Here is a 57,671-nt window from a genome sequence, read left to right as displayed (position 1 = left end):
TTACCGGACCAATATTTACCACTCCTGTATTAACAGCTACTAAAACTTATTATGTAACGGTTAAAGGAAGCAATAAATGTGAAAACACTGCGGCGAACGCGAAAACAGTAACTGTTACTGTTAATCCAAATGCGGTGGCAACAGATATTACCGTAAACGGATCAACTTCAGTTTGTGCAAGCACAGCAGCAACATTAGCAGCAAGCAGCACAACGGTGACTAATCCAATATTTACCTGGTATAGCGATGCGACCTTAAATACAGTGGTATTTACTGGTCCAGTGTTTACTACTCCGGTATTAACGGCAAACGCCACATACTATGTAACCGTTAAAGGTGATAACAAATGTGAAAATACCGCTGCAACAGCAAGGGCTGTAGCCATTACCGTAAATGCATTACCTAACAATCCAGTAGTATCTGGTCCGAATGGTGGTGTTTGTGCAGGCGATGGAGCAACACTAACCGTAACGAATGCACAAGCAGGAGTGACCTACGAATGGTACAATGCAGCAGTTGCCGGTAATTTATTATTCACCGGTACAACATTTAATACTACCGCTTTAAGTGCCACCACAGATTACTACATTTTAGCAATCGGTACGGGAGGTTGTAACAACAACGGTGGGCGTGTTAAAGTAACGGTAACTGTAAATGCGAAACCTACGGTACCAACAGTTGCCGCAACATCTGTTAGTGTTTGTACAGGAAGTCCGGCTGTATTAACGGTTACCAACCCTCAAACTGGGGTAACCTACAATTGGTACACCGCAGCAATAGGCGGAACGTTAGCAGGCACAGGCGTAAACTTTACAACACCTGCAGTTAACGCAAACATCACTTATTATGTTGAAGGTGCAAACGGAACTTGTATTTCATCATCTAGAACGCCAGTAAATGTAATTGCGCTACCAGTACCAGTTGCACCAGCATCGGTAACAGCAGCAAACGGAACACTTTGCGCAGGTAGTTCAACCATATTAACGGTTAATAATCCGGTAACAGGATTAGTTTACAGATGGTATGCAGCAAGCTCTGGCGGACCCGTATTAGCAGAAGGTATAACCTTTACTACACCAAACTTAACGGCTACCACAATCTATTACGTAGAAGCAGTAGCAGTGGGTGGTTGTGCAAGTCCAACAAGAACGGGTGTTACGGTGAATGTATTGCCGGTATTAGAAAAACCAGTAGTAGTGGTACAAAGCACAACACCAAATAGTGTAACCTTTGCATGGGCTGCGGTTGCAGGTGCTACGGCATACGAAGTTTCGCTGGATAATGGTTTAACCTGGATCAATCCAACAAGTGGATCAACCGGAACAACCTATTTAGCTACAGGCTTGAAACCAGATCAAAGTGTAACCATTATTGTAAGGGCCAGAGGTCAGCTTGAGTGCCAAACCAGCGCAAATTCAACTCCGGTAACTGGTAAAGCTGCTAATCCTTTTGGAGATCAGGTTTACATACCAAATGCATTTACGCCGAATAACGACGGTAAGAACGATACCTTCTTAATCTACGGTAATACCATATCAAGCGCCAAAATGAGTATTTACACACAATGGGGTCAATTGATATTCCAGTCAGACAATGTAGCAAATGGATGGGATGGAACTTTTAAAGGTGTAAATCAACCAATTGGTGTGTATGTGTATATGGTTGATATCACCTTCACCAATGGAACAACATCATTGAGAAAAGGTACAGTAACGCTGATTAGATAAGAAGAGGATTAATAATAAACAGATAAAATCAAAGACCATGAAAATACTATCGGCTTTAAAAATATATGTTGCAGTGCTAGGATTGCTGCTGTGTACAGCTAAATCCTTTGCACAAACTGATCCGCATTTTTCACAATATTATGCAAATCCGTTATACCTTAACCCGGCCTTAACCGGGGTGATAGACGGCGATTACCGTGCAACGGTAAACTTTAAACAACAATGGAGTGCACTTAACAGTTCTTTCTTAACAGGTGGTGCCTCCTTCGACATGGCACCAAAAAAGAACTTTGCATTTGGTGCAACCATTTTAAACCAAAGGGCAGGGGAGTTAGATTTTAACTACCTGTCGGCATTGGTATCCGGTTCGTACCGTTTGAGGTTTGGGGCCGAAGGTTTACAGATGATTAGTTTTGGATTACAGGCGGGGATTATTAACCGTAGCTTCGATTTCTCTCAAGCCAGGTTCGGCAACCAGTTTAATCCGATTTCGGGTTATGATGGTGGAATGATGAGTGGTGAAACACTTTCATCACAGTCTTCATTGGTTCCGGATGTTAATGCAGGGATCATGTTCTTTGATGGTAACCCGAATAAAAGTGTTAACGTTTTCTTAGGCGCAAGTGCAGCACATTTAACACGCCCAACCGATCGTTTCTCTGGTTCAAACTCACGTATCCCTGTTCGTTTTACTGCACATGGTGGCGCGCGGATCAAGGCTTCGGAGTTATTGGATATCGTACCCAACGCATTGTTTATGTATCAGGGTAATACAAACGAAGTTTCGTTAGGGGCTTATGCACAACTTAACGTTAATCCATCAGCAAACATTTTGTTTGGTGGCAACTACCGTAATAAAGATGCTGCAATTGCCTTTGTAGGCCTTCAGTTAAAAAACATGGTGTTCGGATTAAGTTATGATGTTAATACCTCTACTTTCAACCGGGCATCAAACAGTAACGGTGGTTTAGAGCTTTCCATATCACTTATTGGCCGTAACGGAATTATTGGTCCAAACTTCTTTTGTCCACGTTTATAATAGAAATCCAAATGAAAAAAATATTACTCTTTTTGTTAGTGGCATTTGGCAGTTTTGCAAACGCTCAGTATGTGGTAAATTATAAAAAGGTTGCAGATACTTATTTTGAAAATAAGGATTATTATGCTGCATCTACTTTTTATAAAAAAGCCTTAAAAATTACCGGCGATAGCAGCCAGGTTATTTTGCCATATGGTAAGGAAAGAAAATCGGCAACTGATGATAAAGTGATAGAAGATTATGAAGGATCGATCTTTAACCTGGCCGAATCTAGCAGGCTGTACAGAGAATTTAACGAGGCCGAAAAATATTATGGGGTAGCGATAACCTTTACCAATACACGTTTTAGAAAAGCCTTGTTTTATTATGCCGAAAGCTTAAGGGCAAACAAAAAATTTAACCTGGCTATTGATGCCTTTCAGCAGTTTATCCAAAAAAATCCTGGTGATGTTTTGGTAAAAGATGCCCAAAAAGAAATCGAATCCTGCAAATTTGCGATCGAAGAAATGCGTTTTCCACGTATGGTTCAAGTCAAAAAAATGCCAGCTAACGTAAATGGTTTAGGATCTAATTATGCGCCTGTTAAAATTAATAACGAATTTTATTTCACCTCATCGCGCCCTGTTGCCGTAGGAAGTAAAAAAGACATGGTTAAAACTGATGCCGGAGAAGTTCAGGTATCCACTAAAACCAATCCTTTTATTAACAACCTTTATTCAGCTAAAGGCGAATTAACTGCTGCTGATGTGGCTGTAAAAAAGATCGATATTAATTTTCCTAAAAATGTAGAGATTGCAGCGGCCAGCTTTACACCAGACGGAAATACCGTGTATTTTACCACCTGGAGAGAAAAGGAAAAATATGCAATTTATAGCGCTAAAAAAACGGGCGATAAGTGGTCAGATCCGCTACCGGTTGGTTTACAGGTAAACAGTAAAGATTTTAATTCATCACAACCTTTTGTAACCAGCGATGGTAAGTTCCTTCTTTTCTCATCAGATAGAAGTGGTGGTTATGGTAAATTCGATCTTTGGTATTGTGCCGTGCGCGAAGACGGTTCATTAGGTCAGGCGGTAAATTTTGGCCCAACCATTAATACCGAAGATGACGAACGTGCACCATACTATAACCCCCTAACCAAAAAGTTATTGTTTAGTACCGATGGACGGGTTGGTTTCGGTGGTCTTGATTTCTTTGAATCAGAAGGCGATCTGGTAAACTGGTCTAATCCTAAAAACCTGGGTTATCCATTCAACTCATCAAAAGATGATCTTTACTTTACCGCAACTGATGATAAAGGAACAAAAGGTTATATCAGTTCCGATCGCGAATCATCCTGCTGTTTAGAATTGTTTGAAGTGAAAAAAGAATTCCTTTCAATCGCAGGCCTTTTAACCGATTGTAAAACTAAATTGCCTTTAGCAGGTGCCGATGTCACTTTAACCAATGCCGAAGGACCACAGAAAATAACGACTGGTAGCGATGGTATTTACAGGTTTAAAGTAGATTCAAAAAGACCAATTAAATTGCTTTTTGCAAAAGATAATTATTTCGCAGTAACTAAAAACTATCCTTACGAAGAACTAGCAAAAGCAGATACCTTGATTTATAAAGATTACTGCTTAAGCCCTTTCAAATTGGGTATTCCGATGGCTTTGGATAATGTTTATTACGAATTTAACAGTGCCGAACTGACCGAGCCTTCTAAAAAAGTATTAGACTTCCTGATCCCGATTATGGAAGATAACCCTGAAATGGAAATTGAATTAGGTTCTCATACCGATAACATCGGAACAGATGAGTATAATTTAGATCTATCGAACAGAAGAGCAAAATCTTGTACTGATTATTTAGAAAGTAAAGGAATTGCTGCGGCCAGAATGACCTCAAAAGGTTATGGAGAATCGATGCCGATTGCGCCTAACGAAATCGTAGTGAAACGCAAGAAAAAAGATAATCCGGAAGGAAGAGCAAAAAACAGAAGAACTGAATTTAAAGTAACCAAAAAATAAAATATAATCACATCCCGGTGAGCCATCTTCCTAAAAAGAAGATGGCTTTTTTGTTTTAATTAAGCTGGTCCGGATTTGTATTCCCGCTGATTTGTAAACTGAAAACTGCCAACTGAAAACTGATAATCTAAATTAATCATTGCTGGTCCGGATTTGTATTCCCGCTGATTTTAGATGATAAACGCAGAACCGGAAACTGATTTGTGAACTGAAAACTGCCAACTGAAAACTGATAATCTAAATTAATCATTGCAGTTCCGGATTTGTAATCCCGCTGATTTTAGGTGATAAACGCAGAACCGGAAACTAATTTGTGAACGGAAAACTGCCCACTGAAAACTGATAATCTAAATTAATCTTTGTAATTTTCCCCTGACATTTAAATTCAATGAAGCTTAATATCCAACCAACTGTAATTTTTAGAACACCTAAATTTTCATATCAATCCGAACTGGTAGATTGTTGGGAGGAATTAAAACTGGCCATATCCGTATCTTCGGCAGCTTTTTACGAAACCATAAAAGAAGTAAAAGCAAACGAACTTAAAGATCTTCCACCTAAGGTTTATTTTACCATCTGGAAATATTTTAACCGTGCGAAATTCCGGTCAACCCCTTACGGCACTTTTGCAGGTTTTAGTTTATTAAACGATGCCATTAAGCCATCTGAAAGCAGAATAGTAATAGAAGAAACCCAAAAGCTCCGCGAACTGGTTGATTGGCCATATAAGAATAATATTCAATTGCCATTTGCAGAACTGCTGCAAAAAAACTGTCTCCTGTTTAGTAATACTAGTTATTATTTAACGCCCAACAGTATTCGTTATATCGCCTGTACAGATGGTGTTTTCGAACTGGCCGAGTTAGATCAGGATGACTTTGTAATACAAATATTAGCGGCCTGCTTAACACCGGTTAGGCTTAACGATCTGGTAAAACACATAAATTTAAATGAGGCTGAAACCGAAAACCTATTCGCTTTGCTGCAGGATATGCACGATTTACAGCTTGTTTTTACCAACTACGATCCTAATATTATAGGTGATGATTATTTTGAACGTTTAGGCCTCACTGCTACAGCCGAGTTGCCAAAATATCTTATCGCGCAGCGTAATGTTTTGTCGGGTGGCATTAATGAACGGTTGTTTCAGGCTATTCCAGGTCTGATCAATATGCTCCATGGTATAATGCCTGCTAAAGATCGTGATGCGCTGAGTCAGTTTCAGCTCAGGTTTAAAAAGAAATTCGAAGATCAGGAAGTACCGCTTTTATTGGCACTAGATCCCGAAATGGGGGTAGGTTATGATGAGCTGGAACAGGCCGGTGAAAACAGCGAGTTTATCACGCGTTTCAATAATAAGCCGCCGAAAAAAGCGGAAAGCGAAAATATTAAAACGGCATTAAGAACATACCTGACCGCGCAAAACTTCGAAAAAGATAAAACTGTTTATCTGAACAAACTGGCCTTAAAGCCCAATGATAAATTAGTATCGCTACCCAATTCATTCAGCATGGTAATGGCTGTTCACGACGATTTGATTTTTATCGAACAGATTGGGGGAGCAACATCGAATGCCTTAAGCGGAAGGTTTACAATGGCTGCCGATGAGGTAGCACAGTACGCCCAAAATATTGCAGCTGCAGAACAACAGGCAAACCCCGAGGTGTTATTTTTTGATGTGGCCTACATTGTAGAAGCCAATGTAGATAATGTAAACCGGCGCAAACTGATTTATGGACATCAATTATCAATCTTAAATTTCGATACCTCAGCATCGCCACTTGCCTTAAATGATATACAGATTTCAGTTCGGGGCACAGAGATTATTCTTCGATCTAAACATTTCAATAAACGGTTGGTGCCGAGAATGGCTTCAGCCTATAACTATACCCGTTCAGATCTTTCTGTATTTAGGTTACTGTGCGATTTGCAACATCAGGGTTTACAAACAAATCTTTCCTTTTCACTTGATACTGTTTTCCCTGATCTGGATTATTATCCAAGGTTACAATATCAAAATATAGTTTTAAGCAGTAATAAATGGAAAATTAAAAAAGAAGCCCTCTTAGGACCAGATCAAAAGTGGCTATCCATTACCGATTGTAGAGCATACCTGAGCAGTTTAGGTGTTAGTGAATATTTCAAAGCAGGTATATCCGATCAAACTCTATGCTTTGCTTTGCAAAACGACGATGATTTAAATGCTTTTCTGCAATATGTGCAAAAACATGGCGGTACTTACATTGAAGAAACATTGCTGCCTCAAAACAGTATCGTGGTTGATGAAGCAGCCAAACCCTATTTTGCTCAGTTTGTTTTAAGTATAGGGCATGGCGAACAGGTTTATCGTGGTTTAACTAAAACTGCTGCAAACGCAGGGGTAACGCGATTTTTCCTGCCAGGCAAAGAATGGCTGTATTTCGAAATTTATTGCCACCAGCAGCGCAGTGATCAGATTTTGACAGAAGTAATTGCACCCTTCCTCAGCCATCATACAGGTCAGATCAAATCATGGTTTTTTATCCGCTACAATGAAAATGGAAACCACATCAGGTTTAGGGTTCAGCTAAACGATCCTATGGATGGGCAGCTGTTAACCTCAAAATTTATGGATGATCTGGAATTGTTCATAAATTCAGGACTGGTATCCGATGTGCAGATTAAAACCTATAAGCGTGAGTTAGAGCGTTATGGTCATAATATGATTGAAGATGTTGAGCAGCATTTTGAGCTGGACAGCGAATTTGTATTATCACTTGTAGCAACCCAGGCTGATGATTTTAACAAATATAAAGGGTGTAGCCTTTTGGTCTCAAAGATTATCGAATCCAACATTCTGGATAAGCTGGCTATCCATAAAATAGTGAAGTTAATGTCTGATAACTTTAATGAGGAACACCGGTTAGATGCCGCTGATTTTAAGCAGTTAAACAACCACTATCAGGAGTTTCGTAAAACAGAATGGACAGCATTAACAGCAGAGCAGGAGCAGGGCTTTGGCATATTTTCAGATTCGTTTATCAGCATTCTTAAACAATGTGCGCCCGAAAATGCACTAAAGCTATTAACCGATTTAATGCATATGCACGTCAACAGACTTTTCAGCAAAGACCAGCGAACACATGAAATGGTCATGTACTATTTTCTGCTAAAAGATATTCAGCGTCAAAATGCAATGAAAGTTTAACGGTTTAACCTGGCCAGCGGGTTGACTACAGTTACCTCTATTTCGGTAATATAACGGTTAAGGGGATCTTTGTAATACCTGAAGATATAATCATTGCCATAAAAATTACTCAGTCGCTTGCCAATATTGTCAATTCCAACATGATGGCTTTCGGTCTGTTTGCCTTTATTATCATTAATCATGTTGATGGTGCTGATATTTAGACTATCTTTTTCGTAAGCAATTTTAATCAGGGCAGGTTGAGTAGAGTGCGAAACATTTCCGTGCTTAAAGATGTTTTCTACCAAAGTTAATAAGATCAGTGGTGGAAACCTTAATCCGAACATATCGCCCGTTACTTCAAGTTCCAGGTTAATGGTGTTTGCCGTTCGGAGTTTATGGAGATTGATCAGGTGTTCAATTTGCTCAATTTCTTCACTTAGTGGAACCATCTCTGATGCTTCAGGACGTTTTAGTGCATAACGCATCATTTCGGCCAGATTCATAATTGCATCTGCCGCCATGGGTGCCTTTTTGCGGGCGTCGTTATAAATAAAGTTTAAAGTATTAAAAAGAAAGTGTGGGTTGATCTGACTGCGGAGATAATTGTTTTGCGATTGAACCAGATCATTCTCTAAAGCCTGTTTCTCTATCTGGGTAACCAGGTTTTGTCGTTCTAAGGCTTCTACTTTCTTCTGATCTTGAAATGATTTGATTAGATAAACATAACCCGTTGCAAAGCCGATAAAGTATAAGGATCTATACATGCAGGAAAGTATGAAATCACGAGGGACAAAATTCGCCATGTTGAATTCTATGACCCCGATTTTTTGAAATAATAAAAGGAGTACATAACTTGCTGCGATGTAGGTTACTAACATAGCAGCAATCAGTAATAGAATGTTTACAATTCTGAGTGTGGTATTTTTTTTACTTAATACTTTCTTGAGCAAAAATGTATGAAGATAAAAAGTAGAAATATTAGTTAAATATATAAGAAGATAAATGCCTGGTGGTTTGAACTGTTTAGATGCATAACCTAAAATAAATACTTCATATATGATGTAAATACTCCAGATAAGTAGGTGGAGTTTGTATTTTTTATATAATGTTTTGAGGATTGAAAAAGTCATTTTTTCGCTTTAAATCTATTGAAATAGGGTTTTTATCTCCTAAAATTGGGGTTTTGTGTAAAAAAGTAGTTGAGGTTAATTTTGCGCCGCATCTTTACAGAAATTAATAACAACAATAAATAATCACATTAAAATATAAATATCATGAAAGCTCAAAACACAACTAAACTAGCTAAAAAAACTGTTTTCGTTTATAAAAACATCAAAGCTCAAAATAATTATTCAACTACACCTACAGGTGACCAAAGCCACACAGTAGTAATGACTAGCTGGATCGTAGACCTTTAGTAGTTTATTGATTTCGATTAGATTTTAACAAACTGCTCTGTACATAGGCGAAGAAAGCTTCTTTATAACCTTCGCCAATTTGGATCATCTCGTTATTTACCAAACGGATTATATTTCCATCTACTTTTTTAATTGCCGCTTTAGCAACAATGTTCGATTTATTAACACGGATAAATGCGTGGTTTTCTAAGGCCTTTTCAATTTCCTTCAGGGTAAGGTAGGTAGTGTGGGTTTCAGATTTAGTAATAATCTGTATATAATTCTGTAGCGCTTTGATGTAAAGTATTTCATCAATAGCGATGTTAGAAAAAGCATATTTATGGTCGCCTTTAATATAAAGTGCCGCTACCTGATCAGCTTCTTTCGTGCTCACTTTGGTATTATTTGCTTCCTTTTTTAAAATCCTGTCAATACCTAATGCAAATTTTGCAAAGGAAATAGGTTTTAATAAGTACTGATCTGATTGTACATCAAATGCTTGCAAGGCATAATCAGGATGCGCAGTAGTAAAAATCAAATATTTTGCTTTTTCTCTGATATTTTTAGCCAGCTCCAATCCATTGATCCCTGGCATATCAATATCCATAAACAATAAATCAATTTCGTCCTCGATACTTATCTCTGTAAGTGCCTGGACAGGGCTGGTAAAGGTTTTAAAAACTGTTAAACCAGGCATTTCCGCAATGTGGTCAGTTAATACTTCAATTGCATGTTGCTCGTCGTCTATAACAACGCATTTTAGATTCATGAGTATAAATATGTTTGTTTTATTTGATTTGAATGCAAGTTAAATAAAAATGAATTGAATTAACAATAGCACTAAAAAACTTATCCAGGGTTTCGTCTAAAAAAAACCTGGGTTTCGTGTAATATTCTGGGTAGTTGATGTAAAAAAATTATCCGAATCCCTTCTTTTTATAATCTTTATACTGTTTGCCAAAAACAAAAACAGTTAGCAGTGAAAACTACTAGTTGTGAAAAACATCTGCCTGCCCAATCTTGTGTAGCCTGTAGATAATAAAATTAAAAACAGGCCATACAATACTGGGTTAAAGATTATTAAAAACTAAAAAAGATAAAATTACCGAAAAGCAAAGAAATATTCCCCCTACATCTACCAAGCCTCCACATGAAACACAACGAATACGAGTATTTACTTAATAAAATCTACTACAAGGGGATTCTAAAAAATCAAGGAATCAACGCAGACATGTACCAGAGAATGCAAAATGAGTATAGCAATCTTGACGGACAGAAGCCTGTTAAAGGCAAGTTAGATGGCGAATACGCATTCAGAAAATCTTTTTTAGTTGTACGTAATTACGTTCAGCAAGCCATAAAAGATGGTATGAAAAGTTTTCAGTTTACCATGCGGGCAACTGATATCAATAAATTAACTTATATGGTTGATATGTTGAACAGAAACTTTTTTGATAAACAAAGTTTAGATCAAATTATTATCACTGCAAATTCGGTATTTAATCAATACAATTTAAAAAACTAACTACCTATAATAGATAACAACATGGAATTGAAAGACGAAATCGGGCAGTTTGCCGTAAGAATTAAGAAAATGCTTCCACAAGTTCAATCTGAGGATTTAACAAGGAACGCGTTAGTTATGCCTTTTATCCAAATCTTAGGATTTGATCCCTCAGAGGTTCAATCTGAAGCTGTTCTAGACTTCGGGGTTAAAAAAAGTAAAAAAGTGGATTACACCATTATGAAAGATGGCGAACCAACCATTCTGGTTGAATGTAAACACCACAACGATAATTTAGATATTCACGATTCACGCCTATCTAAATATTTCCGTAAAACAAAAGCTAAATATGGTTTATTAACCAATGGTTTAGTGTACCGCTTTTACACAGAAAAAATGGTGAGATCTAAGAAAAATCAAGAGCCATTATTCGAATTTAAAATAACCGATACTAAAGCCGCTACCATTGCTAAAATGATCGAAGATCATAAAGATTACTTCAATGTAGATCAAAAAGCGAACGTTGCAAGCTAAACAATATTAATTTTAATCTAAGAGTTCCCGAAAATTCTTGCCTAAAAGTCTTGATCTGATCAGGACTTTTTTTATGCCCATTCACCAAAGAAAAAGGGAGAAACCGATTCGGTTTCTCCCTTTAAACTTTAACAGGTTTTCCTGATTAAATTAATTCTACACTTCTGCTTACAAAAGCAGTTAATTCTGCACCAGTTAACATACCTTGTGCTAAAAGCGCTAAATCTACCGCTTGTTTAGCCAGGTTGCTTTGCTCTTCTCCCTCAGCCTTTAAAATTTTACTGACCAATTTATGGTTTCCGTTAATGGCAACTTTGTAATTGTCGGGCATTTGGCCGTAAAAGCCCATTCCGCCACCCATAGCAGCCATATCTTTCATCCGGCGCATAAATTCATCCATGGTAATGGTAACTGGTAATTCTTCAGGATGTAAAGCCACAATTTCTACATGCATACCTGGTTTGGTAATGGCTTTTTCAAAAATAGTGGTTACTTCTTTTACCTGATCTTCAGTTAAAACATGCTCATTTTGTTCGTCTTTCTCAATTAATTTATCCGCAACGCTGGAGTCAACACGTTTAATTGATGTTTTCTCTAATTTTTGCTCCAATTGATTGATAAAGTGATTGTCGATTGGTGAGTCTAATAATAAAACATCGTAATCTTTTTTGTTCGCCGATTGGATAAAAGCATCTTGTTTAGCCGCATCGTTGGTGTATAAATAAACCACAGTGCCATTTTTATCCGTTTGTAAGGCGCTTACCTTCTCTTTATACTCAGGAAGTGTGAAAAGCTCATTTTTAGTGTTTCCAACTAAAGCAAAATCTTTAGCTTTATCGTAAAACTTCTCTTCACTGATCATACCGTATTTTACAAAAAGACCGATGTCTTTCCATTTATCTTCATAAGCTTTACGGTCTTTGGCAAATAACTCACCTAATTTATCAGCAACCTTTTTAGTAATGTAGTTATTGATCTTTTTAACGTTGCTGTCGGCCTGTAAGAAACTGCGTGATACATTTAACGGAATATCAGGAGAATCGATTACACCGTGTAATAACATCAAAAACTCAGGAACAATATCTTTAACCTCATCGGTAATAAATACCTGACGTGAATATAATTTGATTTTGTTGCGCTGCATTTCGAAATCGTTTTTCAACTTAGGGAAATACAATACGCCGGTTAAATTAAAAGGGTAATCAACATTTAAGTGGATCCAGAATAATGGTTCTTCACTAAATGGATATAATTCGCGGTAAAAGTTTAAATAATCCTCGTCTGACAAATCTGCAGGAGCTTTTGTCCAGATCGGGTTGGTGGTGTTGATTATGTTATCAACTTCAACGTCGTTATACTTGGCTTTACCTTCCTCATCTACGCCATCTTCAACCGATTCTGTTTTAGTGCCAAACTTAATAGGCACAGGTAAAAATTTAGCGTATTTATCCAGGATTTCCTGCAGTTTACTTTCTGCTAAAAATTCTTCCGAATCTTTGTTTACATGCAGGATAATATCGGTACCGCGAGTGGTTTTAGTTCCTTCAGTAATTTCAAATTCTGTACTGCCATCGCAAACCCAACGTGCAGGTTCTGCGCCATCCTGGTATGATAAAGTTTGAATCTCAACTAAATCTGCAACCATAAAGGCCGAGTAGAAACCTAAACCGAATTTACCGATGATTTCATTGGCATCTTTAGCATCCTTAAATTTCTCTACAAACTCACTTGCGCCAGAAAATGCAACCTGGTTAATGTATTTTTTAATCTCTTCGGCAGTCATTCCCAAACCGTTATCGCTAATGGTAATGGTTTTTGCATCCTTATCAACTGCAACTTGCACCAATGGCTGACCAACTTCGCCATTAAACTGACCTAATGAACCTAGTCTTTTAATTTTCTGAACCGCATCTACTGCGTTAGAAACCAACTCACGAAGAAAAATTTCGTTATCAGAGTATAAAAACTTCTTAATTATCGGGAAAATATTCTCAGTGTGTATCGAGATATTTCCTTTTTCCTGTATGCTCATATGTAAATAAATTGTTTAATCTACATCCTGCATAACAAGGCTTGTTCCAAAAGAATTTATTTGCCAAAATGACAGCATCCATAAATCCATCATTGCTGGTTCCATGGTCTGTGTCTCAGAGACCACCAGTTGCTTTTATTATTACAGTTTAATCATGATTTGCAAAGCAAAGCCTCATTATTATAAATTGAAATTTACGCCTCTTCACCGTAAGCCAGTTCAATATCAATAAACTGAATAATCAGTGCGCAAATATTACCTTCAATATCAAAACCATAATAAACGGGGTAGGTGCCATCGCCAAAACCACTTTGAAAAAATGGAATATGGTAATCCGTCCCTGGGATTTTCCAGTTGATCCAATCGCCACCTTCACGCTGATGAATAGGGTTTTCGGCATAATTACCTGCAAAAAGTGCCGCGAAGTAATCATCGTACAGATTTTTACCAGGATTCTCTCTGTTAAACTTGTCTTGAAAGGCACAGAAATGTTTTAATGTTTCTTTATCCAGCACACAAGCTAAGCCTGCATCTACATTAAAACCAAAAAATTCTCCTTCATTAAAATTAACAAGGTCTTCTGTTCCGATTAATGCCTCTTCAAAGCGTATCGCATCATAAGCTGTAAACTGCACTTTAACGGCAGCATATCTGGCACAATCTTCATCATCGGGAACCACTACGGCTGCCGTTACCGGGAATTCGCCTTTTGGTACTTTAATTAAATATGGTTCAGCATCTTTCTGGATATAAACCAGTGGATCACGCACCAGAATTTCTCCTGTTGGAATAGAAACGCTTCCCAGTTCAAGGTGATCTATTTTTTTGCCAGCAACTGCTGTTTCTTCAAAATAATCATTCAAATTGTTAGGACAGGCTAATAAAGAGCGTTTCTCGTTCCAGGTTGTTAACCATTCATTGCTTGGTATCATGTCATTAAATTTATAGGAAAGTGTTTTTTTTATAAAAATAAAAAAGCCAAGAGAAACTTAAGATCCTCTTGGCTAAATATTTTAAGGCTGCACTAACTTAATTTAACAGAAAACTTGGTTTATCTTCTTCCAGTGAAAGAATTTTAGAGATCTTTTTAAGCAGTACATCCATTTGGAATGGTTTTGATAAGAAATCGTCCTGACCGTAGTTTAAGGTTGTAAAATCTTTTGGATCGTATAAACCTGAAATCAGTAAAATTGGAATTTTAGAGGTGCTTTCAATGGATTTTAGCTGCTCGCACAACACACGCCCATCGATATGCCCTAGAGAAATATCCAGTAAGATTAAATCGGGACTAAATTTTTCAATTCTGTTAAAAATTTCTTCGCCATCATTTAGTGCCGAAACTTTAAATCCCCCGATTTCCAGTATTAATTGTATGGTTTCTAAAACCTCAATATCATCGTCTACTACCAGTATTCTCTTCATATGTGTTAGCATTTATATGCCGTTAAAAATATAACAAAAGTTTATGTTGTTATGTTTACAATCTTAAGAATATTTTAACAATAAATTTATAATAGCTAAAAATAAGACTTCGATTTTAACTTGCCTGTTGTACTATTCCTTCTTTATTTAAAATAAAATTAAACAGCTCTTCAATGGGTTTCTGTAGTATTTTCCCAGGTTCAATGCCATTTTCTAATAACACCGAAATTAATGTTTCCTGATAATAATAGGCGATTGAACCTACAAAATGGCAGGGAACATTTTTATGTTTAGGATAATCTTTAACGTTCGTATCTACAAACTCCTGAAAGCCGGTTCTTAAAATATCCTGAATAAAGGGATGGTCTTTATGGCTGGCCATAAAGCGGCTAAAACCTGCTAAATAGATGTTAGGGAAAGGTTTTTGATATACATTGGTAATAATCTGTTCCTTTTCTGAAGGGAAAGATTTTTTAAATTCTGCCGCTAAGTTGGAGGGCATTTTATTGTATAAATAGCTTAAAAGTACTTTTTTCCCAAAGAAAGTACCAGAACCTTCATCGCCAAGCACATAACCTAAGCCGTGGTGGCCATCGTGGATTTTCTTTCCATCGAAATAACAGATATTCGATCCGGTACCTAAAATACAGTTTAAACCTTCAGCATTTCCGCAGGTCGCATATACCGAACCCAAAAGATCGTGGTCTACTGAAATAAAGGCATTACCAAAAACGGCCGACAAGCCATTTGAGACTACTTCATGTTTGTCGGGTGAAGAACAACCGGCTCCAAAGAAGTAGATTTCTTTTACCTCATCAGCATATTGTAATAAGGATTCATTTTTAGAAATCAGCTTGGTAATTTCTTGCTCACTTAAGAAATAAGGGTTTATTCCAGGAGTGCTAAACTTAATGGTCTCGCCATTATGATAGCCCATCCAATCGGTTTTTGATGAGCCACTATCTGCAACAAGTATCATGGGACTAAATATAAAATATCATGGGTTTAAATATAAAGATTAATTAGATAAATTTATATTTCCACTGATTTCTTTCAGTGTAGTTTCGGCTATTTTAGCTTGATATTGCATTTCAATGAAACGGTTTTTGGCATCAATAGCATTACGCTGTGCTTCTCTTAATTCTAAAGGCGCAATACTGCCTAAACGGTATTTTGCCAGGGTAATATCTAAGTTTTCTTTTGCAATATCTACATTTCGTTGTTCTAACTTAATCAAATCGAGATAAGTGCTATAATTTTCATATGCGGTAAGCAACTGCGAATTTACATCGAGTTTGGTTTTGTTTAAGGTTAAGGCCGAATTATCGATCTCAATCTTCGCATTACGTTCTTGCTGGCGCTGTAAAAAACCATTAAATAAATTTATACTCGCAGTAACGCCATAGGTAAATCCATTTGCAGCAAATTTTTGGTTAAAGCCAGTAGGGCTGGTACTGTTTGCCCGGCTATAACCAGAGTTTAGGCTAACGGATGGATAACGTGCGCCACGGATAGATTTTAGATTTAACGAGGCAATACGCTGATTAATAAAAGCATTCTGCACATTCGGATTCTGTTGTTCGGCCATCTCGGCCATTTTGCTAAATAAAATGCCTTTATCTACATCAATATTATTTGCAACAGAAAAGGAGGTGCCAATATCTCTAACCATTAATTGATTTAAACGGACTTTAGCTACCTGTAGGGCATTTTTGGTTTGCAGGTAATTTGAGGTATCGGTATTATAATCAACCTGTGCGGTTAATACATCCAGTTTTGAACCACGGCCAAGCTGTAATTTTGTTTTGGCAATACTGGTACGTAATACCGAAACATCCATCGCACTATCTGCTGCTATCACCAATTGTTGCTGCCTTACAATATCATAATAGGCCGTAATTACATCTGCAACAGTAGTTAAAATGGTTAAGCGGGCGTTTAACTCGCCCTGCTTTTGCAATTCTTTTAAGCGATCGTAATTGGCGAACATGCTAAAACCATCAAAAATAGTCCAGTTTAAATCGGCACCATAACTGTTATTGGTACTTTTTGCGCCTGTAATTACCCGGTCAGGGCCAGTGGCAGGCGTTTGCCTGGTGTTCTGGATACTTCCGCCATTGGTATAACTTCCGGTTAAGTTAGGTAACATACCCGCATTGCCGATATTGGCATTGTTCTTTGCTATATCGATCTGGTTTTTACTGATTTTGATGTCGTAATTGTTCTGTAAAGCAATGGTAATGGCTTCCTGCAAGCTCAGCTGTTCTTGTGCAAAACCCGAAAGGGATAAGCTTAACAGTAGGATAAATATTTTTAATTTCTTGCTCATCTTATTCTTCTGTATGTAAAGCTTCTTGTTCAAAACGATGGGCTTCTTTTAATTCTTTATTCGGTTTGTATGGTTTAGCCCAGTAAGAGTAAATGGCTGGTATTACAAATAAGGTTAAAACCAATGAGAATAACGTACCACCAACAATTACGGTTCCCATACTCATTCTGCTTTTTGCCGCGGCACCTAAAGCCAGTGCAATGGGTAGTGCGCCAATGGCAATGGCCAAACTGGTCATTAAAATCGGGCGCAAGCGCGAAACAGCCGCTTCGCGTATGGCTTCGGGGATTGGAATGCCTTTTTCTTTTAGCTGGTTGGCAAATTCAACAATTAAAATACCATTTTTAGTTACCAGACCAATAAGCATGATGGTACCAATCTGGCTGAAGATATTCCAGCTTTGACCGCATAACCAAAGCGATAAAAACGCACCTGCAACGGCCATCGGTACAGTTAAAATGATAATGATCGGGTCTTTAAAACTCTCAAACTGCGCCGAAAGAATTAAATAAACCAACAGAAGGGCCAGGCCGAACGCAAAGAAGGTATTTGAAGAACTTTCTTTAAAATCACGCGATTCTCCACTTAAATCAGTAGAGAAAGTTTCATCCAACACTTTTTTAGAAATGGCATCCATGGCATCTATACCTTCACCAATGCTTTTACCAGGTGCTAAACCTGCCGAAACAGTTGCCGCGATAAAACGGTTGTTCCTGTAGAGCTGTGGCGGACTACTTTCTTCTTTCGCCGTAACTACGTTATCGAGCTGAACCAATTCGCCCTTATCATTACGCACATAAACCGAACTCAAATCTAGTGGGTCTTTCCGGTCGCCGCGATCGAACTGACCAATTACCTGGTATTGTTTTCCATTCATGAAGAAATACGAAAACCTTTGACCGCTTAAACCTAAATTTAAGGTTTGGGCAATAGCAGATATAGAAACACCTAAGTTTTTTGCCTTATCTCTGTCGATGGTTAAGTTGATTTCAGGTTTATTAAATTTCAGGTTGACATCCGAAACGGTGAATGTTGGATCTTTCGATACCGCATCCATAAACAAAGGGATTTTCTCTCTTAGTTTTTCGAAATTTTGTGCCTGGATGATATAACTGATGGGCAAACCACCTCGACGGCCAACGGAAATAGTGGGCTGTTGATTCACAATGGTTTTACCTTCTGTATATTTCTTTGTGACGCGGGTAAGCATATCCGCAATGTCTTTTTGCGAACGTTTACGATCTTCAGGATCTACCAGGCCCATTCTTACAAAACCCGAGTTTACCGAGCCTGATCCACCAAAACCTGGTGAGGTAATGGTAATGTTTACATTTTTTTCGGGCACAGAATCAAGAACCAGTTGGTTCAGTTTCATAATAAACTGATCGGTATAGGTAAATGATGCACCTTCAGGCGTAGTTGCATTAATGTTTATCGCACTTCGATCATCATAAGGAGCGGTTTCTTTTGGTAAAATCTTCCAGAATAAGAAAATTAAACCCATACACACCAAAATAATCGGAACGGAAAGCCACCTTTTATCCAAAAACTTATTCAGGTTCGATTCGTAGGCATCATTTAACTTCACAAAATAGGGCTCTGTCCAGTTGTAAAATCTGGATGGTTTATGTCCACCTTTTTTCATCAGGTAGGCATTTAACATCGGCGTTAAGGTTAGTGATACAAAGGCGGAAACCAGTACCGCTGCACCGATTACCACACCGAATTCCCTAAATAAGCGGCCAACAAATCCCTGTAAGAAAATTACCGGTAAGAATACGGCTGCAAGAGTAATGGAAATCGAAATTACAGCAAAAAAGATTTCATTTGACCCTTTAATGGCTGCCTCGAATGGCGACATACCTTCTTCAACCTTTTTAAAGATATTTTCGGTAACCACAATACCATCATCTACCACCAATCCCGTAGCCAGTACAATAGCCAGTAAGCTCAACACGTTAATGGAGAAGCCAAAGGCATACATAATAAAGAAAGTGAAAACCAGCGATACCGGGATATCGATTAATGGTCTGAAAGCGATTGCCCAATCCCTAAAGAAAAGGTAAATAATCAAAATTACCAGTACCAGCGATAAACCAATGGTTTCTGCCACTTCGGTTACCGAACGTTTGATGAAAAGTGTATTATCTAATGCAACCTTCAGTTTAATGTCTTTTGGGATATCGGCTTTTAACTTATCGAAACGATTGTAAAACTCTTTACTGATATCGAGATAATTGGCGCCCGGCTGAGGGATAATGGCAATGGCCACCATCGGCCGGCCCGATTCGCGTAGAACGGTTTCTTCATTTTCTGGCCCTAAAACGGCATAACCTACATCTTTTAATTTAACTACCTGATTGCTGTCGGCTTTTAAGATTAAGTTGTTAAACTGACTTTCGTTGGTTAGTTTTCCTAAGGTTTTAACGGTGAGTTCAGTAGTCGCTCCGGTAATTTTTCCTGATGGAAGCTCTACGTTTTCATTGTCTAAGGCAGTAACAATATCCTGCGAAGTTAAACCGTAAGCGCTCAGTTTATTCGGATCCATCCAGATGCGCATGGCATATTTTCTTTGCCCCTGGATTTGGACGCTACTTACGCCCGGAATGGTTTGGATACGGTCGGCAATTACATTTTCGGCGAAATCGCTTAATTCCAGTGTATTGCGTTTGTCACTCTGGATGGTCATCGATAAAATCGGATCAGAGTTGGCATCAGCCTTACTAACAACGGGTAAACCGTCGATATCTTTAGGTAAAGTTCTGGCGGCCTGCGATACTTTATCACGCACATCGTTTGCGGCCTCTTCGATATTTTTATCGAGGTTAAACTCGATGGTGATGTTACTTGTTCCCTGATTACTTGATGAAGAAATATTCCTGATCCCATCAATAGAGTTGATCGATTTTTCTAAAGGTTCGGTAATCTGCGATTCAATAATATCGGAGTTGGCCCCCGGATAAGAGGTTCTTACTGAAACGACGGTTGGATCAATAGATGGATACTCGCGAACACCCAAAAAGGTATAACCGATTATCCCGAATAAGACAATCAGTAAGTTCATCACAATAGCCAGAACCGGCCGTTTTATACTCGTGGTGGAGATACTCATAATTATTGTTTAACCAAATGAACTTTTACTGGAGCATCTTTTTTTAAGGCCATCGATCCGGTGGTTAACACCGTGTCGCCGGCTTTTAATCCCGAAGTAATTACAATGTTTTCATCGGTGCGTGTACCCGCCTCCACTTTAACTTCCTGTGCTTTTCCGTCTTTCTGTATGTAAACAATTTTACCTTTCAACACGGGTATTACAGCTTCATTAGGAATTAGTATGGCGTTTTGTACCGTATTTAAAGCCAGTTTAATTTTGGCAAAAGAGCCTGGTAGTAGGGCATTATCTGCATTAGGCGCTAAAGCCCGAATTTGTAATGTTCGGGTTGCGGCATTAATCCCGGGTTCTATGGCATAAACTTTTCCTTTATTTTCTTTAGATGAACCATCAGTAGTGAATATGATTTCTGAATTCATTTTAATCTGCCCTGCATATTTCTCCGGAACGGAAAAAGTAACTTTAACCGGATTGGTGCTGACCAGGTTGGCAATTACCGTTGCGGGTGTTAAATAGGTTCCAGCAGAAATGCTACGCAAACCCACTCTACCTGTAAAAGGTGCACGGATAGTGGTTTTTGCCAGTTGTGCCCTGATTAATTGTGCTTGTGCCTGTAGCGATTTTAAATCTGCTAAAGCGGTATCGTATTCTTCCTGGCTAATTGCCCCTTTCGCCAAAAGCTGTTTTGCACGGTTTTCATTAGTTCCCGAAAGTTTTTGCTTGGTTAGGGCATCCTGTAATTGTGCCTGTATATCTCTGTCGTTTACTTTTACCAGTACACTTCCTTTCGATACTGTTGTACCTTCCTGAAAGTAAATTCCGGTTACGAGGCCCGAAACTTCACTTTTTAATACAACCGATTCGTTTGCATCAATAGCACCGGTTACCTCTAAATCATTATCAAACGATACCGGTTTTACCACAATTCCATCAACTACCAATGGTGCAGAAGAGCCTCCTTTACCGCCTTCTTTGCCTTTTCCTGCCCCTGCAGATGCGCCGCCTTTCCCTTCGAGTTTTTTATTTGCATTAATTCTGTAATAGACTAAATAAGCTAAGCCTATAGCTAAAACAGCATAGATGATATACCTTTTCTTCATGTTTTTTATTTGTGTTGTGCGTATTCCAACATTAAAATGAAATTAATGTTTAGAATTAGAGCGTAAAAATATTCAAATAGTTTAGTCCTAAATTTGTTGTATTAAGGATGTTACCGATTTTAGCCCGAAGTCTGGAGTCGGAAGTCTAAAGTCTGGATGCAAAATAACAAGTCTAAACCAATTATTATCGCTACAATAATCAACAAATTGATGTTTGATAGGGCTCCAGTGCCTAAAGCGCGCTTTACTTCCCGCAAACTGCTAATCGCCAAACGCTGGACGACCGAAACAACTATTTTACACCACATTTAGCTATTTTGTTCCAAAACCCCATCAATAAATCTAAATTTGCAACAAAACACAGTCAATATCAATATGTTTAACAAAAAATCAATTTTAAGTTTAGTTTTACTACTAACGTGTATTATGGCAGCGAAGGCGCGGGTAAAAATAGGCTTTGAGGTTTCTTTTAAAGAGCCACAGGCACACTATGCTGAAGTTCAGATGAATATTTCTGGCTTGGCAAAAGATTATGTAGATGTAAAAATGCCCGTTTGGACACCAGGTTCTTATTTGGTTCGCGAGTTTGAAAAAAGTGTAGAAGAATTTAAGGCTTCTGCAGGGGGTAAAGCTGTAAAAGTCGAAAAAGTAAGAAAAAACACCTGGAGAATTTTTTCAGCGAAGGCTGCCAATATCCAGATCAGTTACCGTGTTTATGCATTTGAAATTTCTGTGCGTACCCCTTTTATCGACGAATCTCACGCTTTCTTATCTCCAACAGGGATTTTTATGCATCCTGATGGTATGATCAAATCGCCAAGTACGGTAAAAATTGTTCCTTTTAATACCTGGAGTAAAGTTTCTACTGGTTTAACTCCTGTTGCGGGTGAGCAGTTTACCTATAAAGCTACTGATTTTGATATTCTTTACGATAGCCCTATTGAAGTGGGTAATCAGGATATTTTCGAATTTACAGCTGCTGGCGTTCGCCACGAAGTAGCCATGTACGGCGGTGGTAATTACGATAAAGAGAAACTAAAAGTAGATATGGCTAAAATTGTAGAAAAAGAAACTGCAGTTTATGGCGAAAACCCTAATAAATACTACCTTTTCATTGTTCATAATTTCTTAAAAGGTGGTGGCGGTTTAGAGCACTTAAACTCTACCACTTTAGGCGCGACCAGAAATGCTTACAATACGGCCGAAGGTTATAAAGGCTTTTTAGGTCTGGTTGCCCACGAGTACCATCACCTTTGGAATGTTAAGCGTCTACGTCCGGTAGCGTTAGGCCCTTTTGATTATGATAACGAAAATTACACGACCAACCTTTGGGTAGCTGAAGGATTTACCTCGTATTACGAAAATAAATACTTACACAGAGCTGGTTTTACTGATGTAAATGAATTTTTGAAAGATTTGGCAAGTGGTATAGGTACGGTGTTAAATACACCTGGCGCTAAATACCAGTCGGCTGCTTCATCCAGTTATGATGCGTGGATTATCGGTTACCGTCCGAATGAAAACTCAAAAAACAATTCCATCTCTTACTACAATAAAGGAGAAGTGATCGGTATTTTAATGGATCTCGAAATCATTAATGCCACTAAAGGTGCCAAAAGTTTGGATGATGTAATGAAAGCCATGTATTTGCAATGCAAAACTTTAAAACGTGGTTATACAGATGCAGAATTTAAAGCCATGGTTGAAAAAATCTCCGGAATAAGTTTTACCAGTTTTTGGGCAAAATATGTTAACGGGGTAGATGATGTAGAATATGTAAAATACCTGGGTTATGCAGGGGTTGATGTCTCTACAGAAAATGCAACGCCTGGTAAACCAGTTACTGGTGCAGCTGTTCAATTGGCTACTAAAGGTTTAGAAGTAACCTCGGTTACCAGAAACACGGCAGCATGGATAAGTGGCTTAAATGTAAACGATATTATTATCGAGATTGGTGGCTCCTCATTGAGCGATGTGTTGAAAAATGTGAAATTAAAGGAGCCAAAATTTTCCTTAGATATTTTACCCATCATTACGGATAAAAAAACAGGCGATCTGTTAACGGTTAAAGTAATCCGCGATGGACTTGAAAAGGAAATTTCTTTAAGCTTAAAAGAAAATCCAAGTGTACGCTTAAAAGCAACTGTAAATGAAAATGCAACACCAGCGCAAAAAGCAGTGTTAAAAAAATGGACAGGAATTTAGTCAGTTTGCAGTTAAAAGTTTTCAATTTGCAGTTAACTTAAAAACCCATAAAAAATCCCGTAAGATTAATTTCTTACGGGATTTTTTATGGGTTTTAATTTACGCTTCTCGCTCAGCGCCATGCGCTTTGCCTAGAAGGTATATCTAAAACCTAAGCCGAATCTTCCAGCGTTAAAATCGCTATCGTTATCGCCTATGTAAAGTCTTGGTCTCCAGTCTAAAGCTAATGCCAATGGTGCGCCAGAGAATTTATAATCTAAACCAACCATCGGAACCAGATAAAAACTAGAACCTCCGTCATACAATTGAATAGACGGACCACCACCTAAATACCAGTCTAAACCTTTAGCACCTGGGATAGATGAATTGTATTGAAGAAAACCCTGGATAATAGTCGAGTTTCCACCAAATAAAACTTCACCTTGAAGTGCAGCTTTAGGACTGAAATGATGCCTAACTGAGGGGCCAACCAATGTAGCGCCATCTCCAAAGTCGATACCTAAACCAAGTCCGGTTTTATAGTTTTGGGCTTTAACGTTTGTTGTAGTAAGGGCAAACAATGCAATGCATCCTAAAATTGTAAATAACTTTTTCATAATTTAAATGTTTTGTAAATAATTATCAGCCTAACAACTTTAATGCCGTTTCTGTTTTTTGGGTAAAAATCCATCAGGATAAAAAACAATGCTTGCATAGTAATTTTGTAATCACTAAGTTTATTTAAATATTTTTTAGAAAAAGTAAATACAGCGTTTTATCAACTACGAGGTATTATTTTTATTAAAAAGGCATATAGATGTTAATCTTTATGTTTGATTTTTTAACTTAACCAAATAATATACAATTCATATGGCGGCAGAAATTAAACGGGTTTTTGATCTTTTGAAATATAGCCTCGAAAATCCTAAGCAAGAATTCATCAGCGGAAAAATTAATGGAAAATGGATAAATTATAGTACAGCCGATTTTTGTACTGCTGTAGATAACCTAAGTCGCGGATTAATTAAACAAGGTATTGGCAAAGGGGGCAGGGTTGCTGTGATGTCGCATAACCGACCGGAGTGGAACATTGCCGATTTTGCAGCCAACCAGATTGGTGCCTATCAAATTCCCTTATACCCAACTTTGGCCGAGCACGACATTCAGTTTATCTTAAAAGACGCAGAAATCGCCATTATTTTTGTAGCCGATGAAGATTTGTATAAAAAAATTAAGCCTTGTGCCGATGCCATAAACCCAGCTATCAAAATTTATAGTTTTAATGAAATTAAAGAAGCCGAAAACTGGAATACGCTGATTGAACTGGGCAAAGCAAGCACAGATATTGATTTGGAAGAATACCGCGCTAAAGTTGCACCCGAAGATGTATTAACCCTGATTTACACATCGGGCACAACGGGTACACCAAAAGGTGTAATGTTAACGCATCATAACCTGGTTGCAAATTTTGTTAACTCGGCTGTGGTGATACCCGAAGGTGTAAAAAAAGGGTTAAGCTTTTTGCCACTTTCGCATATTTTCGAGCGGATGATCATTTATTTATACCTGTTTAATTATACCGGAATTTATTATGCCGAAAGTATGGAAACCATTGTAGCCGATATTCAGCATGTAAAACCCAATGTATTTTCTACCGTTCCAAGACTTCTTGAAAAAGTGTACGATAAGATCATGGAAAAAGGGAAAGCATTAACAGGCATTAAAAAAGGGATTTTCTTCTGGTCGGTAGCTTTGGCCGAAAAATACACAATTGATGCGGGTGCGTGGTATAACTTTCAACTGGGGATTGCCCGTAAACTGGTTTTCAAAAAGTGGCAGGAAGCTTTAGGCGGTGAAATCGTCGTGATTGTATCGGGTGGAGCGGCCTTAAATCCGCGTTTGGCCAGGATCTTTTGGGCAGCGGGTATGCCTGTTTTTGAGGGGTATGGATTAACTGAAACCTCGCCGGTAATTACCGTTAATCATTTCGGTGGAACCATGTTCGGTACCGTTGGTGAAGTAATTAAAGGTGTGGAAGTTAAAATAGCAGCAGATGGCGAAGTATTAACCCGCGGACACCAGGTAATGAAAGGTTATTACAACCGACCTGATTTAACCGATGAGGCAGTAGATAAAGAGGGATGGTTCCATACCGGGGATATAGGAGAACTGGTTGATGGTCGCTTTTTAAAAATTACCGACCGTAAAAAAGAGATGTTTAAAACAGCTGGTGGTAAATACGTTGCCCCGCAAATGCTGGAAAACAAATATAAGGAATCGATTTTTATCGAACAGATTATGGTTTTGGGTGAAAATAGAAAATTTCCATCTGCCTTGATCGTTCCGAATTTCGAAACCCTAAAAACATGGGCAGGAAGAAAAGGCATTACTTTTACTTCGAACGAAGAGATGATTAAAAACGAACAGGTACTCACTAAATATAATGAGGTTATCGAAGCAGCAAATGGAGGTTTTGGTAAATGGGAGCAGGTAAAAAGATTTGCCTTGTTGCCTAAAGAGTGGAGTATTGATGGTGGCGAACTTACACCGAAATTAAGTTTGAAGCGAAAAGTAATTACCGAGAAAAATAATGCGGTAATCGAAAAAATATATAAAGATGCAGAAGGTTATAAGCAATAAGAAGCGGATTAAATTTCCTGATTTTAAATGCACTACATCTTTATTGGTGGCATACTAATTAATATTAATCAGAGGCGGGTGTCTTCACCCGCCTTTTTCAATGAGTAAAAAAATAATTCATTTTTAAACAGTTTCTAAAATATCTTCAATATTTGTGTTTCAGCTTAAAACACTATGAAAAAAATAACCCTCTTCATTTTATTGTTTACTGCGGCAATAAATTCTTTTGCACAAGAAGCGAAACTTAGTATCAAAAATTTACGTGCTAAAAATAATACGGTAATTATCCAAATCCCTGTAGATGATACATGGTTTTATCCAGCCAAAAAAGAGCTTAAATTTGGCGATGATAGCACGGTAAACTATGCTTTAAAGATTAATAAACTGGCCTGGTTAAGAATTAACAATAATACCGTATTGATAGAGCCAGGTACTACACATTTAGTTTTTGATAAGGGGCTTTTGGTGCAGAGCGATAAAAATAAGGAAGGAATGTTGCTTTTTAATAAAAGGAATGTGGAGTTTTATCAATACAGGGCTAGAAATTATTATAAAAAGGATAGCACTGCAGCCGGTTTGTATCAATTGCTCGAAAATGATCAGAATGAAGCACTAAAACCTTATACAGAACTGTTCTCGAAACACAAGATTTCGGCAAACTTTTATAACGAAATAAAAAGATACTTTTCAACCGAACAGATCATTTTGCAAGCCGCCATCCCCATGGTCGTTTTTAGTGCAAAGCAAAAGATAAATAACGATTTGGATAAAATGTGGGCAGATGCCTATAAAAAGTATTCCATGAACAATCTTAGGGATGCTTTTTACCCGGATTTTTATTACCATGCCAAATATTACGTAAGTACTTACCTCAATTATTATCTCCCGCTAAAAAACGGAACGCAATTGCCTAAAAGAGATGAGGATATTTGGCTTAAGAGTATATATAAAACCTTCGAAGATAATTATACAGGCAAAATGAAAGAATTTTTGCTGGCTACTTTTCTATATGAGGAAATGTTACAGACCAGGTATCAGAAAGTATTGGTCGATTTGTTCGATTCATTTAAAGCCAGTTATCCTAAAAGTAATTTTGCGCCATATTTGCAACCAACGGTCAATGAAATTATAACCTACCATAATAAGGTAAAAAACGATTTTGAACCCGGGCAAAAAATGTTGGCCAACTACGATAAATTTAACACCCTGGATAGTTTAATTGGCCAATTTAAAGACAAAACGGTATTTGTTGATATTTGGGCAACCTGGTGTGGGCCATGTAAACAAGAATTTGAATATAGTAAAGACCTGGAGCAATTTCTCAAAGCAAAACAGGTTGAGATGCTTTTTATCTCCATAGATAAAGATGATGCAGCGCAGCAATGGAAAGAGATGATAAAATATTTTAAACTTTCTGGCAATCATGTTCGGACTAATCAAGCCTTGAGAAAAGATTTGAGTGATAAATTAGGAAAGGACGGGAGTTATGGAATACCGCGTTATTTAATCATTAAAAACGGTAAATTAGTTGTTGCCGATGCTTTAAGGCCAAGTGATAAAGAAAAATTATATGCGCAGATTAGTAAATATTTATAATCCTTAGAAACAAGTATTTTCTATCTGAAAATTAAGCTTAAAAGAAAAGTAATTACCGGGAAAAAATAATGCGGTAATCGAAAAAAATATATAAAGATGCAGAAAACTATAAGGCCCCTCAATAATATTAAAAAATCGTTAATATACCTCAGTGTGGTGGTGTTATTAACTGGTTGCGTAACTGGTCAGCTGGGTAAAAATAACAGTGGCGAATATAAAAATGGAATGGTGGTTTCTGCCCATCCGGAAGCATCGCAGGTGGGTATAGCTATTTTAAAAAAAGGTGGGAATGCCGTTGATGCGGCCGTTGCAGTTCAGTTTGCACTTGCCGTGGTTTATCCAAACGCGGGAAATATTGGTGGGGGTGGTTTTATGGTATACCGCGGGGCAAACGGAGAAATAAATGCCTTAGATTTTAGAGAAAAGGCAGCTGCGGCAGCCAGCAGAGATATGTACCTCGATTCATCGGGGAATCCGATTGTGGATAAAAGCCTTTACGGCCATTTAGCGGCAGGCGTACCAGGATCAGTAGATGGAATGGTAGAGGCACACAAAAAATATGGAAAGCTTTCCTGGGCGCAGGTATTAGAACCAGCGATAAATTTGGCTCAAAATGGTTTCAAAATTACCAAGCGACAAGCTGGTGAATTGAATGGTTTGCATAGAAAGTTTATGGATTTTAATCCGGATGGAACGGCCTTCGTAAATTTAGAAAGTACCTGGCAGGAAAATGACCTTTTGGTTCAAAAAGAACTGGCCAATACCCTAAAACTCATCCAGGAAAAAGGCAGGGCCGGTTTTTATGAAGGTGCTGTGGCCGATTCGGTTGTGGCCGAAATGAAGCGTGGCAAAGGACTTATTACCAAAGAAGATTTAAAAAACTATCACGCAACCTGGCGCAAACCAATAACGGGTAATTACAGAGGTTACAAAATTATTACCATGCCGCCAACTTCGAGTGGGGGTATTGCGCTGATTCAATTGCTACAAAGTGTAGAAAATTTTCCCCTAAAAAAGTGGGGTCATAATGCAGATTCCACAGTTCAGGTTATTGTAGAAGCCGAAAGAAGGGTATATGCCGACCGGGCAACACATTTAGGCGACCCAGATTTTTATGCGGTTCCACAGCAGCAAATGTTAAGTGCCGAATATAATAAAAACCGCATGGCAAACTTTAGCTGGGCAGCAGCAACGCCAAGCAGTGCTGTTTTGGCTGGGGAGATTAAAGGTGCAGAGCACGAAGAAACGACACATTTCTCTATTGTAGACCGAGATGGAAATGCCGTTTCGATCACCACGACCTTAAATGGCTCTTACGGTTCGTTAGTGGCGGTAAAAGGCGCTGGATTTCTATTAAATAACGAAATGGACGACTTTTCTGTTAAACCCGGAGCGCCTAATATGTATGGCTTAGTTGGTGGCGAAGCCAATGCAATTGCCCCAAATAAACGCATGTTAAGCTCTATGACACCGAGTGTTGTAGAGAAAGACGGGAAATTATTTATGGTGGTAGGTACACCAGGCGGTTCAACCATCATCACATCTGTGTTTCAAACCATTATAAATGTCATCGATTTTGATATGTCTATGCAGTCGGCTGTAGCGGCTAAAAAGTTTCATCACCAATGGTTACCAGATGAGGTGTATGTAGAAAAAGATGCTATCGATAGTTTGTCAGTAGAAAAATTAAAAGCAAAAGGCTATAAAATTGTCCCTAGAGGTCCGATTGGCAGGGTTGATGCCATCTTAAAAACCAAATGGGGCAATTATCAGGGTGGTGCCGACCCGAGGGGAGATGATAAGGCCATCGGCTGGTAGCAATTTCTCACATCTATTTTTTATCTTAGCATTGGTCAATTTTTTGCAAGTCAAATAGTTGCTGATTTAAAGTTTAAAGAGATGAGGAAGCGCATATTTAACATTGTTCAAAACTATGCCGATTTGCCTGAGGTAGATTCGTCGATCTCTTTTGGCCCTTTTATCAAATACCTGAAACGGAAAATTGAGGAAGAGCAGACGGTAAAGTCCGTCCTTTATAGCAATGCCCTGAAAGAATTTAAAAAACAGGGGGTTGATGATCAGGTGATCGCTCTTGAAGATATTGATCAACATGAACTGTTACTGGAACACATGTATGCCTGTCTTTCACCGGCACTTTTAACAGAAGACCATCAAGCCTGGGGGCTTTGTGCACCCATGCAGCCCATTACTTTTTATGGAACAGAGCTGATGTACGAATTGCTCGAACACCAGAAGAAAGACCAAAACAGTTTTGCGGGATCAAAAACACTCGAACAGCATCAACATGATCGGCTGCATTACATCTATTCCTTCATCTTTGGCGAGCTCTACGCATTCCATTCGCCGATAAAGGAAAAATACCATTCGGCTATCAACGCTGATACCGGTTTGCCAGGTTATTTTCATATTGGCCTGAATGCCAGTTTTATTGAAGTTAAGGCCAAACAACCTTTGCCCGATCTCAGCTACCGTGAACTGCAACAATATTTGAGTGAAGAAGCTGGATTGGATAAATTGCAACAAGTTTTGCCTTTAGACCTTTTTGAGCTTAGAGGCATTTCTGTGCTTACCATTTCAGATGTTACGGCCAAACAGGCTGTAGAAAATATTAAAAGTGTAAGGTTGAGTCGTGTGCCCGGCAGCGAAAGCGTTGCTTACGGAGAAGTGATACAATCGCTTAAAGTACTGGTGCAAAATGCCAATATTCAATTCGATCTTTTCCCTTTCGTTAGAGTAAACAACAAAATGGTTTATGGGTGGGTAAAAGGAGGGAGTGGTTTGTTGTTTTCGGTATGGGGTGAGGAAACTTTAAGTCCTGAAGCTTTTCGACAGATTGCCGAAGGTTATGCTGCAAATCCGAATTCTTTTTACTCACCCGATATTTGGGCAGAAAGCAAAGAGATGTTTCCCTGGTTAGACAGGTTTAGAGAACTGAATGTAAAATCGATGGCGCTCATCCCCGTATTTCACAACCAGATTCTGGTAGGGGTATTGGGTATGCATACCTGGGTGGGAGAAACTTTCGATGAAAAGAAAATTACCTTATTGGACCCCGTTTTAGCACCTATTGCCCAACTCTTACAGGTTTATATAGACGAGTTTAACCTCGAGATTGAAAACATCATCAAAGAAAAATATACCTCTATCCAGCCAGCTGTGCAGTGGAAGTTTAATGAAGCGGCCTGGCATCACCTCTACAATAAGAAAAAGAACTTGCCCCAGCATAATGAGGATATTAGTTTTGCAGACGTTTACCCTTTTTATGGTGCAATAGATATTAGAAATTCTACGACCGAACGCAATGCAGCCAGTAAAGCCGATCTGAGCCTGCACCTCAGTCTGTTTCGTGAAACGCTCGATCAGCTGAGCAAAACTTACAGCGATGCTTTGCTGGTCGAAATCATTTTTAACTGCAATAAGTGGAGTGATATTTTGCAGGGCGATGAGCTGAATACAACCGATGAGAACAGCCTCAACATTTTCCTTAAAGAAGAAACCAGCGATTACCTTAAGCTCATTTCCCAGTCGCACCCAGATACCCAAAAGGTAATCGGTAAATATCTTGATCGCATTTCTGCGCCTCATGGTGAGGTATACAAACACCGCCATGCTTTGGAAACATCCATGCAGCTGATCAATACGGCCATTAACAATTATTTTGAAACCGAACGCGAAAAATTGCAAGATTCTTATCCCTGCTATTTCGAAAAGTTCAGGACAGATGGGGTTGAATACGACATTTATATCGGGCAGTCAATTGCGCCCGATAGGATTTTTAATCATTTCCACCTTAAAAACCTAAGGTTATGGCAACTATCATCAATGGCTGAGATTGCCAGAATGGTGCAACTGCTCCAGCCCGATATGCCCGTTAAACTGACCACCACGCAACTCATCTTTATTCATAATCATCCTATAGACATTAGTTTTAGGATCGACGAGCGGAAGTTTGATGTAGAAGGTGCTTACAACATCAGGTATCAGATGATCAAAAAAAGGATTGACAAGATACTCATTCGCAATTCGCAGGAACGCCTTACCCAGCCCGATAAGCTGGCATTGATTTATTTCAACAAGAGAGATATTGAAGATTACCTGCCTTTTGTAAAATACCTGCAGGAAACCGGGGTATTGAAGCCCGAAACGGAAGATCTTGATCTGGAAGATTTACAGGGACTAAGCGGATTAAAGGCATTGCGCCTAACTATTTTATAAATTTCAGTTGTGGGCATCCAGTTAACAAATTGCCGAACATTGTAGCAGTTCCCGATTTGGCTTATAACGATATCGCGGCTTCTTGAAAAGCAAAGACCATATTTCATTTGATGGTTAGTCCCGCTTTCTGCTAAAGGCTTAAGTAAACTAGCCCAGATTGAAGCGACATCCTTTTTTGCCTGCCAAAGGCAAAAAAGATACAGCGAAAAGCTGGACTGACCTGAATTTTAGCACAGACACTGCGCTTCAAAAAAATAATGAATAGGTAATGATAACGCGCATTGGCACTTTCGCCAGCAGACTGTGAAAGCCTGTTGGTGGGGACACAACAAACGAATAAGTTACACGCTCACCTTACAGCGAATAATCTCGTTTTACTTATATTGCGTCAGCTAATCAAAATTGCACCAATCGCCATGCCTAAACTATTCGCTCTGTTTTTGTTTTTAACAGTTTCCCTACAATTACAAGCTCAAACCAATGAAGCCAGTCTGGTCAGTCCGCTGATTAATCAATACCAGTCAGACGAGACCATGCTTAACCGTAAATATACGCTCAAACAATCTGAGGAGTACTTTACGCGGATGCAGCGCTTTTATACAGCCTGGCAAAAACAACTAAAAGCATTGCCCTTTAACAAACTAAGTGTAAATGAAAGGGTAGATTATATTTTACTTAAACGCGATATCCGATCAGACTCGGCAAATTTGCAACAGCACTATGTCGAGTTTAAAAGCAATATTTTTACTTTGCCTTTTGCCAAAGCAATATTGGATTTTGAGGCAAAACGAAGGATTGGCCAGCAACAAGATGGTAAAACCACACAAGCGCAATTCGAACAACTGAAAGAAGATATCGGGAAAACTTCAAAAGCTGTAGAAAACAAAGACCTGGCCGTTACACCAGTTCAGGCATCCTGGGCACAGCAAACCATTAATCAATACCTAACCGTATTTACCGAAGCCTATAAATTTTACGATGGTTACGATCCGCAGTTTACCAAAGCCACCAAAGCAGTTTATCCCAAAGTAGTAGAGGTATTAAAGGATTATGCCGCTGTATTGGGTAAAATAGCCAAACCATCAGATGCCAAAGATGATGGAAGTGGCATTATTGGCAATCCGATAGGGAGAACAGCATTGTTGAGTAGCCTAAAAGATGAGATGATTGCCTATACGCCTGAGCAGATTGAGGCCATTGCGATGAGGGAATTTGCCTGGTGTGACGCCGAAATGCTCAAAGCTTCGCAGCAAATGGGCTTTGGTAATGATTGGAAGAAAGCACTGGAAAAAGTGAAAACCGATTATCCTGAACTGGGAAAACAACCCGAACTGGTTTATGAACTGGCTAATGAAGCCATAAACTTTGTAGAGAAAAATAAACTCATCACTATTCCGACCCTGGCCAAAGAAGGCTGGCGCATGCGCATGTTAAGTCCGCAGGAACAATTGTTTGCGCCGTTTTTTCTCGGTGGAGAATCGGTATTAATTGCCTATCCGACCGAAGATATGAGTGAAGATGCCAAAATGATGACCCTGCGGGGCAACAGCCGGCACTTTTCAAGAGCCGTAGTTTTTCATGAACTTATTCCGGGACACAATCTTCAATATTTTATGCAAAGCCGCTACAAACCTTATCGTAAGGTATTTGGTACGCCTTTCTGGACGGAAGGATGGTCGTTGTACTGGGAGATGTTGCTGTGGGACCAGAATTTCGCGAAGTCTCCGGAAGATAAAATTGGAATGCTTTTTTGGCGCATGCACCGCTGTGCACGTATTATTTTTTCGATGAACTACCATTTGGGTAAATGGACACCTAAGCAGTGTATCGACTTTTTGGTAGATCGGGTAGGTTTTGAGCGTGCCAATGCAGAAGCCGAGGTACGTAGATCATTTACCGGGGGATACGGACCGTTATACCAGATTGGGTATATGTTAGGTGGATTACAGTTTAGGGCATTACATAAGGAACTGGTACAAAGTGGGAAAATGACCAATATCCAGTTTCATAATCGCATATTGCATGAAAATAATATGCCGGTCGAAATGGTAAGGGCCTTATTAACCAATCAGCAATTACCCGAAAATTTCAGTACCCAATGGAAATTTGCCGGCGATATTAAATAGTTTAACAAGTGGATATTGCCCTTAACAGCCATTTGGGAATTATCGACACGAAAACAGGACATTAAAGCTCGAAAGCGAACATTTTGATTTTAGATGACGTCTAAGCTTTAAGGAAATTAAAAGTGCCTGAAGCTCTTATGTTATAACGCACTTTTTAGTTCTTCCAGGTCTATGGCACAGGTGATAAGTGTTAAAAAGTTGATAAGTATTTTTACATGCCTGTATTTTTGGTATGGCTATTGTAATACAAGTGCAAACGCTTATTCAACGTTAATAGAAAATTTATGAAATTACAACTATTTAAATCACTACCGGTTGCACTTGCTGGTTTACTCATCGGATCAGCTGCTTCAGCTCAGGAAAGCCCTGCAACTTCGACAACAACATTTAGAACATGGTCTATCGGTGTAAACGCTGGTGTACTTACGCCATTATCGCCATTGGGTGGGAAAAATGATTTCAGTAATAACAAATCAAGTTTAGGTTATGGCCTATACATTAAAAAACAATTTACACCTTATTTCTCTCTTCGTTTAGATGGAGTTCGTGGTAAATTAAAAGGCGATAATACTGAACCTTATGAAAGTGGTTTGGTAAACAACTCACCGGTAAAAGCTTTCGATACGGAATTATCTTATTCAGGAAGTTTAAATGCTGTGGTAAACATGTTTAATATCGATATGTTTAAAAAAGAGAATACTTTGCAGCTTTATGCTTCTGCTGGTGCGGGTATTGCGGCTTACAAGCCCACTATTACTACGGCAGCTGGAACTTCGACACTTAATGGTGGCGATAACATCAACGAATTAATTATTCCGGTAGGTTTAGGTGCTAAATTTAAAATTTCTGATGCTGTGAATTTAGATTTAGGCTGGACAATCAACTTTGTTGATGGTGATAACCTTGATGGTTATTACAGAAACGGAAACGATAAATATAACTACGCTTATGCTGGTTTAGAGTTTGCTTTAGGTAGCGGAAAACAATTGGCTTTCCACAATCCGGTAGCTTTAACTTATGATGAAGCTTTAAAAGCAAAACAAACTGCTGAAGGTTTAAAATCTGATTTAAATGCTCAAAAAGCTGAAAATGCAAAACTACGTTCAGAAATGAGCGACATCTTAAAAGATACAGATGGTGATGGTGTTGCCGATAAATTAGATAAATGTCCTGATACTCCAGCAGGTACTGTGGTTGATGGTGCTGGTTGCCCGTTAAAAACTCCTGAAAAAGTAGTAGAAAAAGTAATCGTAACCGAAGAAGATCGTAAAGTTGTTAATGAAGCGATTAAAAACTTAGAGTTCGATTTAGGTAAAGCCACTATTCGTTCTAAATCTTATGCTTCACTAAACAGAGTTGCAGCATTGTTGATTCAGAAAAACTTCAGTTTAAAATTAGCTGGTCATACAGATAATACTGGTTCAAAAGAATTAAACTTGCGTTTATCAAAAGATAGAGCAGAATCGGTAAAAGCTTATTTAGTTTCTCAAGGTGCAAATGCATCACGTATTGAGGCTACAGGTTATGGCATGGGCCAACCAATTGCTACCAATAAAACAGCAGCTGGTCGTCAACAAAACCGTCGTGTAGAGTTTACACTTTACTAGTCTGTTTTTAACTAACATTAAAAAAGTCCCGATGCAAATCGGGACTTTTTTGTTTTAAAGATTTTATTTTATCGACGTAATTACTTTTTTAATCTCACTTAAATCATTCATTTCAAAATTAGGCGATTGAGGATAGAAGCGCTGATAAATGATTTTATCATCTTTGCTATCGTAAACACTGATGATTTTATCGTTAGAACGTTGCGTGTAAATTAAATACTTAACGTTGAATTCATTGCCCAATATTAAATTATCTAACTCCTTGTAGGTTACAAATTTGAGTTTGTAATTATAAGGTTCTGCTATTATCCCTGATGTTGGCAAAAGGGTCAATTTGGATGAAAATACCTGCTTAATATATTCAGGGAGGTAAAGCGTTTCTTTGGCTAATGCTGGTAAACGTACTTTATTGTAAAACTGAAAATCCAAATTACAATTCTCGTTTGCGAGCAATCCATCATTAATCTGTTTTAAATAACCGGTTAAAAATCCTGGCGACCAGTTGAGGAAATTCGACTTGTTGTAAAGGGTTGATATCAGGCTATTTCTGATGGTTCTTTTTGAACCGGTATAGCGGTCCTGGATTTCTATTTGAAGATTGGTCGCCCGATCAGCAAAAAGTGTAACTGTTGCAAGTACACTTTCTTCCTTTGATTTAGGTTTTTTAGATGGGCTAACCAGCTTTAATGCATAAACGACGTTTACATTTGTGGTACTATCCAGCTTATCGGCATATCCATCAAAATAGAAGAACGAATAGTTGGAAAGTGTATCATAACGGGCAAGCTCTTCGGGTTTAATAATTTTGTAAGGGGTAATGGTCCAGTTTTTTTTAATGGCCTGATCAAATTTTTCCAGCTCCGCATAATCAGCATACTGTAAAGTAAACAAGGTTGTTGTTTTTTTAAAGGCAGCTAATTTTTCACTGTTTAACAGGTTTTCACCGAAATAAGAGACCTGACTTTTACCAACTACAGCCCATAAAATAAACAGGCTGAAGAGGAGGATGCTCTTTGCTTTCAACATCATAGACATTTTCATTTTGTGTGCATCTATAATAGGAAAATTTTGACAATTATTTTCAATTTTCTACTTGCATTAACAAAATACATTCGCTAGCTTTGTTATGCAAGCATAATAAATTAACAAAATGAAACAACAACAAACCATAGATTACCACGTTAAGTTTGCCTGGCAAAATATGTTTAATAAGTACAATCAAATGGCATCCAGCTTTGGGATTACCCAGGCTATTGGCTACATGCTTATTAATATAGACGACGTAGAGGGCACAGCCGTTTCAAATTTAGCTGGCTTGCTTGGGGTTAAAGCAACTAGTTTATCCCGCATGTTAAACAATATGGAAGAGGCCAATCTCATTTATCGTGAAACATCTGCAGGCGATAAACGTTCGGTAAAGGTTTTTCTGACCGATTTTGGTAAAGAGAAAAAACAACTGGCCAAAGGTGTTGTTCGAAAATTTAATGAATATCTCGATGAGCATTTCTCTAAAAAGGAGAAGGAGACTTTTATTAATCTGTTGATCAAACTAAATGATATCACAGTAGCCTATACTGTTGATTAACGAATATAATAATCAAATCTGTTTGGTAGGTTGCTACATAAAATGGTGCTATCAAACTAATGAAAAGCAAATAGATAATGAAACGAAGCATTAATAAAGTTGCAGTTTTAGGTTCGGGTATTATGGGGTCCCGTATTGCATGCCACTTCGCCAATATTGGGGTAGAGGTTTTGTTGTTGGATATCGCCCCTAAAGAGCTAAGTCCCGAAGAGCAGGCAAAAGGCTTAACACTGGATAACCCGGCTGTAAAAAACCGGATTGTAAATACAGCCTTGCAAACGGCTGTAAAAACAAATCCATCGCCAGTTTATACCAAAAAAGCATTAAATAAGATCAAAACTGGGAATTTCGCTGATGACATGTCGAAAATTGCCGGTTACGATTGGGTAATTGAGGTTGTAGTCGAAAATCTTGATATCAAGAAAAAAGTTTTCGAGCAGGTAGAACAGTTCCGCAAGCCAGGTACATTAATTACCTCGAACACTTCCGGTATTCCGATCCATTTAATGGCTGAGGGAAGAAGCGAAGATTTTAAAGCGCATTTCTGTGGAACACACTTTTTTAATCCACCGCGTTATTTAAAATTATTGGAGATTATTCCAACGCCACATACACAACCAGAAATTGTTGATTTCCTGATGCATTATGGTGATAAATTTTTAGGAAAAACAACCGTTTTATGTAAAGATACTCCGGCTTTTATTGCTAACCGGGTAGGTGTTTATTCGATTATGGCGCTTTTGCATTTGGTCGAAAAATTAGATTTAACGGTAGAAGAGGTTGATAAATTTACGGGGCCGGCATTGGGCCGACCAAAATCGGCTACTTTCCGTACTTCGGATGTGGTTGGTTTAGATACCATGATCAAAGTGGCGAAAGGGCTTTACGATAACTGTCCGGATGATAAAGCGCATGATTTGTTTAAACTTCCTGCATATGTGCAAAAAATGGAAGAGAACAAATGGCTTGGTGATAAAACCCAGCAAGGTTTCTATAAAAAAACGAAATCTGCCGATGGTAAAACCGAAATCCTTGCACTGGATTTAAAAACCCTGGAATATAAGCCTCAGCAAAAAGTAAAATCGGCTACCTTAGAAATGACCAAACCGATTGAAAATCTGCGTGAGCGCATGAAGATTTTTGCGAAAGGAAAAGATAAAGCCGGCGAATTATTCCGCCATTCTTCTTTTGGTTTATTCGAATATGTATCGGATAGAATTCCTGAAATTTCTGACGAATTGTACCGTATTGACGATGCCATGCGTGCAGGTTTTGGTTGGGAACTTGGTCCCTTCGAACTTTGGGATGCCGTTGGCGTAAAAGAAGCCATTGAGGGGATGGAGCAATATGGCAATAAAGCTGCGGCCTGGGTGCATGAAATGCTCGATGCCGGAAATACTTCATTTTATAAAGTAGAAAACGGCGTTAAAAAATATTACGATATCCCTTCTAAAAGTTATAAAGCTTTACCAGGAACAGATGAGTTTATCATTTTAGATAACCTTCGCGAAAATAAAACGCTGTGGAAAAATTCAGGTGTTTCGATTATCGATCTGGGTGATGGCATTTTGAATGTAGAATTCCACACCAAAATGAATACCATCGGCGGTGATGTCATTTCGGGAATCAACAAAGCGATTGATATGGCCGAGAAAGATTACCGCGGTTTAGTTATCGGTAATGATGGTGCAAACTTCTCTGCCGGTGCAAATGTGGGTATGATTTTTATGATGGCGGTAGAGCAGGAGTGGGATGAATTGAACATGGCGATTAGGATGTTCCAGAATACTTCGATGCGCATCCGTTATTCTTCTATTCCGGTTGTGGTTGCCCCGCATAATTTAACCCTGGGCGGTGGCTGCGAGTTTAGTTTACATGCCGATCACGTTCAGCTTTCTGCTGAAACGTATATGGGTTTGGTTGAGTTTGGTGTTGGCGTAATCCCTGGTGGCGGCGGAACTAAAGAATTTGCTTTGCGTGCATCGGATGAATATAAAGATGATCAGATTGTTCAGAATGCATTGAAAGACCGTTTCTTAACGATTGGAATGGCAAAAGTTTCGACTTCGGGTTATGAGGCTTACGAACTGGGTTATCTGCAAAAGGATAAATTCTCGATCTCGATGAACCGGAACCGTTTATTGGCCGATGCCAAAGCGAAAGCAATAGAACTGGCTGATGCGGGCTATACCAAACCCGTGCAACGAAACGATATTAAGGTACTGGGCAAACAAGGTTTAGGAATTGTTTATGCAGGTGCGAATAGCATGTATGCGGGGCATTTCATTTCCGAACATGATAAAAAAATCTCCGAAAAATTAGGTTATGTAATGTGTGGCGGCGATTTATCCGCTCCGACAGAAGTAACCGAACAATATTTATTGGATCTGGAAAGAGAAGCATTTTTATCACTTGCTGGTGAGCGTAAATCGTTAGAACGGATTCAATCAATTATTACAAAGGGAAAACCGTTGAGGAATTAAGTTGACACTGGAGATGTGAGACATTAGATTTGAGAAAGTAATTGGTCTCACATCTAGCGTCTCAAATCTCATATCTAAAAAAACAATAATCGGTTTGAGTTTGAATTTGGGCAGGTCTCAAATCTCAAATCTCAGATCTCAAATCTTAAACAATGGAAGCATATATTATAGCCGGATATCGTACAGCAGTGGGTAAAGCACCCCGTGGCGTATTCCGTTTTACAAGAGCTGATGATTTAGCCGCAGAAGTAATCAGGGCTTTGGTGGCATCGGTTCCGAATTTAGATAACGAACAGATTGATGATGTAATTGTAGGTAACGCTACACCAGAAGCAGAGCAAGGCTTAAATATTGGCCGTATGATTTCGCTTATGGGTTTGGATACCGATAAAGTTCCGGGGGTTACCGTAAACCGTTATTGTGCATCGGGTTTAGATACCATTGCCACAGCAGTTGCCAAAATTAAAGCAGGCATGGCCGATTGTATCATCGCCGGTGGTGTAGAGGTAATGAGTGGAATGCCTTTTGGTGGATGGAAACTAGTGCCGAATGCAGAAGTTGCAAAAAATAATCCAGACTGGTATTGGGGTATGGGTTTAACGGCCGAAGCGGTAGCTAAAGAATATAATGTTAGCCGTGAAGATCAGGATGCCTTTTCTTTAAAATCTCATGAAAAAGCTATTCACGCGATTAAAAACGGTCATTTAAAAGATGGTATTCTGCCAATCACCGTAAACGAAAATTACCTGGACGCCAACCTGAAAAAGAAAACACGTTCTTACGTGGTTGATACCGATGAAGGTCCACGTGCAGATACGACTTTAGATAAGCTGGCGAAACTGAAACCGGTTTTCGATGCTGTTGGAAGTGTAACTGCAGGTAATTCTTCGCAAACATCAGATGGTGCTGCTTTTGTTTTGGTGGTATCTGAAAAGAAAATGAAAGAATTGAATGCCGAGCCGATTGCCAGATTAGTGAGTTATGGCATTGCTGGTGTTCCGCCACGTATTATGGGTATCGGGCCAATTGAAGCAATTCCAAAAGCACTGAAACAAGCAGGTTTGAAAAAAGAAGATATCGATTTAATTGAACTGAACGAAGCTTTTGCCTCCCAATCTTTGGCTGTAATCAGAACATTAGATTTAAATCCCGATGTGATTAACGTTAACGGCGGTGCAATTGCATTAGGACATCCGCTAGGCTGTACCGGTGCAAAACTTACCGTGCAAATAATGAACGAGTTAAAAAGGCAGAACAAAAAATACGGAATGGTAACCATGTGCGTAGGAACCGGGCAAGGTGCTGCGGGGATATTTGAGTTGCTGTAGGATATAGTATCAAGATATGAGTATCAAGTATCGAGATTGATAGCAGGACATAAACCAGTAAAATCATCCCAAACATATTTGTATTCATAATTTAATACTAAAGCATATGCACAATTTTAAAGAATTAAAGGTTTGGCAGAAATCTATTGAACTAGCGGTTGAAGTATACAAAGCTACATCGTTTTTGCCTAGTGATGAAAAGTTCGGGCTGATTTCGCAAATGAAAAGATGTTCAGTTTCAATTCCCTCAAATATTGCTGAGGGCTCTGGGAGAGGAAGTAGTGCCCAGTTCAAGTATTTTTTAACTATTAGTCAAGGTTCAGCTTTTGAATTGGAAACACAGTTAATTATTTCGAATCAACTTGGATTGTTGGATAACACCCTCGCCGCAAGACTGATTGAGAAAACTACTGAAGTACAAAAAATGATTTATGCGCTTGAAAGAAGATTAATCAAAAGTTAGATGGTTAGAACTAAGATATGGGTGTCAGGATCGATTATCCAATTAAAAAAAATAGCGATTCTGGTCTGAGCTCTCTTGATACTTGATATCCGCTACTTAATACAAACAAGAAACAATGGCGATTTACGGTGTGAGCTTAGTCTCGATACTTGAAACTCGCTACTAGATACTATTAAAATGGAAACAACTGAAAAAAAGACAATTAAAGGTGGTGAATTCTTAATTAAGGATACCACTTATCAGGAAGTATTTATCCCTGAAGAATTTGATGAAGAGCAGCAGATGATTGCGCAAACCTGTCGCGATTTTTTGGCTGCTGAGGTTTATCCCAATTTAGATAAAATTGACAAACAGGAAGATCCTGAGCTTATGCCAACGCTTTTAACCAAAGCTGGTGAACTGGGTATTTTAGGTGTTTCGGTACCAGAAGAATACGGCGGTTTCGGCAAAAACTTTAATACTTCCATGCTGGTTGCAGATGTGGTAGGTGCGGGGCACTCTTTTGCTGTTGCACTTTCTGCACATACCGGAATTGGTACACTACCGATTTTGTATTATGGTAATGAAGCACAAAAAGCAAAATATATTCCTAAGCTAGGCTCGGGCGAATGGAAGGCTGCTTATTGCTTAACCGAACCAAACTCAGGTTCGGATGCAAACTCTGGTAAAACTAAAGCCACGTTAAGCGAAGATGGTAAACACTATATCATCACCGGACAGAAAATGTGGATTACCAATGGTGGTTTTGCCGATATTTTTATTGTTTTCGCTAAAATTGACGATGATAAAAACTTAACTGCATTTATTGTGGAGAAAGATTTTGGTGGCATCACCATGAATCCCGAAGAGCATAAAATGGGTATTAAAGGTTCTTCAACCCGCCAGGTTTTCTTTAACGATTGCCCTGTGCCGGTTGAGAATATGTTGAGCGATAGAGAAAACGGTTTCAAAATCGCGGTTAACATTTTAAATATCGGCCGTATCAAATTATCAGCGGCAGCTATTGGGGCTTCAAAAGCAACATTAAATACAGCAATTAATTATTCGAATGAAAGGATCCAGTTTGGCCGCCCGATTTCTAAATACGGGGCTATCCGTTTTAAAATTGCAGAAATTGCTTCAAAGTTATATGCTGTTGATGCTGCGAATTATCGTGCGGGACAGAATATCGATGATACTTACGATCAGCTGGTTGCCGGTGGAATGGAATCTGGTAAAGCAAGACTGAAATCTGTTGAGCAATTTGCAGTAGAGTGTGCCATTTTAAAAGTATGGGGCTCAGAGGCATTAGATTATACCGTAGATGAAGGGGTGCAGATTTATGGTGGTATGGGCTTTAGTGCCGATGCACCAATGGACAGGGCGTACCGTGATGCACGGATTAACCGGATTTTTGAAGGTACAAACGAAATTAACCGTTTGTTAACGGTTGATATGATGCTGAAACGCGCCATGAAAGGTGAACTGGATTTAATGACGCCAGCTACAGCAGTTGCAGCCGAACTGATGAGCATTCCTGATTTTGGTGAAGAAGATACCACCCTGTTTGCTGCAGAGAAAAAGGTATTATCGAATTTGAAGAAGGCAACTTTAATGGTGGCTGGTGCTGCCGTTCAAAAATTGATGATGACTTTAAGTAAAGAGCAGGAAATTTTAATGAATATTGCCGATATGGCAAGTTATGTTTATGTGCTCGAATCGGCATTGTTGAGAACAGAAAAATTAGCAAGTACGCGTGGTGAAGAAGCCATTGCCGGCCAATTAGATCTGTTAAGAATTTATCTGGTAGAAGCGGTTGATGGAATAGCCAAAGCAGGTAAAGAAGCACTTTGGGCTTTTGCCGAGGGTGATGAGCAACGGATGATGCTGGTTGGTTTACGCCGCTTTACAAAAGTAGAGCCATTTAACGTTAAAGATGCCCGCCAAAGAGTTGCACAACAGCTTATTGAGGCGAATAAATATATTTTTTAAGGTAGGTTTAAGGTTTAAGGTGTAAGGCTTAAGGTTTAGGGTTTGGGTGCATTAACTCAGGCGCTAAACCTTTTTTGGTTTGTGATACATAGTGTATTATCGTATGAGTTATTTTTCATCTTATTTTGTCATGTTGAGCCTTTCGAAACACCTTAGTCTGAATTTTAACAAATGCTCGTTCCTAACATTTATGGCTTCCAAAAGAAAGTTCGTCATTGCGAGGAGGAACGACAGCCTGTCCTGACCTTTCGGGGAAGCAATCTTACAACTATGGGGTATAGCGACTGCATTAAGATTGCTTCATCACCTTTGAAAAATTAGCTTAGTTTTTAGGCTTGTGCCATTAAAATCCTATTTTCGCGCATGTTTAAATTTAGATTTCTTACGATACTTCTTTTATGTGTGGCTGTGGTTTCATCTTGTAAAAAAGATGAGGATGCTGAAAAACAGATTACAGATTTTATTAAAAAAAATAATATTAATGCCGTTAGAGACGACTCTGGTTTATATTATCAAGTGATTAAACCGGGTTCAGGTTCGTTTACTTATCCAAATAACACCAAAATAACCATTAAATACGAAGGAAGGTTATTAAACGGAAATGTATTTGATAACGGTGGGGCTAAGGAGCAGACCTTTAACCTTGCCGAACTTATATCGGGTTGGAGAATTGGTATCCCCAAAATTCAAAAGGGTGGAGAAATAAGATTAATTGTCCCGCCGGCTTTGGGTTATGGAAGTGGAGCGGTAGGCCCTATTCCTGGCAACTCTGTGTTGGATTTTACCATTCAGCTTTCAAATGCACAATAACTGTAAAGACTAAAGCTGAAAGAGCAAGACTTTTCGATGCTTCTTTAGTCTTTCTGCTTTTATCTTTAAGCGTCTTTAAATTGTTAAAATAGGTTAAAAATTGTAGCATCCGTATTAAAAGCTTATTTTTGCGAATGATGGTTAAGTTTAAATATTTTATACTCATGATATGCCTTGCAGGATGCTTAGCGGCCTGTAAAAAAAATGTGCCGTTAGACGATTACGATCCTACGCCACAGTTTAAGGCAGACACTGCTGCAATAAGCGCTTTTGTTAAGACAAATAATATCCAGGCGACAAAAGATGCCAGTGGTATATTTTATCAGGTAATAGAGCCTGGAACGGGAAGTGTAGTATACACAGCATCTACAAGAATTACCTCTGAATATGAAGGTAAGTTGTTAAACGGAACTGTTTTCGATGGTACCAAGGGAACCCCAGCCTCGTTTCTACTCGGAAATGTTATTGTAGGATGGCAATTTGGAATTCAAAAAATACAAAAAGGTGGTAAAATCAGATTGATTATACCTTCTTATTACGCTTATGGAACACAATCTCCATCATCTTTGGTTCCGTCAAACTCAATACTCGATTTTACTATAACACTTACTGACGTACAATAATAAATGAACAAATTTACTAAACTTAGCCTATTCGCACTTTTACTGGCTACTACAATCTTCAGCTCATGTAAAAAAGAATATGAGTCAGCGCAAACTGTAGATGATGCGGCTATAAAATCATATATATCAAAGAATAATTTAACAGAAATGAAGCCTGATCCCGATAAAACTGGATTTTACTATCAGGTTACAAACCCTACTGATGGTACATTTTTCTTAAATAAAGATTCAGTATTGTACGATGTTACAGTTAAATCTATGACGAATGGAACAACTTATCTTCAGTCTCCATCGAACAGTAATCTGGGTACATATGTTGGATACTTAAATGGCTTTTTCCAATCATCATTATCAACAACTGTTACCTATAATATTCCCGCATTAAGAACAGCTGTGTTAGGATTAAAACCAGGAGGTACAGCTAGGATTTTGTTGCCATCATATTTAGGATTTGGTAGAAATGGTGCGGGACCAATCCCATCGAATGAAAATCTTGATTTTATAATCAAAACTTATCCATACCGCAAACAGTGGTTATTTGATGATGCAAAGATCCAAAGTTATTTAACTGCAAAAAATTTATCAGCAACTAAAGATCAAAGTAGGGTTTATTATATTGTCGGAACTGAAGGAACAGGAACTGAGGTAATCACTAATGAAAGTACACTTATAATTAAATATACTGGTAGATTTTTGGATGGTACTAGTTTTGATTCTTCAACAGACGGAACTTTTTCAACAACATTGGATGGTGTAATAGCGGGATGGGGATTACTTACTAAGTTTAAAGCAGGAACAAAGGTTAGGCTTTTTATTCCTTCGGATCTCGCTTATGGAACAGGTGGCCGTGGCGCAGTCCTACCCAATTCAATATTAGATTTTGATATTGAAATTGTAAGCGTTACGAATTAGACAATATGAAAATATTCAAAAAATGCTTAACTAATAGTTAAGCATTTTTTTTGTACTAAAAAATTTGCCAGAAATTAGAATAAATTATAATTATTTTTTAAAACTTAATTTTTAGTTGTATGTTTGGTTTTGTAAGGGAAAACATACTTATACTATATGAAAAATAAAACTAATTTACGCTGCTTAATACTACTTGTATTAGGTGTTATCTCAATTACTTCGTGTAAAAAGGAATTCAATGTTGGAAATCCAGAAGAAAAAAACCTATCAAATGCCGTTGTAATAGAAAACGGATATCTAAAATTCAGAGATCAAAAAGCTTTTGATTCATTACTCAGTATTCTGGTAAAACCAGAAAATCTTAATTCGAAACCAAAAGAACTACGATATTTTAAGTCTTATAAAGATATCTTTCTAGAAATAGAAAAGCAATATGAGGCTGTAAACAGCAGCAAATCATTTGATGATTTTAAGGATAAATATGTCGATCTTGTAACTGTTAGGTCCGATAGTTCGCTAATATATAAATTTGGAACACCGCTTTCTGCTTTATTTACTAATGGGTATGGGGAAGTAAAAATTGGTGATTTTACGACGGTTTATACAAAAGATCAGAGAATGGTTTCTTATAAAGGAAATCATAAGAGTGAAGAACAAGTTAATAATATTAAAACTACAGACGCTAAAGCGGGGGTATTTGTATCTGATATTTTGAAAAGCGTTTCTGTTGCAACTACAGAAAATACTTACGGACCCACTACAACCGCTGCCATAAAGTCTGAATTGTATTATAATGAAGATGGTAAAAGAAGATTATTTGTGGACTTATGGAAAGAAAATACTCCAAGAACTGACGGCTCTTGGACACCCTCAGAAACGCCATCAATAGTTCATTATTATTTTACTTCTCGACAAGAGTTAAAAAAAACCTTTGGTGGATGGAGAACAAATGAGACGGATTATTATTTCAGCAATTTAAATTATACTTATACCTTTAAGAGTTTCGTAAGCACAACTCCAACATCATACAACTTTAATTTGCCAAATTATAGCGTTGGTAATGCAACAGGCACAATTATTATTGATATAGGAACGCAGGAAGGTGTTGCGATGGGGATTTACGGTACTGGTCGTTTTTATTCTGGCGGAGTACCTAACGCCCCTTCATTTAACGTACCTAATTAATAAATTTAACTTAATGCTTCTTTAAAAACTTTTAAAACTCTTTCCCTTGCAAATGTATGCTCAACTATTGGTTGGGCATATTTTTTTGTCCCAAATTCTGGCACCCACTTTTTAATGTATTCGAATTTTGGGTCGAATTTTTTAGTTTGAAGTTCTGGATTAAATACCCTGAAGTAAGGCGCCGCATCATTTCCCGATCCTGCGGCCCATTGCCAGCCGCCCACATTGCTTGCCATTTCGTAATCCAGTAATTTTTCGGCAAAATAGGTTTCTCCCCAGCGCCAATCGATGAGTAAATGCTTGGTTAAAAAACTACCCACAATCATGCGTACGCGGTTGTGCATCCAGCCGGTTTGGTTAAGCTGCCTCATGCCGGCATCTACAATAGGATAACCAGTATTGCCCTCGCACCAGGCCTTAAACTCATCTTCATTATTGCGCCATTTAATTTTATCATACTGTTTTTTAAACGAATCGAAAGCCGAGTAGGGAAAATGCCAAAGTATGGTCATATAAAATTCTCGCCAGGCCAATTCAGAAAGCCAGACATTCGATTTTGCTTCCAAAGCATCTTTAACTGCTTTACGAATGCTTAAGGTTCCGAAACGTAAATGTAGGCCGATATGTGTGGTGCCATCAAGAGCAGGGAAATCGCGTTCTTTTGCATAATCATCGAGTTTGCTTTTATAACTGATTTTCGGAAAATCCAGCTTACTCTTTTCAAAGCCCATTTCGTTTAAACCTGGACAAGGCAAGTGTTTGCTTTGCAATAAGTTTTTGAAGTATTTTTTAGTGGGGTAGGCTTTCACATAAAAATCGTTCAGCTTTGCATGCCATTGTTTGTAGAAAGGTGTAAAAACGGTATAAGGGGTGTGGTCAGCTTTTAGGATTTCGTTTTTTTCAAAGATAACCTGGTCCTTATATGTCTTGAAGGCTATTTTTTCGCTGGTTAAAAATTCGGACATGTTATCATCACGTTCGCGGGCATAAGGCTCGTAATCATGATTAGTGTATACGCCCTTAACATCGTATTCCTTTAAAATTTCAGGCCATATTTTTTCGGGCTTTCCATATTTCACCAATAAATCTGATCCATGCAGCCGAAGCGCTTCTTTTAGATCCTCAATGGTTTGGTGAATAAAGGTTACACGGGCATCGTCTTTTGGAAGTTTATCTAAGATATGCTGGTCAAAAATGAAAAGCGGAAGAACAGGATAGTCGCTTTTAAGGGCATGATACAAAGCAGCATTGTCTGTTAAACGTAAATCGCGGCGAAACCAAAGGATTGAGATTGAAGTCATTGATGGGAATTAGAAATTAATTAATTACGTCATGCAGAACTTGTTTCAGCATCTATCCTGGAAAGATCCTGAAATAAATTCAAGATGACGATATTTACCTACTTGTACAAATCTTTTAAGGCATGGCCCAGATGCGTGAATTTGAATTTGAATCCTGCATCCAGAATTTTTTGTGCGGAGGTATTGTTGCTCATTAAAACAGCTTCAACGCGCTCGCCCAATAACAATTCCAATGCCTTTTTCGGAACTTTGATTGGCCAAAAAGGGCGGTGCAGCCGTTTGGCAATAGCTTTGGTTAAGGCTTTATTGGTTACCGGAAAAGGGGCACAGGCATTATAACAATTCTCCATTTTAAGATTCTCCAGTGCCTCGATGTACATTTCTACCATATCATCAATGTGCAGCCAGGGCGTCCATTGTTTGCCTGTACCTAAAGCAGCTCCGGTAAATAACTTTACCGGTTTATCTAACTGTGGTAAAGCCCCGCCATGATTACTTAAAACAATCCCGGTGCGGAGTTTTACAATCCGGAGGCTGAGTTTTTTGCCCTGGTCTACGGCATCTTCCCAAAGTTTACAGCACTCAGCTAAAAACCCGTAACCATTTGGACTTTCTTCAGTTAAAATTTCATCGCCACAATCACCATAAAAACCAACTGCCGAAGCAGAAATGAAAGATTTTAGCTGATGATCAGGTTTAGATTTAATGGTTTTAAAGAGTAATTCTGTCGATTTTACGCGGCTATCAATGATCTGTTTTTTGCGCTCATCGGTCCATTTTTTATCGGCAACGGGTTCTCCGGCTAAATGGATAATGGCATCTACACCATTCAAACAATCCGCATCAATAGTTCCTTTGTAAACATCCCACACAAAATTATTCGGATTGTTGTCTTTCTTTCGCGAAAGTGTATTCACCTCGTAACCTTTACTTAGCAAATGTTTTTTCAGCTCAGTACCCACAAGTCCTGTAGCCCCGGTAATCAGAATCTTCTTTGCCATCTTTTTAAAACACTAAAGATACAAAAGGGTTTTTATGGTATCATTTAAAACGATATTAATTCCGTTCTAATTCTTTTGTTACCTATTTGTAAAGAATTATTTAGGGGTTTGATGAAGAGGAAAAATAAGATAAATTTGTAAACGCGTTCTTACACCCTTTTCGATAAAAGATGTCCAAAAAAATTTTAGTCTGGTTTAGAAATGATCTTCGCTTGCATGATAACGAAATGCTGGTCGAGGCGATTGCTAAATCTGATTCGATTTTGCCTGTTTACATTCTCGATCGCCGTTCTTTTGGCGAAACCAAATACGGTACGTTAAAAACAGGTAATATTAGAGCACAGTTTATTTTAGAAAGTGTTTTAGGTTTACGCAATTCTTTAAAACAAATTGGTGGTAATTTGCTTATCGCCGAAGGCAATCCCGAAGATATTATTCCTCAGCTTGCCCAGGAATATGAAATTACCGAAGTTTACCATCACCGTGAAGTGGCAAGGGAAGAAACGCATGTTTCAACTTTGGTAGAAAATGCGCTTTGGAAATTACGCATCAACCTTAAACATTTTATCGGTCATACCCTATATAATAAGGAAGATTTACCTTTTCCCATTAAGGATATTCCTGATGCTTTTAACCAGTTTAAAAAGAAAATTGAGCGCGATTCGATAATCAAGCCCTGTTTCCTGGCGCCCGACCGCATTAACGTTGCCGAGGTGATTGATTGGGGTATATTACCATCGTTAGCAGATCTTGATCTTTTGCCACAGCAAAAAGACCAGCGTGCTGATTTTGAATTTGTGGGTGGCGAAGCCGAAGGTTTGGCCCATCTCCAAAAAGTGATTGTAGCCATGCAACAGGCTGCAACAACCAAGAATTTAATTCTGGCTTCAAAATTATCGGCCTGGTTGGCCATGGGCAGTTTGTCACCACGAAAAGTATACTGGGAAATCAAAAAGATGGAAGGTGTGCCCAATACCAAAGCCATGTTTAATCACATTTTATTGGGATTGCTTTGGAGAGATTATTTCCGTTTCATGTTTAAGAAATACGGCAATACATTTTTTAGTCCGGATGGATTTGGCAGCCAGGGACTGATTGACATAGTGAATGAGCAAGATAATTTTAATAAATGGAAAAATGCGCAGACAGGTTTTGCTGTTGTAGATGCGGTGATGACGGAGTTAAATCAAACCGGTTTCATCTCGAATATCGCCAGACAAACTGCCGCTTTATACCTGATTAATAATTTGGAAGTAAGCTGGATTTTTGGTGCAGCATATTTTGAAGAAAAACTGATTGATTACAACCCTGCAAGTAATTGGGGGAACTGGGCAAATGTAGCTGGTGTAGGAAATGATCAGAAATCAAAAAGTGTTTTCGACCTGGATAAAAATATCAAAAACCTCGATCCGAAAGGCAATTATTCCCTAACCTGGGCATCATAATTGTAAGGATCGAATGGTAGAATGATGGAGTGTTGAGTGAGCTGGTTTGGAAGGATTGGATGACGCCGTTTTAAGTAATTAAATTTTAACGAAGTTTGCCCATTTTTTGTCTGTTAAGTTGTGCCATTCTCTCATTCTTCAATTTAAAATCTGCTCATTTATTTTAATCGAGATTTTTGCCATTTATATAAGGTAAAATTCTAATTTTGTAATGCTTATAGTAAACAGTTAATAATGGATAAATTATCTTATCTTAATGGCGCAAACGCCGAATATATAGAATCTTTATATCAATCATATCAACAAGATCCTGAGTCTGTTGAATTTGGCTGGCAAAAATTTTTCGAAGGTTTCGATTTTGGAAGAGGATCGGAAGCCCCTACGGTAACCGCAGAAACTCCTGAACAATTTCTAAAAGAGGTTAATGTTTTAAACCTGATTGATGGCTATCGTAGCCGCGGTCACTTGTTTACGCACACCAATCCGGTTCGCGAAAGACGTAAACATTTGCCAACATTAGATCTTGCAAATTTTGGATTGTCGGATGCCGATTTAGAAACCGTTTTCAACTCTGGTGTGGAGATTGGTATCGGTGCAGCAAAATTGAAAGATATTGTAGCCTTTTTAAAACAAACCTACGCACACTCAATCGGTGCAGAATATAAATTTTTACGTACACCTGAAGTGCTGAACTGGATTCAGCAAAAAATGGAAAGTGCACGTAATACCCCTAATTTCTCCATCGATGAGAAAAAACGTATTCTCCGGAAATTAAACGAAGCGGTAAGTTTCGAAAATTTCTTAGGCACAAAATTCTTGGGCCAGAAACGTTTTTCATTAGAAGGTGCAGAAGCTTTAATCCCGGCTTTAGATTCAGTAATCGAAAAAGGTGCTGAACTGGGTATCGAAGAATTTGTAATTGGTATGGCACACCGCGGTCGTTTGAACGTGCTGGCCAATATCATGCAAAAAACATATAAAGATATTTTTGCTGAGTTCGAAGGTAAAAGCTACAATCCGGATACCCCATTTGGTGGTGATGTAAAATACCACTTAGGTTATTCAACAGATGTAACTACCGTTTCGGGCAAAAGTGTTCACTTAAGTTTATGTCCTAACCCATCACACTTAGAAACGGTTGATGGTGTGGTAGAAGGCATGAGCCGCTCGAAAATCGATTTCAAATACGGTGGCGATAACAGTCGTTTAGCACCGATTTTGATTCATGGTGATGCATCAGTTGCCGGACAAGGTATCGTTTACGAAGTAATTCAGATGGCAGGTCTTGAAGGTTATAAAACCGGTGGAACGATCCATTTGGTGATTAATAACCAGATTGGTTTTACGACTAATTATAAAGATGCCCGTACCAGTACCTATTGTACCGATATTGCTAAAGTAACCTTATCTCCGGTTTTCCACGTCAATGGTGATGATCCTGAGGCTTTGGTTTATGCCATTAACCTGGCCATGGAATACCGTCAGAAATATAAAAACGATGTTTTTATTGATATTCTTTGCTACCGTCGTTTCGGTCACAATGAGTCTGATGAGCCTAAATTCACGCAGCCATTATTATACAAAACAATCGAAAAACACCCTAATCCAAGGGAAATTTATATCGATCAGTTAACCAAAGAAGGTAAGCTGGAAGCGGGTTTGGCAAAAGAAATGGAAAAGGATTTCCGTGGTATTTTGCAGGAGCGTTTAAACGAAGCTAAAGAATTTGTGGCGGGTAATGCCGAAGTTAAATTTGGTGGTGCATGGGCAGATTTGCGTATGGCTACACCTAAAGATTTCGAATCTTCTCCGGTTACTGCAGTTAAAAAATCGACTTTACTGGAAATTGGTAAACGCATTACGGCTTTACCATCAAATAAAAAGTTCTTCAAAAAAATCGAAAAACTATTTGCTGAACGCGGCAAAATGGTTAACGAAACCAATGTTTTCGACTGGGCAATGGGCGAGCAGCTGGCTTATGGTACTTTGTTGTCAGAAGGTAAACGTGTTCGTTTAAGCGGTCAGGATGTAGAAAGAGGAACATTCTCTCACCGTCATGCGGTATTAACCCTGGAGGATAGTGAGGAAGAATATGTACCGTTGGCAAACATTTCAGATCAACAGGCTGCTTTTGATATTTACAATTCGCACTTATCAGAGTATGGTGTTTTAGGTTTTGAATATGGTTATGCCATGGCAAATCCAAATGCATTAACCATCTGGGAAGCACAGTTTGGCGATTTCTTTAACGGCGCGCAAATTGTTGTCGATCAATATATCGCAAGTGCTGAAACCAAATGGCAACGCGAAAACGGTTTGGTGATGTTATTGCCTCACGGTTACGAAGGTCAGGGACCAGAACACTCATCAGCACGTATTGAGCGTTTTATGGAGCTTTGTGCCGATTATAACATGCAGGTAACCAACTGTACCACTCCGGCTAACTTTTTCCACGTATTACGCCGTCAGTTTAAACGCGATTTCCGTAAACCATTGGTTGTATTTACACCAAAAAGTTTATTGCGCCACCCGGCTTGTGTTTCTAAATTAGAAGAATTTACCGAAGGTGGTTTTAAAGAAGTAATTGACGATGTAAATGTTAAAGTTGCAGATGTAACGCGTATTGTTTTCTGTAGCGGTAAAATTTACTACGAATTATTGGAGAAACAACAGGCTGATAAATTGAAACACGTAGCCCTGGTTCGTGTGGAGCAATTGTATCCAACTCCGGTTGATCAGATGGAAGCCATCCAGAAGAAATATAAAAATGCTAAAGAAATTTTCTGGGTACAAGAAGAGCCAGAAAACATGGGCGCATGGCCATATTTATTCCGCAGGTTATACAAAACAGCATTGAAAGGTATTGATGTAATTTCGAGAAGAGAGAGTAGCAGTACTGCAACAGGTTTTGCAAAACAACATTCCAACCAGCAGGCTTATATTTTAGCAAAAGCTTTAGAGATTTCGGTAACGGAAGATGTAAAGGATATCGCCAAAAAAGCAACCAAAAAATTAGTGCAGATCGATTAGGTGCATTGCGCTAAGCGTTTGAAGCATAGCGTTTGATAATTGATTATTGAAATTTGATCATTAGAAGATAATAAGATATATATTACATTATGAGTTTAGAGATAAAAGTTCCACCTGTTGGTGAATCGATAACCGAAGTTGTTTTATCAAGATGGATAAAAAACGATGGCGATGTTGTTGAAATGGATGAAGTTATTGCCGAATTAGAATCGGATAAAGCTACATTCGAATTAACGGCAGAACAAGCTGGAACTTTAAAAACCATAGCAGCCGAAGGCGATACCCTAGCCATTGGTGCAGTAGTTTGTAAAATTGAAGATGGTGGTGCAGCTGCTAGTCCGAAGCCCGAAGCCGAAAGTCCGAAGTCTGATGCACAAGCTCCGGCTGCGGTAGCTGAAGCACCTAAGACTCAAGACTCAGGACTTGCGACTAAAGACTCTTACGCTACAGGAACTCCTTCTCCTGCGGCTGGTAAAATTCTGGCAGAAAAAGGAATCGAAGCCAGCGCTGTAAAAGGTACTGGTGTTGATGGTCGTATTACCAAAGATGATGCGGTTAAAGCAGAAGCTGGTAAAAAACCTGAAGCGCCTAAAGCAAGTGCTCCTGTTGTAGCTGCTGCCCCTGCAGGTAGCCGCGGCGAGCGTCGTGAGAAAATGTCTCCACTGCGTAGAACCGTTGCAAAACGTTTAGTTGCTGTGAAAAATGAAACCGCAATGTTAACCACTTTTAACGAGGTTAACATGAAACCAATTATGGATTTACGCGGAAAATATAAAGATCAGTTTAAAGAAAAATTTGGTGTTGGTTTAGGTTTCATGAGCTTTTTCACTAAAGCAGTTACCGAAGCTTTAAAAGACTTCCCTGCGGTTAATGGCCGTATTGAAGGTGAAGAGTTGGTTTACAACGATTTCGCTGATATTTCGATTGCGGTTTCAGCTCCAAAAGGTTTGGTGGTTCCGGTAATCCGTAATGCAGAAAGCATGACTTTAGCGCAGATTGAAAAATCGGTGTTAGAACTGGCTTTAAAAGCACGTGATAGCAAATTAACCATCGAAGAAATGACTGGTGGAACCTTTACCATCACTAATGGTGGTGTATTTGGTTCAATGATGTCGACTCCAATTATTAATGCGCCACAATCGGCTATTTTAGGCATGCACAATATTGTTGAGCGCCCGGTAGCTGAAAAAGGTGAGGTGGTAATCCGTCCGATGATGTATGTTGCTTTATCTTACGATCACAGAATTATCGATGGACGTGAGTCGGTTGGTTTCCTGGTACGTGTGAAACAATTGTTAGAAGATCCGGCTAGATTGTTATTAGGCATTTAACCCCTAAATCCCCTAAAGGGGACTTAGATCTTTATAGAAAGTCAAGATAAAGAAGTCAAGTTTTAATGGCCGGTGTGCTATAAAAAACTTGACTTCTTTTTTTATACTCAAAAATGAAATTAACGTTTAGCTTAAAGTTTCTCCTGATTTTCATGGCGATTTTTATTACGGAAATCTTAATTGGCAAATACCTTGATGATGCCATTATACGCCCTTTTGGCGGCGACGTATTGGTTGTGGTTTTGATTTATGCCTTTTTTAGGGTTTTTCTGAAAACCAATAACAAGTTGTTGGCATTAGGCGTCTTAATTTTTTCTTTCGCAATTGAGTTTTTGCAAAAGGCAAATTATGTTACCTGGCTGGGCCTGGAGCATAATAAGTTGATGCGTATTGTTTTAGGAACTTCTTTTAGTTATTATGATTTACTAGCCTATTTTGTCGGTTATTTGATCTGTCTGTTGTTTAAAGATTGAGTTCATTTGTGGTTCAGGATTTGTAACCTGGATCAACCGTTCTTTAGATTTACAACCTGTTTTACTGTTATGTTAAGAAATCCATTTCCCAAGGATTAAAAATCCTTAGCCCGATAGTCGGGATTGCAAATCCCGACTAACAGTTTCTTTTTATTTAGACAGCGCTTTAATTGGTTTTAAATCCAATTGTTTAAATTCTACTTCGCTACCTTCTGCCTGTAATGCAATCTGGCCGCTGTTAACCGTGCAGTTTGTGCCATAGTTTACCAAAGTGTCGTTTACCCACACTTTAACTTCGTTATTTAAACATTGAATAACCATGGTATTCCATTCGCCAAGCGGTTTTTCGCTGCCATCGGTTAAATTTTTAATCCGGCGGAGTTTATCGCCGTTTACGCCCCAGTTTTCCTGAGGTCCGCGCCTGGTAACCATATCGGGTACGGTAATATCTTCTTCAATACACCAGAAATCGCCGGCATCTGTATGTTGCATCTGTACTTCCAGCGATTTTGGAAACATACCATATAGCGCCCTTGGCGTTGAAGCATGGACTAAAACGCCACAATTACCTGGTTTTCCGGCAAAACGGTATTGTACGGTTAATTGATAATTTTTATAAATTTTATCGGTTATTAAATGTCCGCCTGGTGTGCCTAAACTTACCAGCATCCCATTGCGTACAATAAACGGATTAACGGTATCAGGCTTTTTGTCCATTGCAGGTACATCTACATGCCAGCCACTTAGATTTTTTCCGTTAAAAAGGCTTTTTTGTGCAAATGCGGAGTTGCTCATGATCAGGAGCAGTAAAAAGGCGGAGTAGAGTTTCATGATATATTTGGTTTTTGTATTCCAAATATATTTTAAAAAATTGGAAAACCGTAGTGATGGTTGTCTTGCTGAACGATCAGTTTTAAAAAAACAAAGGAGCTGGGTAATAGGTTAAGATAAATCGTCATCTCAACCGCAGTGGAGCGGTCTTTTAACCTGGCCCAAAGATCTCTCCACTCCGCGTTGCTCCGGTCGAGATGACGACTGATTTTCTCACGGCTAGACCTAACATCTCGCTAAGAATCCAGTTTCAGTAATGCCTCATAAGCATCTCCCTCAATCTCCAGTAATTTTGCAAAAGCTGGTTCGGTTTTATAACCTTGTTTTTTTAAAGCAATAATTTCCTGCCTAAATTCTTCGCCTTTTTCTAAGAGTAATTTGTGTTCGATAAGCATGTGGCAGTAGGCATTTTGCTGCTTTGTAGGCGTGTTTTGCCCGAATAACTCTATCTCTAATCCATCGATGATAAAATTTGCTTTAACGGCTTCAAAATTAGTGCTTTCGGAAATGGAAAAATCTTTTTCATTGCCAAACAGCGTATTTACATGAACAATAAATTCATCTTTATTGGAAACCTGGCAAATAACATCCAGATCGCTGTTTTCGATATCGATATTGATTGGAATGGTACCAACTACTATAGGATGATAGGGCGAAAGTTTTTCTAAAACCTGCTTATCAGTTAAAACCTGATAGGCCTTCTGTTGCCTTTCGTTACCTGATTGCAAATAAGATATATCAAGGAAGTTGATCATTTGTTTTTGGTTGTAATTTTAACCTTTGTTTCGTGCAGTATCCAAAGTTAATAAACCCGATAGTATGAATGCCAATGCATTTTAGTACGGCCTTAATTATCTGCTGAAAGGGAGTTAAAGCACAGGCTGCATTGGCAGCAAGGATAGCGGGACTGAACTTAAATAGCTACTTCTGTACTTGCTTTCCAAAAGGATCTAACGTATTGTCTTATTGGTCGGTGCGACACCAACCAATAGGATTTAATGACGATTCTTCCTAAAAAAAGCCCATCTCAGTTAAGAAATGGGCTTTTAGTATTTATGTGGAGTCCTAAAAAAGGTTGACCAAATCTTAACAAAATGGTCAATAATAATTTAAAAAAATTGCAACGTTCACCC

General features: G+C 38.6%; 42 protein-coding genes (1 of these 42 running past the window's edge). 27 read left to right on the top strand and 15 right to left on the bottom strand.

The features are described 5' to 3' along the window. The 4 genes from AC07YT_RS16985 to AC07YT_RS16970 all read left to right on the top strand — a co-directional run. On the top strand, window positions 1–1,727 hold the 3' end of the coding sequence (locus AC07YT_RS16985; protein ID WP_086547872.1) for an Ig-like domain-containing protein. The gene continues 10,927 nt to the left of window position 1, outside the view; 1,727 of the gene's 12,654 nt are visible here — the last part of the coding sequence; the start codon falls outside the window, past its left edge; the stop codon is at window positions 1,725–1,727. Window positions 1,728–1,764: 37 nt separating this feature from the next. Then, a complete protein-coding gene (locus AC07YT_RS16980) occupies window positions 1,765–2,766 on the top strand; it encodes a PorP/SprF family type IX secretion system membrane protein (protein WP_086547871.1) in 1,002 nt (333 codons plus the stop codon). Between the two features lie 11 nt (window positions 2,767–2,777). Further along, window positions 2,778–4,778 carry an OmpA family protein gene (locus tag AC07YT_RS16975; RefSeq protein ID WP_086547870.1) on the top strand — a complete coding sequence of 667 codons (2,001 nt, stop codon included), beginning with the start codon at window positions 2,778–2,780 and terminating at the stop codon, window positions 4,776–4,778. A gap of 388 nt (window positions 4,779–5,166) precedes the next feature. Continuing rightward, entirely contained in the window at window positions 5,167–7,965 is a 2,799-nt protein-coding gene (locus AC07YT_RS16970; RefSeq protein ID WP_086547869.1) for a lantibiotic dehydratase, read from the top strand. Here the strand turns inward: AC07YT_RS16970 and AC07YT_RS16965 are convergent. Next, the gene (locus tag AC07YT_RS16965) at window positions 7,962–9,077 is read right to left on the bottom strand and encodes a sensor histidine kinase (protein ID WP_086547868.1); all 1,116 of its coding nucleotides are present in this window, start codon (window positions 9,075–9,077) and stop codon (window positions 7,962–7,964) included. The genes AC07YT_RS16970 and AC07YT_RS16965 overlap by 4 nt on opposite strands. 144 nt (window positions 9,078–9,221) lie before the next feature. On the opposite strand from AC07YT_RS16965, the gene AC07YT_RS16960 reads away from it, so the two are divergent. After that, window positions 9,222–9,365, top strand: a complete 144-nt coding sequence (locus tag AC07YT_RS16960) for a hypothetical protein (protein ID WP_158272998.1) — start codon at window positions 9,222–9,224, stop codon at window positions 9,363–9,365. 4 nt (window positions 9,366–9,369) lie between these two features. Here the strand turns inward: AC07YT_RS16960 and AC07YT_RS16955 are convergent, their stop codons facing one another. Continuing rightward, entirely contained in the window at window positions 9,370–10,113 is a 744-nt protein-coding gene (locus AC07YT_RS16955; RefSeq protein WP_057933128.1) for a LytR/AlgR family response regulator transcription factor, read from the bottom strand. A 381-nt stretch (window positions 10,114–10,494) separates the two neighbouring features. On the opposite strand from AC07YT_RS16955, the gene AC07YT_RS16950 reads away from it, so the two are divergent. Both AC07YT_RS16950 and AC07YT_RS16945 read left to right on the top strand, forming a co-directional pair. Then, on the top strand, window positions 10,495–10,869 hold the full coding sequence (locus AC07YT_RS16950) for a hypothetical protein (RefSeq protein ID WP_086547867.1): 375 nt from the start codon (window positions 10,495–10,497) through the stop codon (window positions 10,867–10,869). Window positions 10,870–10,890: 21 nt separating this feature from the next. Continuing rightward, window positions 10,891–11,382: a type I restriction enzyme HsdR N-terminal domain-containing protein gene (locus tag AC07YT_RS16945; RefSeq protein WP_086547866.1), complete on the top strand. Its 492-nt coding sequence runs from the start codon at window positions 10,891–10,893 to the stop codon at window positions 11,380–11,382. A 145-nt stretch (window positions 11,383–11,527) separates the two neighbouring features. Here the strand turns inward: AC07YT_RS16945 and htpG are convergent, their stop codons facing one another. The 7 genes from htpG to AC07YT_RS16910 form a co-directional block, all read right to left on the bottom strand. Further along, window positions 11,528–13,414, bottom strand: a complete 1,887-nt coding sequence (gene htpG / locus AC07YT_RS16940; RefSeq protein ID WP_494945424.1) for a molecular chaperone HtpG — start codon at window positions 13,412–13,414, stop codon at window positions 11,528–11,530. A 194-nt stretch (window positions 13,415–13,608) separates the two neighbouring features. Beyond that, a complete protein-coding gene (locus AC07YT_RS16935; protein ID WP_086547865.1) occupies window positions 13,609–14,346 on the bottom strand; it encodes a DUF4241 domain-containing protein in 738 nt (245 codons plus the stop codon). Between the two features lie 97 nt (window positions 14,347–14,443). Next, window positions 14,444–14,836 (bottom strand): response regulator, encoded by a 393-nt coding sequence (locus AC07YT_RS16930; RefSeq protein WP_230144492.1) that lies wholly within the window; start codon window positions 14,834–14,836, stop codon window positions 14,444–14,446. Window positions 14,837–14,951: 115 nt separating this feature from the next. After that, a complete protein-coding gene (locus AC07YT_RS16925; RefSeq protein ID WP_478359364.1) occupies window positions 14,952–15,815 on the bottom strand; it encodes an N-acetylglucosamine kinase in 864 nt (287 codons plus the stop codon). Between the two features lie 39 nt (window positions 15,816–15,854). Next, window positions 15,855–17,165 (bottom strand): TolC family protein, encoded by a 1,311-nt coding sequence (locus AC07YT_RS16920; protein ID WP_086547863.1) that lies wholly within the window; start codon window positions 17,163–17,165, stop codon window positions 15,855–15,857. A 1-nt stretch (window position 17,166) separates the two neighbouring features. Beyond that, entirely contained in the window at window positions 17,167–20,277 is a 3,111-nt protein-coding gene (locus AC07YT_RS16915; RefSeq protein ID WP_086547862.1) for an efflux RND transporter permease subunit, read from the bottom strand. A 2-nt stretch (window positions 20,278–20,279) separates the two neighbouring features. Next, window positions 20,280–21,377: an efflux RND transporter periplasmic adaptor subunit gene (locus tag AC07YT_RS16910; protein ID WP_086547861.1), complete on the bottom strand. Its 1,098-nt coding sequence runs from the start codon at window positions 21,375–21,377 to the stop codon at window positions 20,280–20,282. A 426-nt stretch (window positions 21,378–21,803) separates the two neighbouring features. Here AC07YT_RS16910 and AC07YT_RS16905 point away from each other — a divergent pair, with 426 nt between their 5' ends. Further along, window positions 21,804–23,582, top strand: coding sequence for a M61 family metallopeptidase (locus tag AC07YT_RS16905; protein WP_494945423.1), 1,779 nt, complete (start codon window positions 21,804–21,806; stop codon window positions 23,580–23,582). A 131-nt stretch (window positions 23,583–23,713) separates the two neighbouring features. On the opposite strand, the gene AC07YT_RS16900 is transcribed toward AC07YT_RS16905, so the two are convergent. Continuing rightward, the gene (locus AC07YT_RS16900) at window positions 23,714–24,178 is read right to left on the bottom strand and encodes a hypothetical protein (RefSeq protein ID WP_057933119.1); all 465 of its coding nucleotides are present in this window, start codon (window positions 24,176–24,178) and stop codon (window positions 23,714–23,716) included. A gap of 253 nt (window positions 24,179–24,431) precedes the next feature. Here AC07YT_RS16900 and AC07YT_RS16895 point away from each other — a divergent pair, with 253 nt between their 5' ends. The 6 genes from AC07YT_RS16895 (at window position 24,432) to AC07YT_RS16870 (ending at window position 35,766) form a co-directional block, all read left to right on the top strand. Then, window positions 24,432–26,201, top strand: coding sequence for an AMP-dependent synthetase/ligase (locus AC07YT_RS16895; RefSeq protein ID WP_086547859.1), 1,770 nt, complete (start codon window positions 24,432–24,434; stop codon window positions 26,199–26,201). 174 nt (window positions 26,202–26,375) lie between these two features. After that, window positions 26,376–27,797 (top strand): TlpA family protein disulfide reductase, encoded by a 1,422-nt coding sequence (locus tag AC07YT_RS16890; protein WP_086547858.1) that lies wholly within the window; start codon window positions 26,376–26,378, stop codon window positions 27,795–27,797. Between the two features lie 96 nt (window positions 27,798–27,893). Further along, window positions 27,894–29,615, top strand: a complete 1,722-nt coding sequence (ggt, locus tag AC07YT_RS16885; protein ID WP_494945422.1) for a gamma-glutamyltransferase — start codon at window positions 27,894–27,896, stop codon at window positions 29,613–29,615. An 81-nt stretch (window positions 29,616–29,696) separates the two neighbouring features. Next, window positions 29,697–32,033, top strand: a complete 2,337-nt coding sequence (locus AC07YT_RS16880) for a GAF domain-containing protein (protein ID WP_086547857.1) — start codon at window positions 29,697–29,699, stop codon at window positions 32,031–32,033. Window positions 32,034–32,449: 416 nt separating this feature from the next. Next, the gene (locus AC07YT_RS16875) at window positions 32,450–34,159 is read left to right on the top strand and encodes a DUF885 family protein (RefSeq protein ID WP_494945421.1); all 1,710 of its coding nucleotides are present in this window, start codon (window positions 32,450–32,452) and stop codon (window positions 34,157–34,159) included. Between the two features lie 284 nt (window positions 34,160–34,443). Further along, window positions 34,444–35,766 (top strand): OmpA family protein, encoded by a 1,323-nt coding sequence (locus AC07YT_RS16870; protein ID WP_086547856.1) that lies wholly within the window; start codon window positions 34,444–34,446, stop codon window positions 35,764–35,766. 63 nt (window positions 35,767–35,829) lie between these two features. Here the strand turns inward: AC07YT_RS16870 and AC07YT_RS16865 are convergent, their stop codons facing one another. Further along, window positions 35,830–36,795: a hypothetical protein gene (locus AC07YT_RS16865; protein WP_086547855.1), complete on the bottom strand. Its 966-nt coding sequence runs from the start codon at window positions 36,793–36,795 to the stop codon at window positions 35,830–35,832. Window positions 36,796–36,916: 121 nt separating this feature from the next. Here AC07YT_RS16865 and AC07YT_RS16860 point away from each other — a divergent pair, with 121 nt between their 5' ends. From AC07YT_RS16860 to AC07YT_RS16820, 9 genes are all read left to right on the top strand, one after another. Further along, window positions 36,917–37,351 (top strand): MarR family winged helix-turn-helix transcriptional regulator, encoded by a 435-nt coding sequence (locus AC07YT_RS16860; RefSeq protein ID WP_086547854.1) that lies wholly within the window; start codon window positions 36,917–36,919, stop codon window positions 37,349–37,351. Window positions 37,352–37,428: 77 nt separating this feature from the next. Continuing rightward, window positions 37,429–39,834: a 3-hydroxyacyl-CoA dehydrogenase/enoyl-CoA hydratase family protein gene (locus tag AC07YT_RS16855; protein ID WP_494945420.1), complete on the top strand. Its 2,406-nt coding sequence runs from the start codon at window positions 37,429–37,431 to the stop codon at window positions 39,832–39,834. A gap of 152 nt (window positions 39,835–39,986) precedes the next feature. After that, window positions 39,987–41,162 (top strand): acetyl-CoA C-acyltransferase, encoded by a 1,176-nt coding sequence (locus AC07YT_RS16850; protein ID WP_086547852.1) that lies wholly within the window; start codon window positions 39,987–39,989, stop codon window positions 41,160–41,162. Between the two features lie 106 nt (window positions 41,163–41,268). Beyond that, window positions 41,269–41,625 (top strand): four helix bundle protein, encoded by a 357-nt coding sequence (locus AC07YT_RS16845; RefSeq protein WP_086547851.1) that lies wholly within the window; start codon window positions 41,269–41,271, stop codon window positions 41,623–41,625. A gap of 177 nt (window positions 41,626–41,802) precedes the next feature. Beyond that, entirely contained in the window at window positions 41,803–43,596 is a 1,794-nt protein-coding gene (locus tag AC07YT_RS16840; RefSeq protein ID WP_086547850.1) for an acyl-CoA dehydrogenase FadE, read from the top strand. Between the two features lie 363 nt (window positions 43,597–43,959). Beyond that, window positions 43,960–44,406, top strand: a complete 447-nt coding sequence (locus AC07YT_RS16835) for an FKBP-type peptidyl-prolyl cis-trans isomerase (RefSeq protein WP_086547849.1) — start codon at window positions 43,960–43,962, stop codon at window positions 44,404–44,406. Window positions 44,407–44,570: 164 nt separating this feature from the next. Next, window positions 44,571–45,029 carry an FKBP-type peptidyl-prolyl cis-trans isomerase gene (locus tag AC07YT_RS16830; RefSeq protein ID WP_478359351.1) on the top strand — a complete coding sequence of 153 codons (459 nt, stop codon included), beginning with the start codon at window positions 44,571–44,573 and terminating at the stop codon, window positions 45,027–45,029. Between the two features lie 3 nt (window positions 45,030–45,032). Then, window positions 45,033–45,941, top strand: coding sequence for an FKBP-type peptidyl-prolyl cis-trans isomerase (locus AC07YT_RS16825; protein ID WP_086547846.1), 909 nt, complete (start codon window positions 45,033–45,035; stop codon window positions 45,939–45,941). A 156-nt stretch (window positions 45,942–46,097) separates the two neighbouring features. Continuing rightward, window positions 46,098–47,126: a hypothetical protein gene (locus AC07YT_RS16820; RefSeq protein WP_086547845.1), complete on the top strand. Its 1,029-nt coding sequence runs from the start codon at window positions 46,098–46,100 to the stop codon at window positions 47,124–47,126. Window positions 47,127–47,131: 5 nt separating this feature from the next. On the opposite strand, the gene AC07YT_RS16815 is transcribed toward AC07YT_RS16820, so the two are convergent. Together AC07YT_RS16815 and AC07YT_RS16810 are read right to left on the bottom strand one after the other, a co-directional pair. Further along, window positions 47,132–48,427 (bottom strand): cryptochrome/photolyase family protein, encoded by a 1,296-nt coding sequence (locus AC07YT_RS16815; RefSeq protein ID WP_086547844.1) that lies wholly within the window; start codon window positions 48,425–48,427, stop codon window positions 47,132–47,134. A 98-nt stretch (window positions 48,428–48,525) separates the two neighbouring features. Continuing rightward, window positions 48,526–49,428 carry a TIGR01777 family oxidoreductase gene (locus AC07YT_RS16810; RefSeq protein ID WP_086547843.1) on the bottom strand — a complete coding sequence of 301 codons (903 nt, stop codon included), beginning with the start codon at window positions 49,426–49,428 and terminating at the stop codon, window positions 48,526–48,528. A 170-nt stretch (window positions 49,429–49,598) separates the two neighbouring features. Here AC07YT_RS16810 and AC07YT_RS16805 point away from each other — a divergent pair, with 170 nt between their 5' ends. From AC07YT_RS16805 to AC07YT_RS16790, 4 genes are all read left to right on the top strand, one after another. Continuing rightward, window positions 49,599–50,873: a DASH family cryptochrome gene (locus AC07YT_RS16805; protein WP_086547842.1), complete on the top strand. Its 1,275-nt coding sequence runs from the start codon at window positions 49,599–49,601 to the stop codon at window positions 50,871–50,873. Between the two features lie 234 nt (window positions 50,874–51,107). Next, window positions 51,108–53,903, top strand: a complete 2,796-nt coding sequence (locus AC07YT_RS16800) for a 2-oxoglutarate dehydrogenase E1 component (RefSeq protein WP_086547841.1) — start codon at window positions 51,108–51,110, stop codon at window positions 53,901–53,903. 89 nt (window positions 53,904–53,992) lie between these two features. Beyond that, a complete protein-coding gene (gene odhB, locus AC07YT_RS16795; protein ID WP_086547840.1) occupies window positions 53,993–55,234 on the top strand; it encodes a 2-oxoglutarate dehydrogenase complex dihydrolipoyllysine-residue succinyltransferase in 1,242 nt (413 codons plus the stop codon). A 113-nt stretch (window positions 55,235–55,347) separates the two neighbouring features. Continuing rightward, window positions 55,348–55,707, top strand: a complete 360-nt coding sequence (locus tag AC07YT_RS16790; RefSeq protein WP_086547839.1) for a ribosomal maturation YjgA family protein — start codon at window positions 55,348–55,350, stop codon at window positions 55,705–55,707. 150 nt (window positions 55,708–55,857) lie between these two features. Here the strand turns inward: AC07YT_RS16790 and AC07YT_RS16785 are convergent, their stop codons facing one another. Further along, on the bottom strand, window positions 55,858–56,538 hold the full coding sequence (locus AC07YT_RS16785) for a 3-keto-disaccharide hydrolase (RefSeq protein WP_086547838.1): 681 nt from the start codon (window positions 56,536–56,538) through the stop codon (window positions 55,858–55,860). A gap of 236 nt (window positions 56,539–56,774) precedes the next feature. Beyond that, window positions 56,775–57,293 (bottom strand): DUF4269 domain-containing protein, encoded by a 519-nt coding sequence (locus AC07YT_RS16780; RefSeq protein ID WP_086547837.1) that lies wholly within the window; start codon window positions 57,291–57,293, stop codon window positions 56,775–56,777. Window positions 57,294–57,671 lie beyond the last annotated feature (378 nt).

This window comes from Pedobacter sp. GW460-11-11-14-TSB4 (genome assembly GCF_059423705.1).
The sequence above is the reverse complement of the archived record's forward strand: the minus strand, read 5'-3'. Positions and strand labels throughout refer to the sequence as shown.

Excerpts from the sequence above, each read along its gene's own strand:
- AC07YT_RS16980 (WP_086547871.1), top strand. The coding sequence starts at position 1,765 with ATGAAAATACTATCGGCTTTAAAAATATATGTTGCAGTGCTAGGATTG.
- AC07YT_RS16975 (WP_086547870.1), top strand. The coding sequence starts at position 2,778 with ATGAAAAAAATATTACTCTTTTTGTTAGTGGCATTTGGCAGTTTTGCA.
- AC07YT_RS16970 (WP_086547869.1), top strand. The coding sequence starts at position 5,167 with ATGAAGCTTAATATCCAACCAACTGTAATTTTTAGAACACCTAAATTT.
- AC07YT_RS16965 (WP_086547868.1), bottom strand. The coding sequence starts at position 9,077 with ATGACTTTTTCAATCCTCAAAACATTATATAAAAAATACAAACTCCAC.
- AC07YT_RS16960 (WP_158272998.1), top strand. The coding sequence starts at position 9,222 with ATGAAAGCTCAAAACACAACTAAACTAGCTAAAAAAACTGTTTTCGTT.
- AC07YT_RS16955 (WP_057933128.1), bottom strand. The coding sequence starts at position 10,113 with ATGAATCTAAAATGCGTTGTTATAGACGACGAGCAACATGCAATTGAA.
- AC07YT_RS16950 (WP_086547867.1), top strand. The coding sequence starts at position 10,495 with ATGAAACACAACGAATACGAGTATTTACTTAATAAAATCTACTACAAG.
- AC07YT_RS16945 (WP_086547866.1), top strand. The coding sequence starts at position 10,891 with ATGGAATTGAAAGACGAAATCGGGCAGTTTGCCGTAAGAATTAAGAAA.
- htpG (WP_494945424.1), bottom strand. The coding sequence starts at position 13,414 with ATGAGCATACAGGAAAAAGGAAATATCTCGATACACACTGAGAATATT.
- AC07YT_RS16935 (WP_086547865.1), bottom strand. The coding sequence starts at position 14,346 with ATGATACCAAGCAATGAATGGTTAACAACCTGGAACGAGAAACGCTCT.
- AC07YT_RS16930 (WP_230144492.1), bottom strand. The coding sequence starts at position 14,836 with ATGAAGAGAATACTGGTAGTAGACGATGATATTGAGGTTTTAGAAACC.
- AC07YT_RS16925 (WP_478359364.1), bottom strand. The coding sequence starts at position 15,815 with ATGATACTTGTTGCAGATAGTGGCTCATCAAAAACCGATTGGATGGGC.
- AC07YT_RS16920 (WP_086547863.1), bottom strand. The coding sequence starts at position 17,165 with ATGAGCAAGAAATTAAAAATATTTATCCTACTGTTAAGCTTATCCCTT.
- AC07YT_RS16915 (WP_086547862.1), bottom strand. The coding sequence starts at position 20,277 with ATGAGTATCTCCACCACGAGTATAAAACGGCCGGTTCTGGCTATTGTG.
- AC07YT_RS16910 (WP_086547861.1), bottom strand. The coding sequence starts at position 21,377 with ATGAAGAAAAGGTATATCATCTATGCTGTTTTAGCTATAGGCTTAGCT.
- AC07YT_RS16905 (WP_494945423.1), top strand. The coding sequence starts at position 21,804 with ATGGCAGCGAAGGCGCGGGTAAAAATAGGCTTTGAGGTTTCTTTTAAA.
- AC07YT_RS16900 (WP_057933119.1), bottom strand. The coding sequence starts at position 24,178 with ATGAAAAAGTTATTTACAATTTTAGGATGCATTGCATTGTTTGCCCTT.
- AC07YT_RS16895 (WP_086547859.1), top strand. The coding sequence starts at position 24,432 with ATGGCGGCAGAAATTAAACGGGTTTTTGATCTTTTGAAATATAGCCTC.
- AC07YT_RS16890 (WP_086547858.1), top strand. The coding sequence starts at position 26,376 with ATGAAAAAAATAACCCTCTTCATTTTATTGTTTACTGCGGCAATAAAT.
- ggt (WP_494945422.1), top strand. The coding sequence starts at position 27,894 with ATGCAGAAAACTATAAGGCCCCTCAATAATATTAAAAAATCGTTAATA.
- AC07YT_RS16880 (WP_086547857.1), top strand. The coding sequence starts at position 29,697 with ATGAGGAAGCGCATATTTAACATTGTTCAAAACTATGCCGATTTGCCT.
- AC07YT_RS16875 (WP_494945421.1), top strand. The coding sequence starts at position 32,450 with ATGCCTAAACTATTCGCTCTGTTTTTGTTTTTAACAGTTTCCCTACAA.
- AC07YT_RS16870 (WP_086547856.1), top strand. The coding sequence starts at position 34,444 with ATGAAATTACAACTATTTAAATCACTACCGGTTGCACTTGCTGGTTTA.
- AC07YT_RS16865 (WP_086547855.1), bottom strand. The coding sequence starts at position 36,795 with ATGATGTTGAAAGCAAAGAGCATCCTCCTCTTCAGCCTGTTTATTTTA.
- AC07YT_RS16860 (WP_086547854.1), top strand. The coding sequence starts at position 36,917 with ATGAAACAACAACAAACCATAGATTACCACGTTAAGTTTGCCTGGCAA.
- AC07YT_RS16855 (WP_494945420.1), top strand. The coding sequence starts at position 37,429 with ATGAAACGAAGCATTAATAAAGTTGCAGTTTTAGGTTCGGGTATTATG.
- AC07YT_RS16850 (WP_086547852.1), top strand. The coding sequence starts at position 39,987 with ATGGAAGCATATATTATAGCCGGATATCGTACAGCAGTGGGTAAAGCA.
- AC07YT_RS16845 (WP_086547851.1), top strand. The coding sequence starts at position 41,269 with ATGCACAATTTTAAAGAATTAAAGGTTTGGCAGAAATCTATTGAACTA.
- AC07YT_RS16840 (WP_086547850.1), top strand. The coding sequence starts at position 41,803 with ATGGAAACAACTGAAAAAAAGACAATTAAAGGTGGTGAATTCTTAATT.
- AC07YT_RS16835 (WP_086547849.1), top strand. The coding sequence starts at position 43,960 with ATGTTTAAATTTAGATTTCTTACGATACTTCTTTTATGTGTGGCTGTG.
- AC07YT_RS16830 (WP_478359351.1), top strand. The coding sequence starts at position 44,571 with ATGATATGCCTTGCAGGATGCTTAGCGGCCTGTAAAAAAAATGTGCCG.
- AC07YT_RS16825 (WP_086547846.1), top strand. The coding sequence starts at position 45,033 with ATGAACAAATTTACTAAACTTAGCCTATTCGCACTTTTACTGGCTACT.
- AC07YT_RS16820 (WP_086547845.1), top strand. The coding sequence starts at position 46,098 with ATGAAAAATAAAACTAATTTACGCTGCTTAATACTACTTGTATTAGGT.
- AC07YT_RS16815 (WP_086547844.1), bottom strand. The coding sequence starts at position 48,427 with ATGACTTCAATCTCAATCCTTTGGTTTCGCCGCGATTTACGTTTAACA.
- AC07YT_RS16810 (WP_086547843.1), bottom strand. The coding sequence starts at position 49,428 with ATGGCAAAGAAGATTCTGATTACCGGGGCTACAGGACTTGTGGGTACT.
- AC07YT_RS16805 (WP_086547842.1), top strand. The coding sequence starts at position 49,599 with ATGTCCAAAAAAATTTTAGTCTGGTTTAGAAATGATCTTCGCTTGCAT.
- AC07YT_RS16800 (WP_086547841.1), top strand. The coding sequence starts at position 51,108 with ATGGATAAATTATCTTATCTTAATGGCGCAAACGCCGAATATATAGAA.
- odhB (WP_086547840.1), top strand. The coding sequence starts at position 53,993 with ATGAGTTTAGAGATAAAAGTTCCACCTGTTGGTGAATCGATAACCGAA.
- AC07YT_RS16790 (WP_086547839.1), top strand. The coding sequence starts at position 55,348 with ATGAAATTAACGTTTAGCTTAAAGTTTCTCCTGATTTTCATGGCGATT.
- AC07YT_RS16785 (WP_086547838.1), bottom strand. The coding sequence starts at position 56,538 with ATGAAACTCTACTCCGCCTTTTTACTGCTCCTGATCATGAGCAACTCC.
- AC07YT_RS16780 (WP_086547837.1), bottom strand. The coding sequence starts at position 57,293 with ATGATCAACTTCCTTGATATATCTTATTTGCAATCAGGTAACGAAAGG.